At 64.7% G+C, this 55,946-nt stretch carries 56 protein-coding genes and 1 pseudogene (1 of these 57 running past the window's edge); 30 read left to right on the forward strand and 27 right to left on the reverse strand.

Annotated features, from left to right (window positions below; genetic code table 11):
• The first annotated feature begins 43 nt into the window (after positions 1–43).
• A complete protein-coding gene (locus AKN83_RS04520) occupies positions 44–970 on the forward strand; it encodes an alpha/beta hydrolase family protein (protein WP_050404696.1) in 927 nt (308 codons plus the stop codon).
• Between the two features lie 965 nt (positions 971–1,935).
• Complete coding sequence (locus tag AKN83_RS04525) at positions 1,936–2,190, forward strand: DUF3592 domain-containing protein (protein WP_050404697.1); 255 nt, start codon at positions 1,936–1,938, stop codon at positions 2,188–2,190.
• Positions 2,191–2,256: 66 nt separating this feature from the next.
• On the opposite strand, the gene AKN83_RS04530 is transcribed toward AKN83_RS04525, so the two are convergent.
• From AKN83_RS04530 to AKN83_RS04555, 6 genes are all read right to left on the reverse strand, one after another.
• Positions 2,257–2,610, reverse strand: coding sequence for a cupin domain-containing protein (locus AKN83_RS04530; RefSeq protein WP_050404698.1), 354 nt, complete (start codon positions 2,608–2,610; stop codon positions 2,257–2,259).
• Between the two features lie 57 nt (positions 2,611–2,667).
• The gene (locus AKN83_RS04535) at positions 2,668–2,877 is read right to left on the reverse strand and encodes a DUF2934 domain-containing protein (protein ID WP_050404699.1); all 210 of its coding nucleotides are present in this window, start codon (positions 2,875–2,877) and stop codon (positions 2,668–2,670) included.
• A 511-nt stretch (positions 2,878–3,388) separates the two neighbouring features.
• Positions 3,389–4,774 (reverse strand): glutathione-disulfide reductase, encoded by a 1,386-nt coding sequence (gene gor / locus AKN83_RS04540; RefSeq protein ID WP_050404700.1) that lies wholly within the window; start codon positions 4,772–4,774, stop codon positions 3,389–3,391.
• A 67-nt stretch (positions 4,775–4,841) separates the two neighbouring features.
• The gene (locus AKN83_RS04545; RefSeq protein WP_063695183.1) at positions 4,842–5,375 is read right to left on the reverse strand and encodes a DUF2059 domain-containing protein; all 534 of its coding nucleotides are present in this window, start codon (positions 5,373–5,375) and stop codon (positions 4,842–4,844) included.
• Between the two features lie 23 nt (positions 5,376–5,398).
• The gene (gene rpiA, locus AKN83_RS04550; protein WP_157113203.1) at positions 5,399–6,097 is read right to left on the reverse strand and encodes a ribose-5-phosphate isomerase RpiA; all 699 of its coding nucleotides are present in this window, start codon (positions 6,095–6,097) and stop codon (positions 5,399–5,401) included.
• Between the two features lie 73 nt (positions 6,098–6,170).
• Positions 6,171–7,037 (reverse strand): SDR family NAD(P)-dependent oxidoreductase, encoded by an 867-nt coding sequence (locus AKN83_RS04555; protein WP_244521879.1) that lies wholly within the window; start codon positions 7,035–7,037, stop codon positions 6,171–6,173.
• A 74-nt stretch (positions 7,038–7,111) separates the two neighbouring features.
• Between AKN83_RS04555 and AKN83_RS04560 the strand changes: the two genes are divergently transcribed.
• From AKN83_RS04560 to AKN83_RS04585, 6 genes are all read left to right on the forward strand, one after another.
• The gene (locus AKN83_RS04560; RefSeq protein WP_050400283.1) at positions 7,112–7,792 is read left to right on the forward strand and encodes an HAD hydrolase-like protein; all 681 of its coding nucleotides are present in this window, start codon (positions 7,112–7,114) and stop codon (positions 7,790–7,792) included.
• 160 nt (positions 7,793–7,952) lie between these two features.
• On the forward strand, positions 7,953–8,420 hold the full coding sequence (locus AKN83_RS04565) for a hypothetical protein (protein ID WP_050400282.1): 468 nt from the start codon (positions 7,953–7,955) through the stop codon (positions 8,418–8,420).
• 279 nt (positions 8,421–8,699) lie between these two features.
• Positions 8,700–9,734 (forward strand): GTP 3',8-cyclase MoaA, encoded by a 1,035-nt coding sequence (gene moaA / locus AKN83_RS04570; RefSeq protein WP_050400281.1) that lies wholly within the window; start codon positions 8,700–8,702, stop codon positions 9,732–9,734.
• A gap of 347 nt (positions 9,735–10,081) precedes the next feature.
• Positions 10,082–10,621 carry a TRAP transporter small permease subunit gene (locus AKN83_RS04575; RefSeq protein WP_050400305.1) on the forward strand — a complete coding sequence of 180 codons (540 nt, stop codon included), beginning with the start codon at positions 10,082–10,084 and terminating at the stop codon, positions 10,619–10,621.
• A complete protein-coding gene (locus tag AKN83_RS04580) occupies positions 10,618–12,222 on the forward strand; it encodes a TRAP transporter large permease (RefSeq protein ID WP_050400280.1) in 1,605 nt (534 codons plus the stop codon). Before AKN83_RS04575 ends, AKN83_RS04580 begins: the two co-directional genes overlap by 4 nt.
• 116 nt (positions 12,223–12,338) lie before the next feature.
• A complete protein-coding gene (locus tag AKN83_RS04585; protein WP_050400279.1) occupies positions 12,339–13,628 on the forward strand; it encodes a M20/M25/M40 family metallo-hydrolase in 1,290 nt (429 codons plus the stop codon).
• A gap of 36 nt (positions 13,629–13,664) precedes the next feature.
• Here AKN83_RS04585 and AKN83_RS04590 read toward each other — a convergent pair whose 3' ends face one another.
• Together AKN83_RS04590 and AKN83_RS04595 are read right to left on the reverse strand one after the other, a co-directional pair.
• Positions 13,665–14,999, reverse strand: a complete 1,335-nt coding sequence (locus tag AKN83_RS04590; protein ID WP_050400278.1) for a sensor histidine kinase — start codon at positions 14,997–14,999, stop codon at positions 13,665–13,667.
• A 2-nt stretch (positions 15,000–15,001) separates the two neighbouring features.
• Positions 15,002–15,676, reverse strand: coding sequence for a response regulator transcription factor (locus AKN83_RS04595; RefSeq protein ID WP_050400277.1), 675 nt, complete (start codon positions 15,674–15,676; stop codon positions 15,002–15,004).
• A gap of 390 nt (positions 15,677–16,066) precedes the next feature.
• Between AKN83_RS04595 and AKN83_RS04600 the strand changes: the two genes are divergently transcribed.
• The 5 genes from AKN83_RS04600 to AKN83_RS39450 all read left to right on the forward strand — a co-directional run bounded on the left by AKN83_RS04600 (position 16,067) and on the right by AKN83_RS39450 (position 22,799).
• On the forward strand, positions 16,067–17,266 hold the full coding sequence (locus AKN83_RS04600; RefSeq protein ID WP_244521880.1) for an efflux RND transporter periplasmic adaptor subunit: 1,200 nt from the start codon (positions 16,067–16,069) through the stop codon (positions 17,264–17,266).
• Positions 17,267–17,311: 45 nt separating this feature from the next.
• Positions 17,312–20,569: an efflux RND transporter permease subunit gene (locus tag AKN83_RS04605; RefSeq protein ID WP_050400276.1), complete on the forward strand. Its 3,258-nt coding sequence runs from the start codon at positions 17,312–17,314 to the stop codon at positions 20,567–20,569.
• Complete coding sequence (locus AKN83_RS04610) at positions 20,569–22,164, forward strand: efflux transporter outer membrane subunit (protein ID WP_050400275.1); 1,596 nt, start codon at positions 20,569–20,571, stop codon at positions 22,162–22,164. The genes AKN83_RS04605 and AKN83_RS04610 overlap by 1 nt, the downstream gene beginning before the upstream one ends.
• A gap of 39 nt (positions 22,165–22,203) precedes the next feature.
• Positions 22,204–22,404: a hypothetical protein gene (locus tag AKN83_RS04615; protein ID WP_050400274.1), complete on the forward strand. Its 201-nt coding sequence runs from the start codon at positions 22,204–22,206 to the stop codon at positions 22,402–22,404.
• Positions 22,405–22,466: 62 nt separating this feature from the next.
• Positions 22,467–22,799 carry a hypothetical protein gene (locus tag AKN83_RS39450; RefSeq protein ID WP_157113204.1) on the forward strand — a complete coding sequence of 111 codons (333 nt, stop codon included), beginning with the start codon at positions 22,467–22,469 and terminating at the stop codon, positions 22,797–22,799.
• A gap of 51 nt (positions 22,800–22,850) precedes the next feature.
• Here AKN83_RS39450 and AKN83_RS04620 read toward each other — a convergent pair whose 3' ends face one another.
• The 6 genes from AKN83_RS04620 to AKN83_RS04645 form a co-directional block, all read right to left on the reverse strand.
• A complete protein-coding gene (locus tag AKN83_RS04620) occupies positions 22,851–23,123 on the reverse strand; it encodes a hypothetical protein (RefSeq protein ID WP_050400273.1) in 273 nt (90 codons plus the stop codon).
• Positions 23,124–23,266: 143 nt separating this feature from the next.
• Entirely contained in the window at positions 23,267–24,355 is a 1,089-nt protein-coding gene (locus tag AKN83_RS04625) for a TRAP transporter substrate-binding protein (RefSeq protein WP_050400272.1), read from the reverse strand.
• Positions 24,356–24,604: 249 nt separating this feature from the next.
• Positions 24,605–25,693 carry a TRAP transporter substrate-binding protein gene (locus tag AKN83_RS04630; RefSeq protein ID WP_050400271.1) on the reverse strand — a complete coding sequence of 363 codons (1,089 nt, stop codon included), beginning with the start codon at positions 25,691–25,693 and terminating at the stop codon, positions 24,605–24,607.
• A gap of 315 nt (positions 25,694–26,008) precedes the next feature.
• Positions 26,009–26,242 carry a hypothetical protein gene (locus AKN83_RS04635; RefSeq protein ID WP_050400270.1) on the reverse strand — a complete coding sequence of 78 codons (234 nt, stop codon included), beginning with the start codon at positions 26,240–26,242 and terminating at the stop codon, positions 26,009–26,011.
• Between the two features lie 205 nt (positions 26,243–26,447).
• Positions 26,448–27,578 carry an Mrp/NBP35 family ATP-binding protein gene (locus AKN83_RS04640; protein ID WP_050400269.1) on the reverse strand — a complete coding sequence of 377 codons (1,131 nt, stop codon included), beginning with the start codon at positions 27,576–27,578 and terminating at the stop codon, positions 26,448–26,450.
• A 103-nt stretch (positions 27,579–27,681) separates the two neighbouring features.
• The gene (locus tag AKN83_RS04645) at positions 27,682–28,119 is read right to left on the reverse strand and encodes a VOC family protein (RefSeq protein WP_050400268.1); all 438 of its coding nucleotides are present in this window, start codon (positions 28,117–28,119) and stop codon (positions 27,682–27,684) included.
• Positions 28,120–28,323: 204 nt separating this feature from the next.
• Here AKN83_RS04645 and AKN83_RS04650 point away from each other — a divergent pair, with 204 nt between their 5' ends.
• The 4 genes from AKN83_RS04650 to AKN83_RS04670 all read left to right on the forward strand — a co-directional run bounded on the left by AKN83_RS04650 (position 28,324) and on the right by AKN83_RS04670 (position 32,458).
• Entirely contained in the window at positions 28,324–29,196 is an 873-nt protein-coding gene (locus AKN83_RS04650; protein ID WP_050400267.1) for an NAD(P)-dependent oxidoreductase, read from the forward strand.
• Between the two features lie 689 nt (positions 29,197–29,885).
• Positions 29,886–31,490: a sensor histidine kinase gene (locus AKN83_RS04660; RefSeq protein ID WP_050400265.1), complete on the forward strand. Its 1,605-nt coding sequence runs from the start codon at positions 29,886–29,888 to the stop codon at positions 31,488–31,490.
• A gap of 154 nt (positions 31,491–31,644) precedes the next feature.
• Positions 31,645–31,848, forward strand: a complete 204-nt coding sequence (locus AKN83_RS04665; protein ID WP_050400264.1) for a DUF1289 domain-containing protein — start codon at positions 31,645–31,647, stop codon at positions 31,846–31,848.
• 25 nt (positions 31,849–31,873) lie between these two features.
• Complete coding sequence (locus tag AKN83_RS04670; protein ID WP_050400263.1) at positions 31,874–32,458, forward strand: TIGR02281 family clan AA aspartic protease; 585 nt, start codon at positions 31,874–31,876, stop codon at positions 32,456–32,458.
• Here the strand turns inward: AKN83_RS04670 and catC are convergent.
• Together catC and AKN83_RS04680 are read right to left on the reverse strand one after the other, a co-directional pair.
• Positions 32,455–32,745 carry a muconolactone Delta-isomerase gene (catC, locus tag AKN83_RS04675; RefSeq protein WP_050400303.1) on the reverse strand — a complete coding sequence of 97 codons (291 nt, stop codon included), beginning with the start codon at positions 32,743–32,745 and terminating at the stop codon, positions 32,455–32,457. The two genes, AKN83_RS04670 and catC, sit on opposite strands and share 4 nt — an antisense overlap.
• A gap of 111 nt (positions 32,746–32,856) precedes the next feature.
• Positions 32,857–34,434, reverse strand: a complete 1,578-nt coding sequence (locus AKN83_RS04680) for a 4-hydroxyphenylacetate 3-hydroxylase N-terminal domain-containing protein (RefSeq protein ID WP_050400262.1) — start codon at positions 34,432–34,434, stop codon at positions 32,857–32,859.
• 263 nt (positions 34,435–34,697) lie between these two features.
• Between AKN83_RS04680 and AKN83_RS04685 the strand changes: the two genes are divergently transcribed.
• From AKN83_RS04685 to AKN83_RS04705, 5 genes are all read left to right on the forward strand, one after another.
• Entirely contained in the window at positions 34,698–35,327 is a 630-nt protein-coding gene (locus AKN83_RS04685; protein ID WP_244521881.1) for an FAD synthetase, read from the forward strand.
• Positions 35,324–35,848 (forward strand): flavin reductase family protein, encoded by a 525-nt coding sequence (locus AKN83_RS04690; RefSeq protein WP_050400261.1) that lies wholly within the window; start codon positions 35,324–35,326, stop codon positions 35,846–35,848. The genes AKN83_RS04685 and AKN83_RS04690 overlap by 4 nt, the downstream gene beginning before the upstream one ends.
• Positions 35,849–35,920: 72 nt before the next feature.
• Positions 35,921–36,790, forward strand: a complete 870-nt coding sequence (locus AKN83_RS04695) for an intradiol ring-cleavage dioxygenase (RefSeq protein WP_050400260.1) — start codon at positions 35,921–35,923, stop codon at positions 36,788–36,790.
• Between the two features lie 122 nt (positions 36,791–36,912).
• Positions 36,913–38,037, forward strand: a complete 1,125-nt coding sequence (locus AKN83_RS04700) for a muconate/chloromuconate family cycloisomerase (protein WP_244521882.1) — start codon at positions 36,913–36,915, stop codon at positions 38,035–38,037.
• Between the two features lie 165 nt (positions 38,038–38,202).
• Entirely contained in the window at positions 38,203–39,120 is a 918-nt protein-coding gene (locus AKN83_RS04705; RefSeq protein WP_244521883.1) for a LysR family transcriptional regulator, read from the forward strand.
• A 7-nt stretch (positions 39,121–39,127) separates the two neighbouring features.
• Here AKN83_RS04705 and dusA read toward each other — a convergent pair whose 3' ends face one another.
• A complete protein-coding gene (dusA, locus tag AKN83_RS04710) occupies positions 39,128–40,123 on the reverse strand; it encodes a tRNA dihydrouridine(20/20a) synthase DusA (RefSeq protein WP_157113205.1) in 996 nt (331 codons plus the stop codon).
• 664 nt (positions 40,124–40,787) lie between these two features.
• On the opposite strand from dusA, the gene AKN83_RS04715 reads away from it, so the two are divergent.
• On the forward strand, positions 40,788–41,294 hold the full coding sequence (locus AKN83_RS04715) for a MarR family winged helix-turn-helix transcriptional regulator (RefSeq protein ID WP_050400255.1): 507 nt from the start codon (positions 40,788–40,790) through the stop codon (positions 41,292–41,294).
• Between the two features lie 85 nt (positions 41,295–41,379).
• Here the strand turns inward: AKN83_RS04715 and AKN83_RS04720 are convergent, their stop codons facing one another.
• The 6 genes from AKN83_RS04720 to AKN83_RS39455 form a co-directional block, all read right to left on the reverse strand.
• On the reverse strand, positions 41,380–42,537 hold the full coding sequence (locus AKN83_RS04720; RefSeq protein WP_050400253.1) for an ABC transporter substrate-binding protein: 1,158 nt from the start codon (positions 42,535–42,537) through the stop codon (positions 41,380–41,382).
• A 56-nt stretch (positions 42,538–42,593) separates the two neighbouring features.
• On the reverse strand, positions 42,594–43,376 hold the full coding sequence (locus AKN83_RS04725) for a cyclase family protein (RefSeq protein WP_050400300.1): 783 nt from the start codon (positions 43,374–43,376) through the stop codon (positions 42,594–42,596).
• Between the two features lie 34 nt (positions 43,377–43,410).
• Entirely contained in the window at positions 43,411–44,652 is a 1,242-nt protein-coding gene (locus AKN83_RS04730) for an SDR family NAD(P)-dependent oxidoreductase (protein ID WP_083991921.1), read from the reverse strand.
• Positions 44,649–45,827 carry a thiolase family protein gene (locus AKN83_RS04735; RefSeq protein ID WP_083991922.1) on the reverse strand — a complete coding sequence of 393 codons (1,179 nt, stop codon included), beginning with the start codon at positions 45,825–45,827 and terminating at the stop codon, positions 44,649–44,651. Before AKN83_RS04735 ends, AKN83_RS04730 begins: the two co-directional genes overlap by 4 nt.
• Positions 45,828–45,963: 136 nt before the next feature.
• On the reverse strand, positions 45,964–46,746 hold the full coding sequence (locus AKN83_RS04740) for an aspartate/glutamate racemase family protein (protein ID WP_050400252.1): 783 nt from the start codon (positions 46,744–46,746) through the stop codon (positions 45,964–45,966).
• An 82-nt stretch (positions 46,747–46,828) separates the two neighbouring features.
• Positions 46,829–47,149 carry a hypothetical protein gene (locus AKN83_RS39455; protein ID WP_157113209.1) on the reverse strand — a complete coding sequence of 107 codons (321 nt, stop codon included), beginning with the start codon at positions 47,147–47,149 and terminating at the stop codon, positions 46,829–46,831.
• Between the two features lie 224 nt (positions 47,150–47,373).
• Between AKN83_RS39455 and AKN83_RS04745 the strand changes: the two genes are divergently transcribed.
• Genes AKN83_RS04745 through AKN83_RS04760 form a run of 4 tightly spaced genes read left to right on the forward strand, consistent with a single transcriptional unit; the run spans position 47,374 to position 52,087 of the window.
• The gene (locus tag AKN83_RS04745) at positions 47,374–48,525 is read left to right on the forward strand and encodes an ABC transporter substrate-binding protein (RefSeq protein ID WP_050400251.1); all 1,152 of its coding nucleotides are present in this window, start codon (positions 47,374–47,376) and stop codon (positions 48,523–48,525) included.
• 42 nt (positions 48,526–48,567) lie between these two features.
• On the forward strand, positions 48,568–49,611 hold the full coding sequence (locus tag AKN83_RS04750; RefSeq protein WP_050400249.1) for a branched-chain amino acid ABC transporter permease: 1,044 nt from the start codon (positions 48,568–48,570) through the stop codon (positions 49,609–49,611).
• On the forward strand, positions 49,608–51,377 hold the full coding sequence (locus tag AKN83_RS04755; RefSeq protein ID WP_050400248.1) for a branched-chain amino acid ABC transporter ATP-binding protein/permease: 1,770 nt from the start codon (positions 49,608–49,610) through the stop codon (positions 51,375–51,377). The genes AKN83_RS04750 and AKN83_RS04755 overlap by 4 nt, the downstream gene beginning before the upstream one ends.
• Complete coding sequence (locus tag AKN83_RS04760) at positions 51,374–52,087, forward strand: ABC transporter ATP-binding protein (protein WP_050400247.1); 714 nt, start codon at positions 51,374–51,376, stop codon at positions 52,085–52,087. Before AKN83_RS04755 ends, AKN83_RS04760 begins: the two co-directional genes overlap by 4 nt.
• 132 nt (positions 52,088–52,219) lie before the next feature.
• Here the strand turns inward: AKN83_RS04760 and AKN83_RS04765 are convergent, their stop codons facing one another.
• Positions 52,220–52,834: a LysR family transcriptional regulator gene (locus AKN83_RS04765; protein ID WP_050400297.1), complete on the reverse strand. Its 615-nt coding sequence runs from the start codon at positions 52,832–52,834 to the stop codon at positions 52,220–52,222.
• Positions 52,835–52,962: 128 nt separating this feature from the next.
• On the opposite strand from AKN83_RS04765, the gene AKN83_RS04770 reads away from it, so the two are divergent.
• From AKN83_RS04770 to AKN83_RS04780, 3 genes and pseudogenes are all read left to right on the forward strand, one after another.
• Complete coding sequence (locus AKN83_RS04770; RefSeq protein WP_050400246.1) at positions 52,963–53,355, forward strand: RidA family protein; 393 nt, start codon at positions 52,963–52,965, stop codon at positions 53,353–53,355.
• Between the two features lie 47 nt (positions 53,356–53,402).
• A pseudogene (locus AKN83_RS04775) lies at positions 53,403–54,103 on the forward strand (L-2-amino-thiazoline-4-carboxylic acid hydrolase).
• A 194-nt stretch (positions 54,104–54,297) separates the two neighbouring features.
• Positions 54,298–54,603 carry a hypothetical protein gene (locus tag AKN83_RS04780; RefSeq protein ID WP_050400245.1) on the forward strand — a complete coding sequence of 102 codons (306 nt, stop codon included), beginning with the start codon at positions 54,298–54,300 and terminating at the stop codon, positions 54,601–54,603.
• A gap of 196 nt (positions 54,604–54,799) precedes the next feature.
• Here AKN83_RS04780 and AKN83_RS04785 read toward each other — a convergent pair whose 3' ends face one another.
• The 3 genes in view from AKN83_RS04785 to AKN83_RS04795 are tightly spaced (each overlapping or abutting the next) and all read right to left on the reverse strand, a layout consistent with a single transcriptional unit that may run on beyond the window.
• Positions 54,800–55,507 (reverse strand): hypothetical protein, encoded by a 708-nt coding sequence (locus AKN83_RS04785; protein ID WP_050400244.1) that lies wholly within the window; start codon positions 55,505–55,507, stop codon positions 54,800–54,802.
• Positions 55,504–55,935 carry an acyl-CoA thioesterase gene (locus AKN83_RS04790; RefSeq protein ID WP_050400243.1) on the reverse strand — a complete coding sequence of 144 codons (432 nt, stop codon included), beginning with the start codon at positions 55,933–55,935 and terminating at the stop codon, positions 55,504–55,506. Before AKN83_RS04790 ends, AKN83_RS04785 begins: the two co-directional genes overlap by 4 nt.
• Positions 55,935–55,946 carry the end of a fumarylacetoacetate hydrolase family protein gene (locus AKN83_RS04795; RefSeq protein WP_050400242.1) on the reverse strand. 897 nt of this gene lie beyond the right edge of the window, so 12 of the gene's 909 nt are visible here — the last part of the coding sequence; its start codon lies off the right edge, out of view; the stop codon is at positions 55,935–55,937. The genes AKN83_RS04790 and AKN83_RS04795 overlap by 1 nt, the downstream gene beginning before the upstream one ends.

The raw sequence follows: 55,946 nt of genomic DNA on the forward strand, positions 1-55,946 counted from the left end.
ACTCTTGCAGGAAAATGCGAATTCGCATTTGTTGGACCATACCATGAATGCCAGCCAATTTGCCGTGGCCCAGGCCACGCTGGACGACGTTTTTAGCGACGACATCGTCGTGCCCGCCGCGGACGGCTATCCGCTCGCCGCGACGCTGTTCCTGCCGCGCGGCAGGAAGCGTCACGCTGTCCTGATCAACTCGGCGACCGCCGTGCCGCGAAAGGTCTATCGCGGCTTTGCCGGCTACCTCGCCCGCCGCGGCGCGGCGGTGCTGACCTACGACTACCGCGGCACCGGCGATAGCCGGCCGATGGCGACGAGCGGCCTCAACAAGCCGAAGTCGCTGGCCGGCTTCAAGGCAACGATGGCGGACTGGGCCGCGCTCGACACCACCGCGGCGGTGAGCTGGATGCGCTATCGCTATGGCGAGCTGCCCTTCGCCTATGTCGGCCACTCCTTCGGCGGCCAGGCGCTTGGGCTGCTTGCCAACAACACTGAAATTCCGCGCGCGCTGCTGGTCGCCTCGCAGGCCGCCACCTGGAAGCTGATGGCCTCGCCCGAGCGCTACCGCGTCGTCGCCTTCATGAACGGCATCGGCCTGCCGCTGGCACGCACGCTCGGCTATGTGCCCGGCTGGGCCGGCCTCGGCATGGACCTGCCGCGGGGCGTGTTCGAGCAATGGCGCGGCTGGGTGATGCGCGAGCGCTATCTGCTCGACGATGCGACGCTTGCGGCGCGCGAGAATTTTCCGAAGTTCAAGGGCAAGCTCCGCGCGCTCACGATGACCGACGACAGCTGGGCGACGCGGCCGGCGGTCGAGCTGCTGTGCTCGGCCTTCACGTCGATCGCACCGGAGATCATCGCGATCAGTCCGGCCGATGCCGGCGCGAAGGCGATCGGCCATTTCGGCTTCTTCCGCAGCGAACACCGCGACGCCCTGTGGCGCGGCGCCGCGGAATGGCTCGAAGCGGAGGGCTAGGCAAGAACTCTCGCCGCCGTCATCCCGGCGAAAGCCAGGACGACGATGCATGCGTGGCGCAGGTTTGAGGCACACTGCGAGCCTCAATTTCAGTCGTCGTCCCGGCGCAGGCCGGGACCCATACGCCGCAGCGGATGTTGTTTATGAAACTCGTCGTTCCAGCGGTGCATGACAATTGGCAATTGTGGTTATGGATCCCGGCCTGCGCCGGGACGACACCGAATATGTGGCACGGCCGGTCAGACATACATCCGCATTCTCGCGACATAACCTGCCCGAGCTCTGCTCTTCGTTTCGCGCTCTCATCAGACAGAGGGCGCAGGGAAAGCCGGGTGCCGATCGCACCCGTGGGTCCGGTGCAAATAAAAAGCACCGGAGGTCGGACCACAGGTGTAACCGGGAACATCCCGGCTTTCCCTGCGCGATGGGTTACGGCTTATACGTGCTCTCCCCGGTGAGACTGGGCTTGCTTGTCACCGCCCGTGCATGACGCAATACGTTCTGCACGAAGACACCTGCCGTGAGGGCGTCAGGACCACACGATTTCGCCGTCCGCCTCGCATGCATGTCGTCTCTCGCATGCCCGGCGTCCACCGCATCTCACCGCAACACTCCTGACGATGCGCAGCGCCCCTCGATCGGGTGAGACGGGCACATTGAACATCTGAGTTGGGTCAAACGCCAAGCGGAATATTTTCCGCACGAGGACTGGACGTGAGTGATCGCGTTGATCCGCCTTGCGAATTTCTCGCTTTGGCGCACGCCTTGTTGTCAACCTAAGTTAGGCTTCGTACGATCCTGGTCGATCCCGTCTATTCGGAATCCCTCATGCTTACGGACATCGTGATCGCGATCATATGCGTGGCCTTGTACTGGCGCTTCGCTGATCCCTTCGGCGAGCAACGACGTACAGTCACGGCTTGGGGGACCGTCATCGATTTGCCCATGAGGGAATAGCGAGGCGCGTGCCGCACCCGCAAATTCGATTTCAGACAGCAGACGGCCAGGAAGTGACTTTTATCTCGCAGGTGGGTTCGAGCGTCGCACTCTGGCCCATTGGTTGTCAGACGCGGATCACATATGACCCGAGCGATCCGCAGAATGCTGACATCAAACCCTCCGCAGGCCTAAAGATGCTTTGGCTCATTGGCGCAATTGTCGCCACGACCGTGGTGCTGCGCGTAGCCCTGGAAGCCATGGGGCTGCAGTTCGCGCACTAGGCGGCCAAATCCAAAGCTTGGTGTTGACGGCCGCGGTTGCAATCCCGTGCAAGCCCGCCGCCCGTCTCACACCACCTTCCGTGGCGCCGCCGTCGCCGCATCGCCCGTGTTCGGCGTTCCCGTCGGCTCGATCAGCAGCAGATGCACCTCTTCCCGCGCGACGGGCCGATGCTCGACGCCCTTCGGCACGATGTACATCTGGCCGGGATGCAGCGTCACGGTGCGGTCGCGCAGCTCGATGTCGAGCACGCCTTTCAGCACGAGGAAGAAGTCGTCCGTGTCGTCGTGCTTGTGCCAGACGAACTCGCCCTGCACCTTCACCACCATGACGTCGCAGGCGTTGAATTGCGCCACCGTGCGCGGCGACCAGTGATCGGTGAATGTCGAGAGTTTCTGCGAAAGATCGATCGCGCCGCTCATGATGCCTCCGGGTCCGGGCCAGTCTGCCGGGCTCGTTAGCTCAGCCGCGCGACGCACTCAATGCACGCCCCTCAGCTTCTCCGGATATGGTGTCGGCCCGTTGTGCCCGTTGATCTCGCAATGCGCTTCACCGTTGGCGGCCTTGCGCTCCAGCAACTCCCGCTCAGCCTTGTACCAGAGTTGATCCATCTGGCCCGGCGGTTCCCCGGCGTCCTTCCACAATTCGTAGGCGCGGGTCCTAATCTCCTGCTCGGTCGGGCCTGTCATGGGCGGCTCCCTCAATTTGAGACATCAAACTGTTTGGAGTGGAACTGCCAGCATAGCGCAAGGTTCCAACGCGCGCGAGATCGCCGCACTGCTATCGCACCGTCTGGGTACAAGCGCCGCTGCGCGGGCCATCTGCCGGAAACTGCATTTGATTTGAGCGCGCGAACAATGGCCCCAGAGGAGAAGGTCCGGTGCATATCCAGGTCAACAAGGGTGCCTTGGTTCCCCGCGCCAAATGCGGTCGCCGACAGGCGCGCCGGTGTTGTGCAGGCAACCTACCCCTTCCGAGGTATGAAACCTTTGCGCGCTTCTGCAGACTTAAGAATATCAGGATTTTGCCGTGACCTTCCTGGGGCTAGAGACAACGCCGCTCGCATGTATTTTAAGCGGGCGGCGTTGGACTTTCAGGCAGGTCGCGTTCCCCATTACCGACCGCGAGATCCGTTGCTCAGCGCGAGCTTGCGGTGCAGAAATCGAGCGCAAGGCCGATCGTCTCGGCGCGCCGCGCGCCCTACTCCGCCGCCTGGCGGACGTGGCGCGCGGATGGCGTCCGCATCGTCACCAGCTCTTCGGAGGCGGTCGGATGCAGCGCGACGGTGGCGTCGAAGTCCGCCTTGGTCGCCTTCATCTTCACGGCGATCGCAACCGCCTGGGTGATCTCGGCGGCGCAATCGCCGACGATGTGGCAGCCGAGCACGCGGTCGCTTGCCCCGTCGACCACGAGTTTCATCAGCACGCGGGTGTCGCGGCCGGACATCGTCGCCTTGATCGGGCGGAAATCGGTTTTGTAGATGTCGACGTGGCTGTACTGCGCCCGCGCCTCTTCCTCCGTGAGGCCGACGGTGCCGACCTCCGGCTGCGAGAACACCGCGGTCGGGATCGTGGCATGGTCGACCTGCACCGGGCGCTTGCCGAACACGGTGTCGGCGAAGGCATGGCCCTCGCGGATCGCGACCGGCGTGAGATTGGTGCGGTGGGTGACGTCGCCGACCGCGTAGATGTTGTCGACCGAGGTCTTCGACCAGCCGTCGACCTGGATGCCGCCATTGGCGGGATTGATGGCAACGCCGGCGGTCTCAAGCCCGAGATTGGCGACGTTGGGATGCCGGCCGATCGCGAACATCACCTGGTCGGAGGCGATGCTGGAGCCGCTCGACAGATGGGTCGTGTAATCCTTGCCGTGCCTGTCGACCTTCGCCACCGTGCAGCCGGTGATGATGGTGATGCCGCGCTTCTCCATCTCGGCGCGGACATGCTTGCGTACGTCCTCGTCGAAGCCGCGCAGGATGTTGTCGCCGCGGTAGACCACGGTGACGTCGGAGCCGTAGCCGGCGAAGATGCCGGCGAATTCCAGCGCGATGTAGCCGCCGCCCTGGATCACGATCCGCTTCGGCAGCTCATTCAGGTGAAACGCCTCGTTGGACGACATCACGTGCTCGATGCCGGGCACGATCGGCCCGTGGTTGGGCGCGCCGCCGGTCGCGATCAGGATGTACTTTGCTGTGACCTTCTCGCCAGTGGCGAGGCGCAGCGTGTGGGCGTCCTCGAGCACCGCGCGGGTCTTCACGATCTTCGCGCCCGATTTCTCGACATTGGTGGTGTAGGCGGCCTCGAGCCGGGCTATCTCCTTATCCTTGTTGGCGACGAGCGTCGCCCAGTCGAACGAGACCTGGCCGATGCTCCAGCCGAAGCCGGCCGCGTCCTCGATCTCCTGGTGGACATGGCTGCCGATCACGAACAGCTTCTTCGGCACGCAGCCGCGGATCACGCAGGTGCCGCCCATCCGGTACTCTTCGGCGACCATGACCTTGGCGCCATAATTGGCCGCGATGCGGGCGGCACGAACGCCGCCCGAACCACCACCGATGACAAACAGGTCGACGTCAAACTCGGCCATGGCAACCCCTCTCTTCCCCCTCGCCCCGCAAACGGGGCGAGGTCACACGCGGCGCTCCGAAAACGCGTCAGATATCCTTGCCGCGCTTCTTCATCTCGGCCTTGAACTGGCCGTTGACGATCACGCCGAACTGCTGCGCCCACTGCTGCATATATTGCAGCGATCCGTTGATTGCCGTGGGCTCCGCGGTCAAAAGTTTCTGACCGAGCGGTGTCTTGTAGAAGGTCACGAGATCCTTCAGCTCCTGCTCGGTGAACTCGGCGGCGTAGATCTGCGCCATGCCTTCGCCGATCTCCTTCTCGCCGCCCGCGAACTGCTTGGCGACGACCAGCGCCACCTCGTCGAGGTCCTTCTGGTAGTTCAGATACTGCTGCAGCAGGCCGGTCTTGGTCTTCTCGATGATTCCCGGAACGGCGCCGGAATACATCACCGCCACGTTCTTCATGGCCAGGATTTCCTTGGCGTAGCCGATCGCCGCGGGCGTCGACTGCTTGACCTTGGGCATCGGCGGCAGCTGCTGCTGCGCCATCGCCGGTGCGGCCGCGAGCGCGAGGCCAGCCGCCAGGGCCGCTGCCGACAAAAGTCCCGAAAAACGCTTCATTCCAAGTCTCCTTGCTTGCGGCGCTATCGCCGTTCAACAACCCGAATTCCCTGTGCGCCGGCCAGCACGGCGACGCTGCCGAGGCCAATGAACAGACCATGTTCAACCACGCCCGGAATCACGCTGAGCAAACCGGCGAGACGCGGCGGGTCGCCGATCCGGCCGAGATGCGCATCGACGATCCAGTGGCCGCCATCGGTGACAAAAACGTGACCGTCCTTGCCCTTGCGGACGATCATCTGGCCGGACACGCCGGCCTCGGCGAACGCCCGCGCCATGGCGGCCTTCGTCGCGGCGAGCCCGAACGGGATCACCTCGACCGGCAGCGGAAAGCGGCCGAGCACGTCGACCCATTTGCTGTCGTCGGCGATCACGATCATGCGATCACTGGCGGCCGCCACGATCTTCTCGCGCAGCAGCGCGCCGCCGCCGCCCTTGATCAGATTGAGCGCGGGGTCGATCTCGTCGGCGCCGTCGATGGTGAGGTCGAGGTGATCGATCTCGTCCAACGTGGTCAGCGGGACGCCGCAGCGGATCGCGTCCGCGCGGGTGGCCTCCGAGGTCGGCACGCCGATCACCTTCATGCCTGATCGGACCTTCTCGCCGAGCAGTTCGACGAAATGCTTGGCGGTCGACCCGGTGCCGAGCCCGAGCTTCATGCCGTCGCGCACCTCTTCGAGCGCGCGCGCCGCCGCCTGGCGTTTCAGTGCGTCCATGTCCACGGCCGATAGCCCCTCGGTTGTCCGTTACGGGCGCGCCCTCGGGCGGCCCGGCGGGCGCATATCTAACCTCGATTCACGGGCAGGAATAGCGCCATCCGGGCCAGTCTTTAGGCCGAAACGGCGTCCATCGCGGCCAAAATCGCCGCAAAACGGTCCTCGACCTCGGCCCGCATCCCGGGATGGTGAAAACATAGAGCTGGTCGTCGTGAATGGCGCGCATCACGCGGGCCGCAACCGAGGCCGGGTCGAGACCGGCCTCGAGACGCCGCGCGATCTCGGCGACGAGCGCCGCTGCCGGGCTGTCAGGGGCAAGCTGGCGCGCCGGGCCGTACTGGGCCGGGCGATTGCGCCCGCTCTCGCCGATCCGGGTCCGCACATAGCTCGGACAAAGCACGCTGACGCCGATCCCGAGCGGCGCCAGTTGCGCCGAAAGCCCTTCGGACAGGCTGACGACGGCGAATTTGGTCGCCGAATACGGGCTGACGCCGAGCCCGGCATTCATCCCGGCCATCGACGCGGTGTTGACGATATGGCCGCCCTCGCCGTGCGCGCGGATGTGCGGCAGGAAGCTCCTGACGCCGTGCACGACGCCCATCAGGTTGACGTCGATCACCCAGCGCCAGTCGTCGACCGAGATCGGGTCGATGCCGCCACCGGCCGCGACGCCGGCATTGTTGCAGACGACGTGCACGTTGCCGAATGCGCGGAACGATGCCTTTGCCGCGCGGTCGAGGCTTGCGGGATCGGCAACGTCGCAGACGACGCCATGGACATCCGCCCCGCCGGCCCGCAGCGCATCGACGGCCTTGTCGAGCGCGCCGGTTTCGATGTCGGCGAGCATCACCTTCATGCCCTCGCGCGCGAACGCGGTTGCCATGGCGAGGCCAATTCCGCTGGCCGCACCGGTGACAAAAGCGGCTTTTCCGGCAAGTTCCCGCACCCGAGCCTCCCTTTTTTGCGCGACACTAGCATCTTCGCTTGCATCGTGCCGCGCTGCCCGATAGCCAGAAACAGATGTCTGCCTCCTCTCCCCGCATCATCGTGTTCGATCTCGACGGCACGCTGGTCGACACCGCGCCTGACCTGATCAGTGCGCTGAACCATGTGCTCGACCGCGAAGGCCTGCGGCCGGTGCCGTTGTCGGCGGCCCGCAACATGATCGGTGCAGGCGCGCGCAAGCTGCTCGAGCGCGGGCTCGAGGTCGACGGACGCGCGGTCAGCCTCGCCGACCTCGATCGTCTGACCGCGGATTTCATCGACTATTACGCCGAGCACATCGTCGACGGCTCGCGACCTTTCGACGGGTTAGAGGCCGCGCTCGATCGGCTGGAAGCCAAGGGCCATCGCTTCGCGGTCTGCACCAACAAGCTGGAGTGGCTGTCGAAGCTGCTGCTCGACCGGCTCGGCCTGACACCGCGCTTTGCCGCGATCTGCGGCCAGGACACGTTCGGCATCGCCAAGCCCGATCCGGCCTTCCTGCGCGAGACGGTCGCCCGCGCCGGCGGAAAGCTGCCCGGCGCCATCATGGTCGGCGATGCCGGTCCCGACGTCGGGGTCGCCCGGCGCGCCAGCGTCCCGGTGATTGGCGTCGATTTCGGCTATACCGACGTGCCGATGACCGAGCTGAAGCCGGACCGGCTGATCAGCCATATGCGCGACCTGCCGGACGCCGTCGCCAGCCTCGGCGCCGCATAAGATTTTCGCAACGCATTGATATCAAATAGATATATTTTGCCATGCGAATTTTCCATTAACCATCCCTTAACGAACAGACCTACCGCTGTTGCACCTCTGTTCCGACGCTCTTATGGTCGCCCCGGGGATTGTGGCTGATTGCCGCAGTAGAGTGTGGATCATGCGTCGTATCATCGTGTTCGCGGCCGCCGGGCTGAGCTTGGCCGGCTGCTCTTCGTTCTCATTGGATTCGTTCAAGTCGGCACCGCCGCCGATGCAGGTGCAGCTGGATTCGGCGCCGCAAGGCGCCGACGCCGTGACCTCGCTCGGACCGGGCTGCAAGACGCCCTGCACCGTGTCGGTCCCGGCGCCGGAGGCCAACTTTGCCGTCACCTTCAACATGCCGAAGTTCCAGCCGGCGACGGTGCCGGTGACCGTGACCCGGACGCCGGGCGACTTCACCAGCCCGGCCACCACCACGCTCGATCCGAGCCCGGTGTTCGCCGAGTTGCAACCCGCCGGTCCGCCGCCGCGCGGGCACAAGGCGATGCGGCCGAAAAAGAAGAAGCCGAGGCCGGCTGCCGCTGCGGCGCCTGCCGCCGCTCCGGACGCCGCGGCACCGCCGCCGGCCGCCGCGCCCACGCGCTGACGCGCAGCGCTGCGCGCATCTGATCGAGATTGCACTGCACAAGAGCCCGGCCCAAAGCCGGGTTTTTGGTTTTGGTGGAGACACATCGGCGATTGCGATCATGCATCGCGCGATCTGTCTCACCTATCGCTTTGCAATTGGCTTCGCAGGTTGCGGATCATCCATTGGAACGCATTGTGACGGCGTGCCAACATGCATAGATTGCGCGTGCGGGGCCCGTCACGGCCCGGCGCTCCGGGAACGCCTTGATTGAAGGCTTGGCTTGAAGGCTTGGGTTGAATGAACGGATCCACGCAGGCTCATTCCGACACGCTGTTTCGTCCGATGACCGATCCGTTCGGCCGGACGATCCGTTACCTGCGCGTCTCCGTCACCGACCGCTGCGACCTGCGCTGCTTCTATTGCATGTCGGAAGACATGACCTTCCTGCCGAAGGCCGACCTCTTGACGCTGGAAGAGCTCGACCGTCTGTGCTCGGCCTTCGTCGCCAAGGGCGTGCGCAAGATCCGCCTCACCGGCGGCGAGCCGCTGGTCCGCCGCAATGTGATGGGCCTGGTGCGCTCGCTGTCTCGCCACCTTTCGACCGGCGCGCTCGATGAATTGACGCTGACCACCAACGGTTCGCAGCTCGCGCGCTTCGCGCAGGAGCTGGCCGACTGCGGCGTGCGCCGCGTCAACGTCTCGCTCGACACGCTCGATCCCGTAAAATTCCGGGCCATCACCCGCTGGGGCGACATCGACAAGGTGCTGTCGGGCATCGAGGCGGCGCGATCCGCCGGGCTTGCGGTCAAGATCAACGCGGTCGCGCTGAAGAACATGAACGAGGACGAGATCCCTGCGCTGATGGAATGGGCGCACGGCAAGGGCATGGGCCTGACCTTGATCGAGGTGATGCCGATGGGCGACATCGGCGAAGGCCGCATCGATCAGTACGTTCCGCTGTCGCTGCTGCGCGCGAGGCTCGAGAAGCACTACACGCTGACCGATCTTGCCGACGACACCGGCGGCCCTGCCCGCTATGTCCGGGTTGCCGAAACCGGCGGCAAGCTCGGCTTCATCACGCCGATGACCCACAATTTCTGCGAATCCTGCAACCGGGTGCGGATCACCTGCACCGGCACGCTGCACACCTGCCTCGGCCATGAGGACGCCTCCGATCTGCGCCGGCCGCTGCGCGCCTCCGACGACAACGATCTGCTGTCGGCGGCCATCGACCGGGCCATCGGTCTGAAGCCGAAGGGGCACGATTTCATCATCGACCGCCGTCACAACCGCCCGAGCGTCAGCCGCCACATGAGCGTCACCGGCGGCTAGTCCAAAGCCGCTGCCAACGCCGGCGCCGTCCCCCGATTACCAAGGCGGGACAACGATTTGCCGCGGCGTCAATTTGCCCATTTTCCGATTGACGGCGTTCCGCGGCGCTGATTTGGTGCCCCGGCTTTCACGCTCGCCTGGCCGGATAGGCCGCTGCCCCCTGTCGGCACCTGCCGACGATCCGGCAGCCAAGAGCACCAACAACGGCGGAAGCGGATTTTCGGGGGAGGACGATCGCTTGCAACTGCTCCTGAAGGTGAGCCGTGGCTCCGTGCGCGTGCGTGCGGCGGCCAGATGATGCTTGAGAAGATATTCGGCGCGCGAATCGCGCGACCTTGGAGATCGTGATGCGCCCAATGTTGGCACTGAGTCAGGCCATCGACCGACTCAACGAGAAGATCGGCTATGTCTGCAATCTGCTCGTGCTGATCGCCTGCCTGGTCAGCGCCGGCAATGCCATGATCCGCTACGCGTTCAGCTACTCCTCGAACGGCTGGCTCGAGGCGCAGTGGTACATGTTCGCGATCCTCGTGATGTTCGGCGCCTCCTACACCTTCAAGCGCAACGAGCATGTCCGTGTCGAGATCCTCTATCTGATGCTGTCCGAACGCGGCCAGCTCTGGCTCGACCTGATCGGCACGTTGTTCTTCCTGATCCCGTCCTGCCTGCTGCTGGCCTATCTGTCCTGGCCGTTCTTCTACCAGGCCTATGCGGTCGGCGAGATGAGCGGCAATGCCGGCGGCCTCTTACGCTGGCCGATCAAGTTCGTTATCCCGTCCGGCTTCGTGATGCTTGCGTTACAGGGCGTCTCCGAGGTGATCAAGCGGATCGCCGCGCTGCAAGGCTATGTGACGATCGACGCGAAGTACGAGAGGCCGACGCAATGACGATTACGCTGGAGATGATGCCGCCACTGATGTTCGGCGGCCTGATCGTTGCGATGCTGATCGGCTATCCGGTGGCGTTCACGCTCGCCGCGGTCGGCCTGTCGTTCGGGTTCCTCTCGATCTATCTCGGCTTCTTCGACCTCAACTTCCTGCAGGCGATCCCGGGCCGCATCTTCGGCAGCGTGCTCTCCAACGAGCTGCTGCTCGCGATCCCGTTCTTCACCTTCATGGGCGCGATATTGGAGAGATGCGGGCTGGCCGAGGACATGCTGGATTCGATGGGCCAGCTGTTCGGCCCGATCCGCGGCGGTCTCGGCTATTCCGTGATCATCGTCGGCTTCATCCTCGGCGCCATCACCGGCACGGTGGCGGCGCAGGTGATCGCGATGGCGCTGATCTCGATGCCGGTGATGATCCGCTACGGCTACAACATCCGCTACATCACCGGCGTGCTGGCCGCTTCCGGCACCATCACGCAACTCGTCCCTCCCTCCCTCGTCCTGATCGTGCTCGCCGACCAGCTCGGCAAATCGGTCGGCGACATGTATCTCGGCGCCTGGGGCCCGTCGGTGTTCCAGATCCTGCTGTTCGCCGGCTACACCTTCCTGCTCGGCATCTTCAAGCCGAGCCATGTGCCGGCGGTACCGATCGAGGCGCGCACGCTGACCGGCTGGGCGCTGTGGAAGAAGTGCCTGCTCGGCATCATTCCCTCCGCGGTGCTGATCTTCGTCGTGCTCGGCACCATGATGATGGGCCTTGCGACCCCGACGGAAGCCGGCGCCATGGGCGCGGTCGGCGCCATCGTGCTCGCCGCGATCCACCACAAGGATTTCAGCGCGACCGGCCGCAAGGTGCTCATCATCGGCGTGATCGCCGGCGGCATCGGCACCATCATCGCGATGCTCTACAGCGAGAACCTGATCTTCAGGCTGGCGTTTGCGATCACCTATCTCGCGGTGGTCTGGATCTGCCTCGAGGCGGTCAAGATCCCGGACCTGCGCGACCTGATCAAGCAGGGCTACGAGACCACCATGCGCATCACCTGCATGGTCACCTTCATCCTGATCGGCTCGACCTGCTTCTCGGTGGTGTTCCTCGGCGTGTCCGGCGGCACCTGGCTCGAGCACCATCTGACCTCGCTGCCCGGCGGCGTCTGGGGCTTCCTGATCTTCATCAACATCTTCATCTTCTTCCTGGCGTTCTTCCTCGACTTCTTCGAGATCGCCTTCATCATCCTGCCGATGATCGCGCCGATCGCGCAGAAGGTGCTGGCGCCGGTGGTCGGGCCGGACGCCGCGCTGATCTGGTTCGGCGTGATGCTGTGCGTCAACATGCAGACCTCGTTCCTGCATCCGCCGTTCGGCTTCGCGCTGTTCTACCTGCGCGGCGTGGCGCCGAAGGAAGTGAAGAGCTCCGACATCTACTGGGGCGCGATGCCCTGGATCGGGCTGCAGGCGATCATGGTGGCGCTGGTGATCGCGTTCCCGGTCGTGGTCACCGGACTGCTCGACAAGCCGCTCGATGTCGACCTCAACAAGGTCAAGATCGAGGTGCCGCAGATCGAGCTGCCGCCGCTCGATTTCGGGCAACCGAAGCAGTAGCCGGCATCGGCGGCGTGCCCTGCGGAAGCGGGGCGTGCCGGAACCGTTGACGGCGGCCGCGAGTCCTGTGAAGACGCGGGGGCATGCATCGTCCTCCAACTCACAGACCGCCGCCCATGCCCCAACCGCATCCCGCCCGCTCCTTCGTTCGTCCGCTCGTCGCCTCGCTCAGCCTGGCGTTTGCCGTTGCCGTGGCGCATGCGGCGCCGGCGGCCGACATTCGCGCACTGGCGCAACAGGAGCAGCAGCCGCTGCTCGAAACCCTGCGCGACCTCGTGCAGATCGAATCCGGCAGCAAGGACCTCGAGGGCCTCAACCAGATCGCCGCGCGCATCGCCGGCCAGCTCAAGGAGCTCGGCGGCGCGGTGGACATCCTGCAGACCACCGACATCTACCGGCTGGACGACACGCCGGAGAAGATCGGCCCCGCCGTGCAGGCGGTCTTCAAGGGCACCGGCAGCGCGAAGATCATGCTGATCGCGCACATGGACACGGTGTATCTCAAGGGCATGCTGAAGGACCAACCCTTCCGCGTCGATGGCGACAAGGCCTACGGGCTCGGCATCGCCGACGACAAGCAGGGCATCGCCACCATCCTGCACAGCGTGGCGCTGCTGCAGAAGCTGAACTTCAAGGATTACGGCACGCTCACCGTGCTGATCAACGGCGACGAGGAGATCTCCTCGCCCGGCTGGCGCAGCACCATCACCCGCGTCGCCTCAGAGCAGGATGCCGTGTTCTCGTTCGAAGGCAGCGACGCCAGCGGCACGCTCCGCCTCGCCACCAGCGGCATCGGCTCGGCCTATCTCACGGTGCATGGCAAGTCGTCACATGCGGGCGCGAGGCCCGAAGGCGGCGTGAATGCGCTCTATGAGCTGTCACACCAGGTGCTGCAGATGAAGGACCTGTCGAAGCCCGAACAGGGCCTGAAGCTGAACTGGACGGTTTCCAAGTCCGGCACCAACCGCAACGTGATCCCCGCTGAAGCCTCCGCCCAGGCCGATGCACGCGCGCTCAAGGTGTCCGACTTCGACGAGCTCGAGACGGCGCTGCAGGACAAGATCAAGAACCGCCTGCTGCCCGACTCCAAGGTCGAGGTGAAGTTCGAGGTACGTCGCCCGCCGCTCGAAGCCAACGACGCCTCGCGCCGCGTGGCCGGCCACGGCAAGACGATCTATCAGGAACTCGGCATGCCGCTGAACGTCGCCGAGCGGGCCACGGGCGGCGGCACCGACGCTGCGTTTGCCGCGCTGAAGAGCAAGGGAGCCGTGGTCGAAGGCATGGGCCTCTCGGGCTTCGGCGCGCACTCCAATGATGCCGAGTATGTGCAGATCAACAGCATCGTGCCGCGGCTGTACCTGACCACGCGCATCATCATGGATCTGTCCGACGGCAAGGTGAAGTAAGCCGGGCCGGCCCGACGGCTGCCGCGGCCGAGGTCCTCAGGCGGACGCCGGCTCCGTTCTGGCGAGGTGGAAGCTCAGCGTGAACTGGGCGCCACCGGACGGCAGGTTCTCGACCTTGATCGTCGCGTCGTGATCGTCGGCAACCCCGCGGACGATCGAGAGCCCGAGCCCCGCCCCGTCCGTGCGCTGGCGCTGGCGCTCGCCGCGCCAGAAGCGCTGGAACACCAGCCCCTGCTCGGCGGGCGCAATCCCCGGCCCGCAATCGCGCACCTGCACCGAGCCGTCCTCGTGCACCTCGACATCGACCGAGGTCGCATCCGCAGTGTACTTGATGGCGTTCTCGGCCAGATTGAAGATCGCGCGCTGCAGCATCTCGGCATTGCCCTTGACCTGCACCGGGCCGTCGGCGCCGCGCAGCGCGATGTCTTTCCGCTGCGCCAGCGCATAGGGCGCGATCGAGCCGACCACCTCGGCGCACACCGCGCGCAGATCCGCGGTTTCGCCAGGATCCAGCACCAGCGTATCGAGCTCGGCGATCTCGAGCAGCTGGCTGACGATCCGGCTCATACTCTCGATGTCGGCATGCAGCTCCTTGGTCCCCTTGGCCACATCCAGCGTCTCGATGCGGGTCCTCAGGATCGCAAGCGGAGTGCGCAGCTGATGCGCGGCATCGGCGGTGAACTGGCGCTGCACGTGAAACCCGTCCTCCAGACGATCGAAGGCCTGGTTGACGGCGGTCACCAGCGGCAGGATCTCGCTCGGAATCCCCTCCGTCGGCAGACGAATGTCGGTCCTGGCCGGCCCGATGGCCCTGGCCTCCTCGGAAGCCCGCAACAGCGGAATCACGGCGCGGCGGAAGATCAGGATGTCGGTGGCCAGCAGGATCAGCAGGATCGGGATGGTGATCCAGCCGACCCGGCGGAAGAAGTTGGAAACGATGTCATCGATGATGACGTCGCGATGCGAGAGGTCCTCGGCGACCTGGATTCGCAGCGTCTGGCCGCCGACGAGCTGGGTGGCGCTGGCGCCGGAAATCCGGTCGGCCAGGGCCGGCGGTCGCGGCGCTCCGCGATGCGACGAGAACAGCAGATTGTCGTCCGCATCGTAGATGTCGTAGCGGTAGCGGCCATAGGCGTCGGAATAGAGCCCCTTCAGGCTGTCCGGCAGGTTGAGCTGAACCTTGCCGTCGGAATCGACCGAGAGGTTCTGGCCGAGATCGGCGGCCTGATCGCGCATCGCTTCGCTATGCAGATGGTTGATCTCCGAATTCAAGAGCCACAGCAGCAGCAGCGGCAGGAAGATCGCGGCGACCGCGACCGCCACGATGTGCAGGAACACGATCCGCGAGGTCAGCGACGTGAAGCGGAACACCCCTATTTCTCCTCCGCCATCAGATAGCCGACGCCGCGAATGGTATGGATGATGACCTTGGCACGGTGCTCGGTAAGCAGCTTGCGCAGGCGCGACACGTAGACCTCGACGGCATTCGAGGCGACTTCGCCCGACAATCCGAAGATGTGGTCCTCGACGTTCTTTTTCGGCACCACCCGCCCCTGCCGCCGCAGCAGGATCTCCAGCACCGAGGTCTCGCGCGCCGAGAAGACCTGCGGCGTGCCGTCGACGAACACCTGCTTGCTCTCGGTGTCGTAGACGAGATTGGCGAGCTTCAGCGAGGAGCCGAGCAACTGACCGGGCCGGCGCAGGACGGCCTCGAGCCGCGCCACCAGCTCTTCCAGCGCAAACGGCTTCGCGAGATAGTCGTCGGCACCGCTGCGCAGGCCGTTGACCCGATCCTGAAGGCCGTTGCGCGCGGTCAGCACCAGGACCGGCAGCGGGTCGTTCCTGCGGCGAAGCTCCGCCAGCACCGTCAGGCCATCGCCGTCGGGCAGACTGAGATCGAGGATCATGGCAGCATAGCTGACGCTACGCAGCGCATCGCGCGCTTCGGCAACGCTGTTGACGATGTCGGACTCGTATCCCGCCGCCATCAGCCCGCTCGCGAGCAACCGCGAGAGCTCGAGATTGTCCTCGACGATCAGAAGGCGCATTGCAGCAGTCCTGTCTTCATTCAATCGGCGTTCTGTTTACACACCTTGTTGCGATGCGCCAGCCAAGCGACAATTCCGTAACAGATCGCGCGCTGAGCAGTCCCGATGTGCAAACGATACGTATTTAAGCACAACGCTGGATTACCGCTCAGAGCGCTACTTTTTGGCTATGCGCGGCAGCCCCTAGTCCCACGCAAAATAGATAAACCGGCACCCGCCGCAATCAAATTTGCGCGCCGGGCGCACGCTTGAAAAGGACAAATGTAAGGCTGGCGTCAGCTAGCCCTGATATCTGTTCATTTGTTCTCAACGGGAGATCGGACGACGGCCCGCCATGCGGCAAGACCTCGTCTCTCGCGCGAGGCTTTCATGCAGTATTGGCGGCGGGCGATGTCATTTCGAATGAAGTATATGGGCTTTGCGGCGATGCCGGTGCTGGCGGCGCTTCTCGCCGGCGCGTGGCTCACGACGCGCGCCGATGGTGTGGTGAACGCCAAGGCCGCGCAAGAGACCGCGCGGCAGGACGTCAACGTCGAGCAGCAATACGTCACGCTAAGCGACAAGCAGGCAGCCTCCCTGAAGGTCATGGCCGCGGAGCAGCGCTCGTTCCGGACCCTGAAAAACGCAGTCGGCTCGATCGACTTCAACCAGAACATGCTGGTGCAGGCGTTTACCCCAAATCCCGGCAGGATCGTCGACACGCCCCTCAATGTCGGTGACGAAGTTGCAAAGGGCGATACGCTGTTCACGATCGACAGCCCCGATCTGCTGCAGGCCGAGTCGTCGCTGCTCGCCGCGGCCGGCGTGCTCGAACTGCAGACCAGGACGCTGGCGCGGGTCAGGCAGCTCTTGAAGACCGGCGGCGGCGCACAAAAGGACGTCGACCAGGCGACGTCGGATCAACAGACGGCTGAAGGCAACTACAAAGCCGGACGCAACGCGGTGCGCATCTTCGGCAAGACCGACGCCGAGATCGACCGCATCGTCGCTGACCGCAAGGTCGATTCCATCCTGGTGGTGCCGAGCCCGATTTCGGGCCGGATCATCGCGCGCAATGCCGCGCCGGGTCTGTTCGTGCAACCCGGCAATGCGCCCGCGCCCTATTCGCTGGCCGACATCTCGACGATGTGGATGGTCGCCAATGTGATCGAGACCGACGCCCCGTCCTACCGGATCGGCCAACCGGTCGAGGTGCGGGTGCCGGCCTATCCGAACGAGGTGTTTCGCGGCCGCGTGACGACGCTTGGCCTCAATATCGATCCGAACTCGCATCGCCAGCTGGTGCGCTCGGTGATCGACGATCCCCAGCACAAGCTGCGCGCAGGCATGCTGGCGAGCTTCACCATCGAAACCGAGCCGCCAAAGCTGTCGGTCAGCGCTCCGCTGGACGCCATCGTGCGCGAGGGCGACGGAACGATGACGGTGTGGGTCACGACCGACGGCCGCAAGTTCGACCGCCGCACGGTGACGATCGGCATGGAGCAGGATGGCTGGCGGCAGATCCTCAACGGCCTGGCGGCCGGCGAGAAGGTTGCCTCCACGGGCGCGATCTTCCTCAGCAACAAGTTCGCCAACGCGGTCACCGGCTAGCCCGCGCCAACCGCGCCTTCGTCCGCTCGAGAGTAGTACAGCATCTTGATCAAGAGCCTCCTTCAATTCGGTCTGACCCGAAGCGCCGTCATCGTGCTCGGCCTCGCCGTGTTCTGCGCCGCCGGATTTGCAGCGTTCACCAAACTGAACATCGAGGCCTACCCGAACCCGGCTCCCGTCATCCTCGAGATCACGGCCCAGGCCGCCGGCCTCTCCGCCGAGGAGATGGAGAAGTACTATACGATCCCGATGGAGGTCGGGCTGTACTCGACACCGGGCGTCGTCAACATCCGCTCGACCTCGTTCTACGGCCTGTCGTTCGTGCGGGTCACCTTCAAATATGGCGTCGACTATTATTTCGCGCTGACGCAGGCCACCAATAGCCTCACGCAGAACGTCCAGCTCCCCGGCAACCAGATTCCGCAAATCCAGCAGTCGAGCCTCGTCGGCGAGATCTTCCGCTACCAGCTGGTCGGCCCGCCGAATTTCGGCCTGACCAATCTCAGGACTTTGCAGGACTACGTCGTCGCCCGCCGGCTGATGACGATACCTGGCGTCGTGCAGATCAATTCCTGGGGCGGGACCACCAAGCAGTTCAACGTCGACGCCGATCTTGCAAAGCTCGAGGCCTACAACATCACCGTGCCGCAGCTGATCAGCGCGCTCGGAAACTCCAACATCAATGTCGGCGGCCGCGAGATCGCGATCGGCCAGCAATCCGTCAATATCCGCGGCATCGGTCTGATCAATTCCGGCGGCGAATATGACGTCACCAAAGGCTACAGGGTCCAAGACATCGAGAACGTCGTCCTGACCCAGTCGAACGGGCTGCCGATCCAGATCAAGGATGTCGCCAAGGTGTCGATCGGCTATGTGCCGCGGCTCGGCATCGCCGGAAAGGACAAGGACGACGACGTCGCGGCGGCGATCGTCGTGATGGGCCGCACGCAACACACCAACGACATCGTGCCGAAGGTCGAGGAGGAAGTCGCCAAGATCAACAGCGACGGCACCCTGCCGCCCGGCGTCAAGGTGGTCCCCTATTACGACCGCACCTCGCTGGTCAATGTGACGACCCACACCGTGCTGCACAATCTGATGTTCGGCTGCCTGCTGGTGTTCGTGATCCAGTGGGTCTTCCTGGGCGATCTGCGCAGCGCGCTGATCGTCAGCGCCAATATCCCGTTCGCGCTGTTCTTCGCGATCATCATCCTGGTGCTGCAGGGCGAGGACGCCAATCTGCTGTCGCTCGGCGCCGTCGACTTCGGAATCATCGTCGATTCCGCCGTCATCATGATGGAGAACATCTTCCGCAATTTCCAGTCCAGTCCCGAGAACCGGCTGCGGGTGCTGCAACACCTCGCCGAGGGCTACTGGGGAGACGATCCCACGGCGCGAAACGGCCAGCCCGCGCCGGGCTGGACCGAGCGGCTGCGCATGATCTTCGTCAGCGCGTTGCAGGTCGACAAGGCGGTGTTCTTCACCGCGGCCATCACGGTCACCGCGTTCGTGCCGCTGTTCACCATGCAGGGCGTCGAAGGCCAGATCTTCGGCCCGATGGCGCGAACCTACGGCTACGCGCTAGCCGGCGCGCTGCTGGCGACATTCACGGTGACGCCGGTGCTGGCATCGCTGCTGCTGCCGAAGCATATCGAGGAAACCGAAACGATCATCGTGCGCTCGCTGCGCAAGGCCTACACGCCCGTGCTGCGCTGGTCGCTGACGCATCTGAGGGTCGCGGTCGCAACCGGCATCATCTTCCTCGGACTGAGCGGCCTTGCCGCGAGCCGGCTCGGCAGCGAATTCCTGCCCGCGCTGGAGGAAGGCAATTTCTGGATCCGCGCCTCGATGCCGCCGACCATGTCGCTGGACGCCGGCACCCAGCCGACCCGCAAGATGCGCGAGATCCTGTTGCGTCACCCAGAGATCATCACGGTGGTGTCGCAGCATGGCCGCCCCGACAATGGCAGCGACGCCTCGCCATTCGCGAACGTCGAGCTGTTCGCGCCGATCAAGCCGTTCGACCAGTGGCCGCCCGGCCTGACCAAGGAGAAGCTCACCGAGGAATTGCAGAAGGAGTTCGACGAGGAATTGCCCGGCGTCACCTTCAACTTCTCGCAATACATCCAGGACAACGTCGAGGAGGCGCTGTCGGGCGTCAAGGGCGCGAACTCGGTCAAGATTATCGGTCCCAACCTCGCCGTGCTCGAACAGCTCGCGACCAAGGTCGCGCAGGAGATGGCCAAGATCCGCGGCGTTGCCGATCTCGGCATCTTCCATCTGGTCGGGCAGCCCAACCTCAATATCAAGGTCAACCGCGAGAAGACTGCGCGCTACGGTCTCAATACCGGCGACGTGACGACCGTCGTCCAGGCGGCGCTCGGCGGCACCAGCGCGACGACGGTGCTGGAGGGTGACCGGCAGTTCGGCGTCGTGGTGCGGCTCGACCCGAAATTCCGCCAGAGCATCGACGAGGTGCGCGAGATCAAGGTGGCCTACCAGACGCCGTCCGGCACCAACGCCTACATCCCGCTGAGCGAGCTTGCCGACATCTCGCTCGATACCGGCGCATCCTTCATCTATCGCGAGCGCAGCCAGCGCTACATCCCGATCAAGTTCAGCGTGCGCGGCCGCGACCTCGGCAGCACGGTGGCGGAGGCGCAGACGCGCGTCGCCGAGGCGGTGCAGCTTCCGACCGGCTACCGGATGATCTGGTCCGGCGAATTCGACAATCTCGAAGCCGCCAAGGCCCGGCTGATGATCGTCGTGCCGGTGACGCTGCTGCTGATCTTCGTCTTGCTCTACAGCCTGTTCAACTCGCTGCGCGACAGCCTGCTGGCACTGGCCGGCATACCGTTCGCGGTCGGCGGCGGCCTGATCGCGCTGTACCTCGCCGGGCTCGACTTCTCGATCTCGGCCGCGATCGGCTTCATCTCGCTGTTCGGCGTCGCTGTCATGGACGGCATCCTCAACATCACTTATTTCCGCGAATTGCGGGCCTCGGGCATGAGCATCGCGGAGGCGGTGTTCAACGGCGCCGAGCAACGCATGCGGCCGATGCTGATGACCGCGCTGTCCGCCGGTGTCGGACTGTTCCCGGCGGCGCTGTCGCATGGCATCGGCAGCCAGGTGCAGCGGCCGCTCGCGACCGTGGTGGTCGGCGGCATGTTCATCGGCCCGCTGCTGCTGCTGATCGTGGCGCCTGCGCTGCGCAAGATCTTCCTGTCGCGCGAGCCCGTCGCCTCTCCCGATGAGGCGGCTGCCGTGGCGCCGCCCGAAGCGGCGCATGAAGGGGGGGCCTGATGTCCGAGATCGTCGCACGGATTGTTGCCACGCTCGCGCCGGGCGGACGGCGTGCGCTGCGCCCGATGCTTGGCGCTGGCGCCGCCGGGCTGCTGCTGGCGAGTTGCGCCGTCGGGCCGAATTTCGTGCCGCCGCCTGCCCCCGACGTCGATCGCTACACACCCGAGAAGCTAGCTTCCCCCAGCACGAGCCCGGGCGGCCCCAGCGTGCCCAAGCAGCACTTCGTCACCGGAGAGGACGTGTCGCTGCGGTGGTGGACGGCATTCCGCTCGAAGCCGCTCGACGAATTGATCAAGATGTCGGTCGAGCACAACCCGTCCTTGCAGGCGGCAGAGGCATCGATCAGGATCGCGCAGTACAACGCGCTGGCCCAGCGCGGGCTGTTCTTCCCGCAGATCGGCGCAAACTACACGCCGTCCCAGCAGCAAATCTCCGGCGCATCGGGTTCGGGCCCGGGTGGCCAGTCTCCGTCGGTATTCTCGCTCCATACCGCGCAACTGAATGTCAGCTTCGTGCCTGATATCTGGGGCCAGAACATTCGTGCGGTCGAGAGCCTCGATGCGATCTCCGAGCAGCAATTGTTCCAGCTGGAAGCGGCCTATCTCACCCTGACGGCCAACGTCGTCACCGCGGCGATCCAGGAAGCATCGCTGCGCGGCCAGATTGCCGCGATCCAGCGCGTCGTGAAGATCGAACGCGGCATTCTGGAGATCGTGAAGAACCAGTTCAACGCGGGCGGCGCCGCCCAGGTCGACGTGCTGGCGCAGGAGGCCGCGCTGGCCCAGTCCGAGCAACTGCTGCCGCCGCTCGAAAAGCAGCTCGCGGTTCAGCGTGACCTGCTGACGTCGCTGGCCGGGCAATTCTCGGCGGATGAAATCCTGCAGAAGTTCACGCTCGACCGCCTGGCGCTTCCCGCGCACCTGCCGGTGAGCCTGCCGAGCAAGATGATCGCCCAGCGTCCGGACGTCAGGGCCGCGGAGGCGCTGCTGCACTCGGCGAATGCCCAGGTCGGCGTGTCGATCGCGGCACGGCTGCCCAACATCACGATCACCGGCAATGCCGGCGCCGCCGGCTTCAGCCTCGCCGAACTGTTCACGCCGGGAACCAGCTTCTACGTCATCGCCGCGAGCGCGACCCAGCCGCTGTTCGATGGCCTGACGCTCTACCACAAGCAGAAGGCCGCGGAGGCCGCGGTGGACCAGGCGGATGCGCTCTATCGCCAGGCTGTCGTCACGGCGATGCAGAACGTCGCCGACGCCTTGCGCAGCCTGCAGGCCGACGCGCGCGCCTTGCAGGCTGCGGTCAAGGCCGAGCTCGCCGCCAAAGCCAGCCTCGACATCATTCAGAAGCAGCTTGCGCTCGGGCAGGTCAATCAGGTGGTCGTGCTCAATGCCCAGCAGGTCTATCTGACAGCCGCAGTGGTCCGCGTGCAGGCCCAGGCGACGCGCCTCTCGGACAGCGCCGCGCTTTTCATGGCGCTTGGTGGCGGGTGGCCGGCGAACTGCACGTCCGACGACTGGCGCAAATGTGCCCTGGAGGATTTGCCCGTCGCCGCCCCGCAGCAGGTCAGCGAAAACAGGCCTGCGGCCCGCTGACACGCGCCATACGAGGCTTTCGACTGGAGGAACCGACGAATGAAGAACATGCTCACCCTGGCGGCAATTCTGCTTGCACTCTCTGCGGGATCCGCGGCCGCACAAAGCGCGATCGGCGGTCCGAAAAAGTCAGGCAATCTCGGCGGACCCACCGAGCAGAAGAACCCGGTGGTCCGCACGACGCAAGGTGCCGTACCGACGCCTCCGGCCTCGCCGCCCAAGCCATCGCCAAGGAAATAACGGCGGGCTTCGCAATTGAATTGGCTTCCGGGATTCACGCTGATCGGTTCGATGAGACCCATATGAAAAATACAACGCGCCTGCTTCTCATCGCCACAGCCGGTGCCATGATTGCGTCGGTTGCCCGCGCAGCGCCCGTTCAGGTCACGCGGCTGTCGCCACGGGGCCCCGCAAGCATCGTTCAGGTACGGCTCGCGTGTGACCAGAACTGCAATTGCTGGCAGACGCGCTATCAGCAGCGAAGCTATCGCCGGAAGATCGACGATCGGGGGCGACAGGATCCGAATTACTGCCCGAGCGGAGGGCATTATAACGGCCACTACCGGACCGGACCGGCCACCGGGATGGGCTTCGAAAGCCGTGTGCCGGTACGGTCATTGCCGTTTCCGTTTTGATCGACGAAGCTTGCGCGATGATCGCCGAGCCTACGCGATCGGCGAAGGCGCCTACCAGATGACGACCGCGCAGAGCAGCGCCAACGGCACCGCGGCGCCGCCGATAACGACCCACCTGCGCATATCAGCGGGATCTCTGGAATACCTGAAGATCTGGACCGCGACGAAGAGGCAGACCGCGGCGCCGAGGATGATGCGAAACAAATCGGACGGTGTGTCGTAAGCCGACCAAATGGTTTCGTTTTGCGGGCTTGCGACGCGAGCGGTGATGACCACTACGAGGGTCAGAAACAACGTTCGCAGGATAAGACCGAGGAAACGCATTTGGCGCCCTGATTCACGCTCCTGAACAACGTTAGCACGAATCTGGCCAAAAACTACTCATCTGCCCAGGCCCTCGCCAGTTGCGCACGAAAAACCCCAGAGCTTCGCCCCGGGGTTTTTGCTTGCGCTCAAGGTTAGCGGTGTCAGGCCTGAGAGTGGCGTGCCATGAAATTGTCGTAGCCGACTTCGGCGACCTGGAACCACTGATAGCCGTTGTTGGAGAACGACGTCAGCGAGTCATAGACCTTCTTGAAGTTGGCGTTGGTCGCCGCCACCTCGGCGTGCAGCTCCTTGGCCGCCTTGAACGAGGCTTCCATCACGGGGGCCGGGAACGGACGCAGCTTGGTGCCGCTGGCGAGCAGCTTCTTCAACGCAAGCGGATTGGCCTGATCGTAACGCGCCATCATCCAGTTGTTGGCGAGATGGCCGGCCTGTTCGAGCACGTTGCGATAATATTTCGGCAGCGCGTTCCACTTGTCGAGATTGATCATCGCCACCAGCATCGGGCCGCCTTCCCACCAGCCGGGGAAATAGTAGTTCGGCGCGACCTTGTACAAGCCGAGCTTCTCGTCGTCGTAGGGGCCGACCCATTCCGCGGCGTCGATCGTGCCCTTCTCGAGCGCCGGATAGATGTCGCCGCCAGCAAGCTGCTGCGGCACGCAGCCGAGCTTCTGCATCACGCGCCCGGCAAAGCCGCCGATGCGGAATTTCAAGCCGTTGAGATCGTCGACGCTGTTGATCTCCTTGCGGAACCAGCCGCCCATCTGGCAACCGGTGTTGCCGGCCAGCAGCGAGGTAACGTTGTAGCTTTTGTAGAAGTCGTTCAGGAGCTCCTTGCCGCCGCCGAGAATGTACCAGGCCTGGTTCAACCGCATGTTTGGCCCGAACGGCACCGAGGAGCCGAAGGTGAAGGTCGGGTCCTTGCCGAAGTAATAATACGGCGCGGTGTGCCCCATCTCGACCGTGCCATTCTGCACCGCGTCGAGCACCTGGAGGCCGGGCACGATCTCGCCGGCGGCAAAGGTCTGGATCTGGAATTTGTTGTCGGTGGCTTCGCCGACCGCCTTCGCCATCAGCTCGGCGCCGCCGTGCAGCGTGTCGAGCGTTTTCGGCCAGCTCGTGGTCAGACGCCATTTCAGCTCCGGCATCGACTGCGCGATCGCCGGCGCGGCGACGGTCGCGGCACCGGCGACGCCTAGTCCCGTGACCTTGATGAAATCCCTGCGCTTCATTTTTTGAATCCTGCCCTGTGTGATTGTGTTGTCCGAGCGTCGACTGCTTTGCATTGTCGCGCTACGTTTCTTTGCCGCCATGACCGGTGACCGATCACGCGACCGCCTTCGTGCCGAGGCTTCGGACGCGAGCATGGAACATCCCCTCGGCGAATTCCAGACGCAAAAAACCCGGCCTCCTTGCGGGGGCCGGGCTACTTAAGTCGAAGCTTCTGGCGCGTTCTCTGCTCGCGAACGCTCGAAGCGGGATCAGCCGCGGGTACGCGAGCGGATCATGAAGCTGTCGAAGGTGTATTCGGCAACCTGCCACCACAGATATTGGTCGGAACGGTACGCCTGCATGGCGTCGATCGACTTCTTGAAGTCGGCATTCTTGGCCGAGATTTCACCCCACAGCTCGTTGGTCGCCTTGAGGCAGGCCTCGAGCACTTCGTTGGTGAACGGACGCAGCTGCGTGCCGCCGGCAACCAGCCGCTTCAGCGCCGCGGGGTTCTGCATGTCGTAGCGCGCGGCCATCCAGGTGTTGGCGTTGGCGGTCGCGTTGCTCAGGATCGCCTGGTAGTTCTTCGGCAGCGCGTTCCACTTTTCCAGGTTGCAGTAGGCGTGCACGGTCGGGCCGCCTTCCCAGAAGCCCGGGTAGTAATAGTATTTGGCGACCTTCTGGAAGCCGAGCTTCTCGTCGTCATAGGGGCCGACCCACTCGGCGGCGTCGATGGTGCCCTTTTCCAGCGCCGGGTAGATGTCGCCGCCGGCGAGCTGCTGCGGCACCACGCCGACCTTCTGCAGCACCTGGCCGGCGATGCCGCCGATCCGGAATTTGAGGCCGGAGAGATCGGCGACCGTCTTGATCTCCTTGCGGAACCAGCCGCCCATCTGGGTGCCGGTGTTGCCGCAGGGGAAGCCGATCACGCCGAACTTCTTGAAGAACTCGTTGCCCAGCGCCTCGCCGCCGCCCTGATACCACCAGGAGTTCTGCATGCGGGCGTTGAGGCCGAATGGCACCGACGCGTAGATCGCAAAGGTCGGGTCCTTGCCGACATAGTAGTACGAGACGGTGTGGCACATCTCGACCGTGCCGTTGGAGGTCGCGTCCAGCGCCTGCAGTCCGGGGACGATCTCACCCGCCGCGAACACCTGGATCTGGAACTTGTTGTCGGTCATTTCGGCGACATACTTCGCCACCTGGTCGGCACCGCCATAGATGGTGTCCAGCGACTTCGGGAAGCTCGAGGTCAGGCGCCACTTGATTTCAGGCGAGGACTGCGCGATCGCCGGCGCGGCAACCGCCGTCGCGGCAGCACCGGCCGCAGACACTTTCAAAAAATCACGACGCTTCATCGTAAGGCTTCTCCTTGAGGGGCGTTTCCCAGTGACCGTAAGCAGTTCTCCGGCGGGAGGTCTGCAAGCAGAACACTTGCAAAAAGGCCCGCCGAGGCGCTCTCGATCGGCCCTTTAACACGGAAGACGGCTTCACGGAAACGCGACAATGGCATGACCGCACCAATTAAACGAAAGTCTGATGATGCGGGAATAGGCCGGAAAATGCAGGCTCAGGCTGCTGCGACGACGGCTCGCGGGCTTGCCGTCCATCGCGCGGTAAATCGCCGCGTGCAGCCGCCCGGCCGGCGCCCAACCGCCGCGCTGCAGCGGCCATCAGCGCCGCGCCGTCTCCCGCGCCTTCTTGGCCTTGTCAGCCAAATGCCGCCCGCGCCGGATCCAGCTTTGCGCGGTGGTCTTGCTGACGCCGAACGTCTTGGCGATCGCGATGGCGGCCTCGCCGATCGAGTCGGATTTCTTCGCAAGGTTGAACGCCATCCGGGAAGCCTCTTCGCGCTTCTCCCGCGTCAGATGCTTGCGGCGTTCCTTGTTTCCGTCGCGTGCTGCCATGTCGCCGGTCGCCTCACGGCCCCTTCCCGCATTTCGGCTGCCCGTGCCCGCCTTCAATCGACGGAACGGTGGTACGATTCGGCCAGTACTGGACAAACATACAGGGCGGACGCGATTCAGCAATCGCCCAAGGGCATCAGGCCTGTGAAGAAGGCCGCCCGGATCCGGGCCTTTGAGGCCGATCGGCTCACCGGGACAACGGGGCTCAGGCGGCGGCGATGACGCCTTGCAGCTGCTCGCGGACCTTGCTGCCGATCGCGCGGTAGATCGCAGCATGCGGGCCGTCCGGTTCGCTCTCGACCACCGGGTTGCCGGCATCGGAGGCGGTGCGGATCGCGATATGCAGGGGAATCTCGCCGAGGAACGGCACCCCGAGCTTCTCGGCCTCGTGGCGGGCGCCGCCATGGCCGAAGATGTCCGAGCGCGTGCCGCAATGCGGGCACTGGAAATAGCTCATGTTCTCGACAATCCCGAGCACCGGCACATTGACCTTCTTGAACATCGCCAGTCCCCGCCGCGCATCGATCAGCGAGAGGTCCTGCGGCGTCGAGATGATGACGGCGCCCTTGAGCGGGACGTTCTGCGCCAGCGTGAGCTGGGCATCGCCGGTGCCGGGCGGCATGTCGACGACCAGCACGTCGAGCGTGCCCCAAGCGACGTCGCGCAGCATCTGGGTGATTGCCGACATCACCATCGGCCCGCGCCAGATCATCGCGGTGTCCTCCTCGACGAGGAAGCCGATCGACATGATCGACAGGCCGAAGCGCTGCAGCGGGACCATCTTCTTGTCGTCGTTGAGCTGCGGCTTCTCGTGGATGCCGGTCAACCGCGGCACCGACGGGCCGTAGATGTCGGCATCGAGCAGCCCGACGCGCAGGCCGATGTCGCGCAGGCCGAGCGCGAGGTTGAGCGCCGTGGTCGACTTGCCGACCCCGCCCTTGCCGGAGGCAACCGCAATGACGGCGGAGACGCCGGGGATCTCGGCCTGGCGCGCCATCGGCGATTGCGCACCGGGCGGGTGCGGATGACGGTGCGCGGACGCAGGCTGGACGCCGCCGGCCGGTCGCGGCGCCGGCGCCGCGCCGCCCGCCTTGCGTTCCGCGGTCAGCGCGATCATCGCGACGCTGACGCCGGGAATGGCGCGCACGGCGTTCTCGGCCTGCGCGCGCACGCTCTCCCAGGCGCGGGCTTCCGCAGCGTCGACATTGATCGAAAAAAACACCTTGCCGTCGGTGACCGTGATCGCCGACAGCACATTGGCGTTGGTCAGGGCAGTGCCGCGCGGCGACATCACCTTGGCAAGACAATCAAGAACCTGTTGCTGCGTCACGCTCACCGCGCATCTCCTGGCTTTTCAAGCGGGGCGCGTCGGAAAACCCGCTTCACACTTTCCGGATCGCGCCCAGGAGACCTCACATAGAGCGTTGCAGCGCAAAAGGCTACCTCGCTCCGACGTCGTCCCGCCGCTCGGCCGGCGCTGCCGCGCCGCCTTCCTTGGCGGCCTCGTAGTTCAGCTCGATCATGACCCCGTTGGGGTCGTTGACGAAGATCTGCCAGAGATCGCCGCCGGGAACCTGGCGCGAGTCGAATTCCATGCCCTTGGACTGCAGCCGCTGCCGCATCCCGTCAAAGCCCTGGCTGGCAAAGGCGACGTGATGGACGACGCCCGAGTCCGGCTTTTGTGCCTCGTCGGTCGCGGATATATCGACCAGATGCACGACCGCCTTGCCCTCGCTGTACATCCACGCACCGGGGAACGCGAAGTTCGGTCGCGCGCCCTTTTCCAGGCCCAGAATGTCCTCATAGAACCGCACCGTGGCGGCGAGATTGCGGGTCCGGATATTGAAATGATCGAGCACACCGACGCTCATGCCCATGCGAGACACTCCCTTTTTTGTGAAGTTCTTAGGTAGCCCGATCCTAGCACAAAACCGGGGTCTGCCATCCAACGAAGCCGTTGCCCTCCGCTGCGCAGGGGGTATGGTGCGGCTCCCTTCCATGGACGAAAATGCCCTGCCCGCCGCGACGTTTTCCGGCGGTCCCAAGGGGCGATCACCACGGCAAATCACAAGGTAACAGACATGGCTAAAGTCGCTTTCCTCGGTCTCGGCGTAATGGGCTTCCCGATGGCGGGACACCTCGTGAAAAAGGGCGGCCATGAGGTCACCGTTTACAACCGGACCGCGGCGAAGGCGAAGGAATGGGCCGACAAGTTCGGCGGCAAGACGGCGCCAACGCCGAAGGCCGCGGCCGAAGGCCAGGATTTCGTGATGTGCTGCGTCGGCAACGACAACGACCTGCGCGCGGTCACGATCGGTCCCGACGGCGCCTTCGCCGGCATGAAGAAGGGCGCGACCTTCGTCGATCACACCACCGCCTCCGCCGAGGTCGCCCGCGAGCTCGATGCCGCCGCGACCAAGGCCGGCTTCAAGTTCGTCGACGCGCCAGTGTCCGGCGGCCAGGCCGGCGCCGAGAACGGCGTGCTGACGGTGATGTGCGGCGGCAGCGAAGCCGCCTATGCGGGCGCCGAGCCTGTTATCACCAGCGCCTATGCGCGGATGTGCAAATTGCTCGGACCGGCGGGCGCCGGCCAGCTCACCAAGATGGTCAACCAGATCTGCATCGCCGGCCTGGTTCAGGGCCTCTCGGAAGGCATCCACTTCGCCAAGAAGAGCGGCCTCGACGTCACCGCCGTGATCGAGACCATCTCCAAGGGCGCCGCGCAGTCTTGGCAGATGGAGAACCGCTACAAGACCATGAACGAGGGCAAGTACGATTTCGGCTTCGCGGTCGAATGGATGCGCAAGGACCTCTCGATCGCGCTCGCCGAAGCCCGCCGCAACGGCGCCACCCTGCCCGCCACCGCGCTGGTCGACCAGTTCTATGCCGAGGTCGAGAAGATGGGCGGCAAGCGCTGGGATACGTCGAGCCTGCTGGCGCGGCTGCAGCGCTGACGCGCGCCCGAATACGGCGATGGTGACCCGCGCCGGCGGGTCACCATCCATGCAGCGTCCTCACGCGAAGGAGAATTCGCCCTCTGGAGGTGCGCGCTGCCAAAATATCGAAAACAACCCCATGCACAGTAGCCGACCGGCCGCCGGCATTCGATTTGACGACTTGACACGTCGGGCAACTCAGGGGCACACTTCCATTATTCCGAAATGCTGGAGCCTTCCTCGCCTTGCATCTGATGGCTCTTCAGCGGTCATTGCGCCCGAAACTCCTCACCCGCGATTGAAATTGCACCGGCTCGCCGTAGCGAAGGATCGCGCGCGCGTGGCCAAACCGGAATTGCGGTGGCCACCGTCACCGCAATTCCCTAAGGCAATTAGGTTGCCGACGTTACCGCCATCATCTCGCGATCGGCTGCGCGCCGGTCGGAAAGCCCGATCTCGAGCGCACCGTATATCTGCGCGGCATGCCACTCGGTGCGGTTCCGCTCGCGATCCTGGGGCTGCCGCGAGACTGCTTCTGGTGCGATGGTGAGGTCATTTGCGCGACGGCGCAGCCCCCGGGCCAAAAGTTAATTTAACTCCCCGTTTACGCTTTTCCTTAGCTCTTTAAGTCATCGCTTAATGATTTGGCGTCACAGATAGACAATGCAAAAGGCCCGCGCGGTTCGCTGGCAGGATTTGTGTTGTTTATGAGTAATCCCGCAGAAAAGCCTGAAGTTGTAGCGCTTCCGGCAGGACCTCAGGTGGCGGCGCCGGTGAACAGCCGGCGCGTCGCCGCGCAGCGGGTGCGCGAGGCGCGGGATCGGTTAACGTCGACCAGTGGAACCCGCCCGGCGTTCGACGCCGAACTGCTCCGGCAATATGCCCAGACCCGGATCTCGGCATCCTACGTCGTGATGCTGCTCGTGGTGGCAACCGGCGTCCTGTTTGGCCTCTGGATGAAGCCGATCTTGGCCGGCGCCTGGACGGTCGGCATCCTCGTCGTCCATCTCGCCATCATCCGCAGCTGCTCCCGCTTCCTCGCCGAGCCCACCTCGGTCGCGGTGACCCGCAAATGGCGAACCCGCTTCGTGCTGCTCGACCTGCTGTACGGCCTGTGCTGGACCGCGATCCTGATCCACCCCGCCGGTCGCGACCTCTCCTCCAACACGCTGATGATGTTCCTGATGCTGCTGGTGATCGCGGTCTCCAGCATGCTGGCGGCGAGCCTGCCGATCGCAGCCCTCGCGGCGACCGTTCCGGTGACGGTCGGGATCGCGCTCGACCTCGTGCTCAACGGCGCGTTCGACAATTACGTGCTGGCGCTTCTGGCGCTGGCCGCCGAGGGCTATTTCGCGCTGCTGGCGCACCGGCTGCATTCGACCACGCTGGCGACGCTGGAAGCCCGCGCCGAAAAGGACGCGCTGATCGGCGAACTGGAACAGGCCAAGGCGATCTCCGACGAGGCGCGACACCGTGCCGAGTCCGCCAACGTCGCCAAGTCGCGCTTCCTGGCCCAGATGAGCCACGAACTGCGCACGCCGCTCAACGCCATCCTCGGCTTCTCCGAGGTGATGAAGAGCGAGATCTTCGGCGCGCACGCGGTGCCGGTCTACAAGGAATATTCTGCCGACATCCATAATTCCGGCGTGCACCTGCTCAACCTCATCAACGAGATCCTCGATCTGTCGCGCATCGAGGCCGGCCGCTACGAGCTGAACGAAGAGGCCGTGGCGCTGGTGCATGTCGTCGCCGACTGCCACCATCTCCTTAAACTGCGCGCCTCCAGCCGCGGTATCACCATCCACGAGGTGTTCGAGCACGGCATGCCCCGGATCTGGGGCGACGAGCGCGCCATCCGCCAGGTCGTGCTCAACCTGCTCTCCAACTCGATCAAGTTCACCCCGCAGGGCGGCGAGATCTGGCTGAAGGTCGGCTGGACCGCGTCGGGCGGGCAATATCTGAGCGTCAAGGACACCGGAAGCGGCATCGCCGAGGACGAGATCCCGGTCGTGCTGGCCTCGTTCGGCCAGGGCTCCAACTCGATCAAGTCGGCGGAACAGGGTGCGGGCCTTGGACTGCCGATCGCGAAAAGCCTGATCGACATGCATGGCGGCACCTTCACGCTGAAATCGAAGCTGCGCATCGGCACCGAGGTGATCGTGACCTTGCCGCCGGAGCGGGTGATGAGCGCGCTGGCGCCGATGACGGAAGACGCGCCGCCGATGCAGCCGGAGCCCGCCGAGCCCGCGATGGGCGCCGACCGGAAACGGGTGCGCCGCAGGTCGATCATGAGTGCCGGCACCGGATTGTAGAGCATGTCGCGGACAAGCGTGACGCGGTTTTCGTTGCCAATAGACGCCGGGCGTTCGCGCCGGGACCACACTCGCGACAAAAAGCCCGGGCGTGATGGTGCATCCGGATTCGACCGGCTTGCACTGGCGAGTGAAACGGTTCAACAGTCGAAGAATGAGCTCAGAAACGCCGTGTATCGCAGTCTGCATGATCGACCCCAGGACGAAGCTCTGCTTCGGCTGTGGTCGCACGCTCCCGGAGATCGCGCGCTGGCACAAGATGGACCGCGCGGAGCGGCTGTCGGTCATGGCGACGCTGCCGGCGCGGATGAACGAGGCCGGGCTCGAGCGCATGGAGCCGCGTCCGAAGCGCGCGTGAACTCCGCCGCGACCGGAGCCACACCGTGACCCGCATCCTCCTTGTCATCCTGCTCTTGATGGCAACGGCCGGCGCCGTCGTCGCCTATGGCGATCCCGATCAGATCGCGCTCGCCAGGCAGAACCTGACCCAGATATTCGGCCGCAGCATCGCCACACCGGCCGCGGCGCCCGCTCCCGCGGTGCAGATTGTGCGCAGCCAGGGCGGCGAGTTCGCGTTCCGGGCCAAGATCAACGGCGTCAGCGCGCCGATGGTGATCGACACCGGCGCGACCTCGGTGGTGCTGACCTGGGAAACCGCCAAGGCGATCGGGCTGCCGACCGACATGCTCGAATACAATGTCGACCTGGAGACCGCCGGCGGTCACACCAAGGCAGCGCGGCTGACGCTCGATCGCCTCGCGGTCGGCAAGCTCGTAGAGAAATCGGTGCCTGCGCTGGTGGTGCAACGCGGGCAGATGAAGACCAACCTGCTCGGCATGAGCTTCCTCGACCGGCTCGAAAGCTGGGGAGTTCGTTCCGATACGCTGAGCCTGACCGGATATCCCGACGTCACCGGCAGCATCAACACCTCGGCCCGTCACCGTCGCCCGCGCACGGTCGTCGACTAGCGATCGTCGTCGTGGATCGACGACGGGTGTCGGCATAGCGGCGTGACCTTTATCTCCATGAACGGAAACAGCGGCAGGCTCGACAGGATATCGTGCAATTCCTGCGCGCCAGACACGTCGAAGATGCTGATATTGGCGTAGCGTCCGGCCACTCGCCACAGATGGCGCCAGGCCCCCGTGCGCTGCAGCTCCATGGCACGGGCGCGTTCGGCCGCCTTCAGCGCATCGACCTTTTCGGCCGGGAGATCGTGCGGGATCCGCACGTCCATTTCGACGTGAAACAGCATGATGATCAACTCTCTCTGCAAGCGATGAAGCGGTAGCGCGAAAACGGAATGGAGCCGCCGCACGATCGCGGCGGCTCCAATGCTCTGTCTAGCAGATCGCCAGACGTGTGGTCAGCCTTGCACCAGGCCGCGGCTGACCAAGTTGATATCGTCGGGGTTGACGAGGTCCTTCGCCGTCCAACCGGAGACGTCGTAGTCGCTCATGCAGTTGCGCACGAAATCCTGCATGGCGCCGAGGTCGCCGGTCGCGCCCGCGGCCATCAGCGTTTCGACGCGCAGGTTCTCGTAATTGCCCGCGTAGTTGCGCTCGTAGAGTTCGTGCCGGCCGCCGAACTCCGAGCCGACCGCGTCCCAGAGCAGCTTGAGCAGCTTGATCCGGTCGATCGCGGCATAGCCGTTGGAGCCGCGCACGAAGCGGTCGAGATACGGCCGGATCGCCTCGCTCTCGAGGTCGGCCGAGCTCGACGGCAGGTAGATCAGACCGCTCGCGACATGGCGCTCGATCAGTTCCTTGATCCGCGGATAGGCCATCGGGGCGAACACGCGATAGGCCAACCCGTAGTTCAGGTTCGGCAGATTGTAGCCCTCGGTGCCCTGCCAGGGGATCGGCGACTTCACCATCGCATCCGAGATGCCGTGGAACAGATTGCGCCAGGCGATCACCTCGCCCACTGCCGTCTGCACGCCGCGAAAATCCTTCGATCCGGTCGCCTCCACCGCCATCGAGAACAGGCCGGCGATGAAGTCGAGCTTGACGGCGAGCCGCGTCACGCCATGCAGCGTGAAGCGCGGGATGAAGCCCGACGCCGGGAAGAACTGGTTGATCTTGTCGACGTCGCCATAGATGAAGACGTTCTCCCAGGGCACCAGCACCTTGTCGAACACGAGGATGGAATCGTTCTCATCGAAGCGGCTGGACAGCGGATAGTCGAACGGCGAGCCGGTCGCGGCCGCGGTGAATTCATAGGACGAGCGGGCGATCAGCTTGACGCCCTTGGCGTCCATCGGCGCCGTGAAGATCAGCGCGAACGACTTGTCCTTGATCGGGATGCCGTAGTGGGCGATGAAATTGTAGTGCGTCAGCGCCGAGCCGGTCGCAACCACCTTCGCGCCCGAGACGATCAGGCCGGCGTCGGTCTCCTTCTCGACATGCATGAAGACATCGCGCACGTCCTCGATCGCGCGGTCTCGATCGATCGGAGGATTGACGATGGCGTGATTCCAGAAGTCGAGCCGCTCCTGGGTCCGGGCATACCATTTCTTCGCGTTGCCGGCGTATTCGCCATAGAAGCCCGAATTCGCGCCCAAGGTTCCGAGGAACGCCGCCTTGTAGTCCGGCGAGCGGCCCATCCAGCCGTACGCGACCTTCTGCAGTTCGGCGATTGCGTCGCGGCCCTTGATCAGGTCATCGGCCGTGCGCGAGCCCAGGAAAAACGGATGGGTCAGCTGACCCGAGCCGGTGTCGGTCAGGACGCCGATCTGGTCCTTCTTCTCGTGAAAGCGGTCGTACCAGCGCGCCACCATCCGTGCCGAGTTGCGGAAGGCGGGATGCTGGGTGACGTTCTTGACGCGCTCGCCGTAGATGTAGATCTCTCGGCCATCCTGGATGCTGTCCAGGAATTCCGCGCCGGTGTAGACGCTGGTGGTTGATGCTGGCGTGTCGGCCCGCAGGGCAGCTGCTGTAGACATGGGTTTCTCCTCCGCTTGTGTCGTTGGACCGGCGGGCGTTGCCACACCGGCCCGGACCATCCCGTCACGCTCTTGGTCGGCGTGACATCGGAGGAAAAGCTACGCGCTCAGCCTGCGCGGGCGAAAGGTATCACACCATACCGCGCGGACCGCCCCGGCACGGGCTATGACTGAGGCGGCACGGACCGGACGGCAATGATCGTCAGGCCGATGCAACGCCGCAGCCGACGCTGCACGGCAAGGGAGCGAAACCGGAGCGAACCATGGGCAGAGGCCTAGCCAAGGATTTTGACAGCACCACTGTCGCTTTCCATCGCGATGGGGAATTGGCCCTCACGGCCAGCGTCGTGACGATCGGTGCGTTCGACGGCGTCCACCGCGGCCACCAGGAATTGCTGCGGCAGACCATTGCGGCAGCGCGCCGCCGCAGCGTGCCGGCCGTGGTCTACACCTTCGATCCGCCGCCAAAGGTGTATTTCGGAAAGGCCGAGGCGCTAATCTCGCTGCGCGAAAAGCTCGATCGCATGGCAACATTCGCACCGCATCACATCGTGGTCGCCGATTTCAACCAGATCTACGTTCGGCGCAACGCGGCCGAGTTCCTCGCCGAGTTGCGGCGCTTGCGACCGCACGAAGTGATCGTCGGCGAGGATTTCCGCTTCGGGTCCTGCAAGGGCGGCACCGCGCAGTTGCTGCGGCAGCACTTCGACACGCGCATCCTGCCGCCGGTGCGCTGCGGCAATGGAGAGGTTGTCTCCAGCAGCCGGATCCGCTTGCTTCGGCGGTCCGGCCTTAGCGCCGCCGCGGCAGCGCTGGAAGATTGGAGAGATATCGTGGCCGCATCGCCTGCCGATAGATCCGGCCTGCCCCAACTCGAGGTGATCGGCCCATGACCACGATCGATCCGCGCGAGCTGCGCAATGCCTGCGGCCAATTCGGCACCGGCGTCACCATCATCACCACGCATTGCGAGGGGCGCGACCACGGCATGACGGCCAATGCCTTCATGTCGGTCTCGCTCGATCCGCCGCTGGTCGCGATCTCGATCGCGAAAAGCGCGAAGATGCTCTGCAACATCCAGAACACCGGCAGGTTTGCGGTCAGCGTGCTCGCCGAGGGCATGGAGGATCTGGCCTGGCATTTTGCGGGCAAGCCGAAGCTCGATCTCTGCGACGTCTTCGAGCGCCGCAACGAGCTGCCCGTCATCGCCAACGCTGCGGCTTACTTCGTGACCGATCTTGCAGACGAAATCGTCGCCGGCGACCACACCATCTTCCTCGGCCGTGTCCGCGAGACGGCGCTGCAGCCCGGCAAGAAGCCGCTGCTGTTCTGCCGCGGCCGTTTCGGCGGCCTTGCCGATCCGCACCCGGCGCCCGCGATGCTGGAGAATGCCGCTTACGAATTTGTCTGGTGAAACCACCAGCCGATATTCCCGAAAACGGGGATGCAAGTTTGATCCAAACTGCAAGAAAAGGAGGAAACGACCATGCTGAACGTCAACAAGGACACCATCACCGACCACGTGATCGCCGCGCTCGCGAACGACATTCCGGATCGCAACCGCCAGATCATGACGAGCCTGATCCGCCACATGCACGCATTCTGCAAGGAGGTCGACCTGACCTTCGCCGAGTGGTTCGCCGCGTGCGAATTCCTGCGCCGCGCCGGCGACATCTCGGACGAGAAGCGCAACGAGTTCATCCTGATCGCCGACATCCTCGGCGTCGAGGTGCTGGTCGACATGCTGGACCACAAGGTTACCGACGGTGAAAGCGAGTCCACCGTGCTCGGACCATTCTACCGGGAGAACCCGCCGGCGCTCCCAAAGGGCGCCTCCATCATCAAGAAGACGTTCGACAACGCGCAGACCGTCAAGGTCTCAGGGCGCATCAGCGACACCGCGGGCCGGCCGATCGAAGGCGTCACCATCGACGTCTGGGAAGACGCGCCGAACGGGCTCTACGACCTGCAAGACCCGGAGCAGCCGGCCTATAATCTGCGCGGACGGTTCACCACCGATGCCAACGGCGAATACGCCTTCGTGGCGCTGCGTCCCGAGCCCTACCCGATCCCCTATGACGGCGCCGGTGGCGAGCTCCTGAAGTACATGGGGCACCATCCCTGGCGTCCCGGCCACATCCACTTCATGCTCTCGAAGGACGGCTATCAGTCGCTGATCTCGCAGATCTACGATTCCGAGACCAAGTATCTCGACAACGACTCGGTGTTCGCCGTGAAGCAGAGCCTGATCGGAAAGTTCGCCAAGGCCCCCGCCGGCGCCGACACCGATCTCGTTCTCGATTTCGACTTCAAGCTCAAGAAGGCAGCGGTCGAGCGCCTCGTCGCGGCCGAGTGATACGCACAACGCCCTGCCGGGCCCGGAAAGCCTGGCAGGGTTCATTCTCAACTGACCTGCGAGGACCTATGAGTCGTGCCGTGATCGAAATCGCCAAGCCCGTGGGGCAAGTGCGGAGTGTCGTGCAAGACACTGCGATCCGCAGTATCCGCGCCACCATCGTGGAAGCGCCGACCCGCCGGCGGCACAAGCTCTCGAACACGGAAGTCACGCATCAGGGCTACGTGCTGGTGCGTGTGCTGCTCGACAACGGCGTGACGGGTATCGGCGAAGCCTCGACGCTCGGCGGGCCGCGCTGGGCCGAGGAGAGCGTGGAATCGATCAAGGCTGCGGTCACGAACTATCTGGCGCCGGCGCTGCTCGGGCAACCTGCCCTCGCTTTCGAGACCAATGGCTTGCGCATGAGCAAGGCCGCCACCCGCAATTTCGCGGCCAAGGGCGCGATCGAATCCGCCCTGCTCGACGCCGCCGGCAAGACGCTCGGCCTACCCGCCAGCGCCCTGCTCGGCGGCGCGGTTCGCCAGCGCATGGAGGTGATCTGGGCGCTGGCCTCGGGCGACAGCGGCCAGGAGCTGGAGGAAGCGAAAGAGAAACTGCTGCGCCGCGAACATCGCCAGTTCAAGATCAAGTTCGGCTTCAATCGCCCGCAGGCCGATCTGAAGCGGTTGCAGACGCTGCGCGCCGGCCTCGGCGACGAGGTGCGCCTGATCGTCGATGTCAACCAGGGTTGGACCGAAGCCGAATGCATCCGCTTCCTGCCCGCGCTGGAGGAGCTGGAAGTCGCGCTGGTCGAGCAGCCGGTGTCGGCGCTGCAGCTGGAAGCCATGGCGCGTGTCGCGGCGCGCACCTCCATCCCGTTGCTTGTCGACGAAGCGGCCTTCACCAAGGAGGAAATCGCCCGCGTCGCCACGATGGGTTGCGGCAGCGTCTATTCGCTGAAGCTCGTGAAGAGCGGCGGCCTGTTCGAGATGAAGCGCGCCGCCGCGGTGGCCAGCGCGCACGGCCTCGAGCTCTACGGCGGCTGCCTGCTGGAGAGTAGCATCGGCGCCGCCGCGCATCTCGCCGCATTCGCTACCCTGCCCAAACTCGAATGGGGCAGCGAGCATTTCGGCCCGCGGATCCTGGTGGAGGATCTCGTCGTCAACCCGATCAGGTTCGACGCGTTCGAGATCTGCGTGCCTGATGGCCCCGGCCTCGGCATCGAGGTCGACGAGGACAAGATCCGCGCCTTCGCCCGCAAGGATTAGCGAGATGGCGTCGGCCAGGCGGAGAATTGACAATCAAGGGATGCCCGCCCAGTCTTCGCGTCGGAACCACCGTCTCGATCGTGCGCCGATGACCACGCGATATCAAACCCGGCAGGCCTTTCCCGCAGCTTCCGCGGAAGCGCGCGGACAAATGTCCGGCTGACCGTGACCGATCGCGACGACGTGATGGATCTGAGGCGGCTGGTCTACTTCGTCGCCGTCGCCGAGGAATTGCATTTCGGCCGTGCCGCGTCGCGGCTTGCGATCGCCCAGCCGCCGCTCAGTCGGCAGATTGCGCAGCTGGAGAGCGATCTCGGCGTCGTGCTCATCGACCGCAGCCGGAGCCAGATCCGGCTGACCCAGGCCGGCAGCGTCCTGCTGGAGCGAGCGCGCGACGTGCTGGAGCGGCTTGACCGCACGCACCGCGAGATCAAGCGGATCGGGGAAGGCTTTTCGGGGCACCTGCGCGTCGCCTTCGTCGGATCGGCGACCTATGGCGTGCTGCCCAACGTGATCAAGGCGTTTCGCTCGGCCTATCCGGATGTGGAGCTGGCGCTGTCGGCGATGAATAACGCCGAGCAGAAGCGCGCGGTGATCCAGCGCGAGATCGATATCGCGGTCGCCCGCCCTTCGCTCGACGACGAGGAGTTGAAGTCGGAGCCGCTGCTGCAGGAGCCGTTGATCCTCGCGCTATCAGACACCTCGCCGCTGCTCGAACAGCAGGTCACGCGGCTGGCGGCGCTCAAGGCCGAGACGTTCGTTCTCTATCCGCGCAAGCCGCGTCCGAGCTTCGCCGACCACATCCTCAATATCTGCCTTGAAGAGGGCTTCATTCCGAAATCGCAGGTGCTGGCGCAGGACTACCAGACCGCGATCAGCCTGGTGTCGGTGGGCGTCGGCATCGCGCTGGTGCCGCAATCCGTCTCGCAGGCGGAACGTCCCGGCGTCGCCTACCGCGCCTATGAGGGGCACAATCCCGGCACCGCGCTGTCGCTGAACTACCGGCGCGACAACCGGATGCCACACCTCTTCAACTTCCTGAAGATCGCACACGACGTCACGCGGCGGCAGCGCAAGCAGTAACCTGCCGTCAGGCCGCGACCGCCGCAGGCGGGCGATCGTCAACGCGTGCGATCGCATCGCGCAGCACGTCGATCCCGGCGCCCGGCCGTACGCCGTTCTCCGCGAGGTGCCTGCGGAAGGCACGCGCGCCGGGGACGCCGTGGAAGGCGCCGACGAAATGGCGCGTGATCGAATGCAGCCGCGTGCCCTCGGCCAGTTGCCGCTCGATATAGGGCAGCATCGCCGCGAACACGTCCTTGATGGTGGCGTGCGGCGGCGTTTCACCGAACAGTTCGGAATCGACCGACAGCAGCCGCCACGGCTCCTGATAGGCCGCCCGCCCCAGCATCACGCCATCGACATGCGCCAGATGCTGCTTCGCTTCGGCGATACTCGTGATGCCGCCGTTGATGATGATGGGCACATCCGGCAGCGCCGCCTTGAGGCGATAGACGCGATCGTAGTCGAGCGGCGGGATGTCGCGGTTCTCCTTCGGCGACAATCCGTTGAGCCAGGCCTTGCGCGCATGCACGACGAGCGCATCCGCGCCGGCGGCGATCACGCCGCGCGCCAGGGTATCGAGCGCTGTTTCCGGATCCTGGTCGTCGATGCCGATCCGGCACTTTACCGTCACGGGAATCGTCACCGCGCGCTTCATCGCCGCAACGCCCTCGGCGACCAGCGCGGGCTCCGCCATCAGGCAGGCGCCGAACCGGCCGTCCTTCACCCGATCGGACGGACAGCCGACATTGAGATTGATCTCGTCATAGCCGAAATCCTCGCCGATCCGCGCGGCGGTCGCGAGATCGTGCGGATCGGAACCGCCGAGCTGCAGCGCCACCGGATGCTCGCTGGTATCGAAGCCGAGCAGCCGCGCCCGGTCGCCGTGGATCACCGCGCCCGTGGTCAGCATCTCCGTATAAAGCCGCGCCCGCTGCGACATCAGGCGATGGAAGACCCGGCACTGCCGATCAGTCCAATCCATCATCGGCGCTACGGAAAATTTCCATTTATTATCAGTCACTTAGATCTCGTCTTGATCGAGCAGATGATAGGCGACACCGACCCTGGGATCTTGATCCTTGACCTTCGTCAGCCCGTTCTTGGCTGGTCTGATTTTCATACAGACGTTGCTACGAATTTGCTACGAGTCAGCCCCCGCGAAAGTCCAGACCACCGTGCAGCAAATTCGCGCAGCTCGGTCCTAGTCAGCGAGCCCAGCGGCTGAGCACGGCATAAGAGGTCTCAAACCCCCAGCCACTCCAAACCACGGGGGAGCTGTCCGACAGAAAAGTCCACTTGCAGCGCGCGACGATGCGCGGGTGCAGAGCGGCTTCCGAAGCATGTAGGATGGGCGTAGCATAAAGCCAGCTCTTGGCCCACCGGACCAAGCCCCTCTTGGACTCAAGCGCAGCCGACGCGAGCGTACGCTGGTCCCCTTGCAAGTCCGCACCGTCGCATTTATTTTAAGTATAAAGTATTGCTATCGGTTGAGGGATCGCCGAGGCGCCCGTTGGAAAGCCGCGGAGAGCGCTTTTCCGCGCGCTGCGTTCGAAAAATTCCGTACATCGGCGAGCGAGTTCGATCTGCCTTGAACGAGCCTTGTATTTACTTTTGGCACGAACTATCTTGATGGCAACATCGAAGTCGCCGCCTTCAGCGAGGCCAGATGCCGCAGGAGATCTGATTTGGCAGTCGCGAAGGAGTCCCCGCCTGTTTCGCCCAAGAACGGGGTCGATCAGGAGGCCGAGTACCGGGCTCAGACACGGCTTTGGCTTCGGCTGCTTGCCTGCACGACCCTGATCGAGGGCGAGCTGCGGCGCCGGTTCCGCGAGGAATTCGATTTCACGATGCCGCGCTTCGATGTTTTGGCCCAGCTTGACCGCGAGCCGAGCGGATTGGTGCTCGGAGAACTGCCGAAGCGCCTGATGGTCTCTGCCGGAAATCTCACACCCATCGTCGATCGCCTGGTCGAGGACGGCTACATCACCCGCACGCCCTCCACATTGGATCGGCGCGTGCAGATCGTTTGCATGACCGTGGAGGGCCGCAAAACCTTCAGGCGCATGGCCAAGAGCCACGGCTCATGGCTGGTCGAGCTGCTGGCGGGATTCCCGGCCGACCGGCTCGATGGATTGACCGGCGAGCTCGACGAGCTCAAGGGCGCCGTCAGGGACGCGATGCAGAAGCCGTGAGCTGACGGCAACATCGCACACCCTGCTCCGTCGTCTTGCCGCTGTCTGCGCGCACGTCGCACTCCAGCGCCATTTCGCCGCTCAATTAGGGCAGCAGCTTGTACTTCCCGTCCTCGATCTGAACCAGGATCCGCGCGCGCGCATCGACGCCGTGCCGGTCCGCCGGCGTGTAGGTATAGACGCCCTGCGTGCCGGCCAACTCCTTGGTCGTGAACAGCGCCTCACGCAACGCGGTGCGGAATTCCGGCGTGCCCGGCTTCGCGCCGGTCGCCATCGCGCGCTTGGCCGCATCGGCGAGCACCAGCCAACCATCGAAGGAATAGGATGAAAACGAGTCGGTCGGCGCCTCGCCATTGGCCCTCTCGAAGGCGGCGCGGAAATCCAACGCAACCTTCTGGATCGGGTTGCTGGCCGGAAGCTGCTCGGCCGCGGTCACCGGCCCGGTCGGGCAGATGATTCCGTTGGCGGCCTTGCCGGCGAGCCGCAGGAAATCGGCGCTGATCAGCCCGTGGTTGCCGTAGAGCGGCCCCTTGTAGCCACGCTCGGACAGGGCGATCACCGGCAATGCGCCCGGCGTTCCCGTGCCGCCGAGCATGATGGCATCGGGGCGCGCCGCCAATGCGCGCAGCACCTGGGCGGTCACCGATGAATCCGACCTCGCATATCGCTCGTTGGCGATCACCTTGATGTCGGCCGCCTTGGCGCTTTGCGACAGCGAGTCGTACATGAGATCACCGAACGCGTCCGAGAAGCCGATGAACGCCACGGTCTTCAACCCTCGCGCCTTCATGTGATCGACGATGCCCTGAACGAGCAGTGGCGTCGGTTGCGGCGTCTGCACGACCCAGGGCCCGCCATCGCCGGGCGGCACCGCCGCGATCGGCGACACCGCGATCATCGGAGTCTTCATTTCGATCGCGGCCGTCGCCATCGCCAATGTCTGCGGCGCGCCGGACGTGCCGATCAGAATGTCCACCTTCTCCTGCTCGACGAGCTTGCGCGCATTGCGCGCCGATGCCGTCGGATCGGAAGCGTCGTCGAGTTGGATGACGCGCAGCTTCTCACCGCCGACTTCACCGACATAGGCCTCGCCCGCCGCCAGTCCCTTTGCGTTCGGAAGCCCGATCGACGACACCGCCCCGCTGAGGCCGGTGACAAACCCGACGAGGATGTCCGCCCGCCCGACCTGCGGTGCGGCGACGAGCAGCGCGGCGGAAGCCAGCAGGGTCTTCAGCGAGATCATGGCACCTGTCCTTCTTGATTTGCGTTTCTTCTGTCGGGCAAGCGCCATGGCTCGCTTCAGTTCGCCGAAACCAGCGCGATCACGCGCAGCGGGCTGCCGGAACCGTTCTGGATCTTCAAGGGCGAAGCCACGATGACCGCACCGGTAGCGGGAAGCTGATCGAGATTGCAGAGACATTGCAGGCCATAGCGGCCGGCACCATGCAGGAAGTGATGCGCCGGATAAGGCGGCTCGAAATGACCGGCTTGCCCCGCGTCGGTGCCGATCGTCTCGGTGCCGAAGCCGATGATGCCGCGTTCCTCCACCAGCCATTTCATGACGGCCGCGTTCGGGCCAGGCGTGTGCGCGCCGTCATCCCTGAGGTTGGCGTAGTCGCGCCAGCCCTTCTTCGACCAGTCCGTGCGCAGCAGAACCCAGTTCCGCTCCGGAATCCGTCCGTTCTTCGCCTCCCAGGCTTCGACGAGCGGAACGGTCAGCAGGAAATCCGGGTCCTGCGCTGCGCCGGCCGAGCAGTCGATCACGCACGCCGGCGCGATCATGTCCTTGGCAGGCATCGTGTCGACGGAATTGTTCGGCAGGTCCTTGCCGGTGAACCAGTGAATGGGCGCGTCGAAATGCGTGCCGGTGTGCTCGCCGAAGGACACGTTATTCCAGTACCAGGCTGGACCCCGACCGTCGTAGCGCGAAATCTCCTGAATCCGCACGGGAGCAGCCTGGCCGAACTCCGGCGGCAGCACGATGACCGGAAAATCCGGGCTGAGCGTGAAGGTCAGATCGACGACGCGCACCGCGCCCGACGAGACCGCACTTGCGAGCTCCAGGAGATTGTTGCTTGGCATCGTCACGTCCTCCCGCTTGGTTGAAATCCTGATCCTATTTGTCGAGCTCGCGCTCGAGCGCTTTCGGATTGGCGGCAAGACGCTGCCTGATTTCTTCGGCGACGTCTCCGACATACATCTCCTCAAGACCGCCGCGGAGCCCGGAGACGACCGCCTGCGCAACGGCGCGCGGCGCGACCTTGGGCGGCGGCACGGTCTGGAACCACTCGTTGTCGACCGGCCCCGTGAACAGGTTCAGCACCTTGACGCCACCGGGCCGCAGTTCCGCGCGCAAACAATGCGACAGCGACAGGCAGGCGGCCTGCGATGCCGAATAGGCGCCGAATGCGGGCCAGTTCGCCAGCGCATGAACCGACAGGATATTGACCCAGGCGGCGCTGCTGTTGACGCCATCCGCACCCCGCATCCGCATCGCGGGACCGAAGGCCTGCGCGAGGTTGATGAAGCCGAGGTAGGCCTGGTCGATCTCATCCCGCGCGACACTCGTGCCCCTACGGTCGAGCACGCCGCCGGCCCGCACATATTCCGTCGTGTTGACGAGGATATCGACCTTGCCGCCGATGTCGGCCGCAAGATCGGTCACCGACTTTTCGTCGGACGCATCGAGCGTCACGACCTCGACCCCTTGCTGTCCGCGCAGCCACTGCTCGCCGGCAAATGGCCGCCACGGTTCAGCGACGCCGACGAACACCGTCTTCGCGCCGGCGGCCTTCAGCGCCGCCACGGCCTCCTGGCCGATCAGACTGCGGCCGTTGGTCACGAGCACCCGCCGGAATTTCGGATCGGCCGTCATTTCCCGCCACTGCCTGTCGTCTGCCATGTTGGGAGTCTCCCCCTCGGGGCGGGCAAAGGCCACCGCCTGACCGCTCTTGTCGAGCTGAAACGACATGACGACCGGCGCGCCCTCGACGCAGTCGGCATGCAGGTGCGCCACCATCGTCGGGCCGCAGTCCAACTTGACGAGGCCGATGCGCCAGGGCGCCCGCTCGCGGAAATAGACGTCGCTCGGCACGCGCGCCGTGGTTTCGGCCAATAGCGCGCCGCGGCGCGGTGCATCGACGAAGGCGAGACTGCCTGAGAGACAGGCCGGGCACGCCTCGCGCGCCGGATAGGCGAAGGCGCCGCACGCCTCGCAGCGCTGCAGCATGAAGCGACCTTCGGCGGCAGCGCGCGTGAATCCGTGCGATGTCCTGCTGCGCGCGCGCGGCGGTGACGCCGGAAGACGCGTCCGCAGCAGCGGGTTCTTGCGCCGGGGCGGTTCAATCGGATCGATCATCGCGCGGGCCCCGCAAAGATCACGGCGCCCGAGGCGAGGCCGCGGTCGTAGTTGATCATGCCGAAGCCCGAAGCCAGACCGAGCTTTGCATCCTTCACCTGGGTGGGACCGGCTTCTCCGAGAACTTGCCTCAATCCTTCGACCAGCCCGAGATAGGCGCCGGCGGCGCCGGCCTGCCCGGCCGAGAGCTGGCCGCCCGAAGTGTTGTGCGGGAAGTCGCCGTCAACCGTCAGATCGTGCTGACGCACGAAGGCCGCGCCCTCGCCCTTGTTGCAGAAGCCGAGATCCTCGAACTGCATCATCGTGATGACGGGATAGTCATCATAGGTCTGGACGATATCGAGATCATCGGGCGTCACGCCGGCCATCGCATAGAGTTCGTCGACATCCATCGCCCAGCCGCCACGCACCTGCATTGGATCATCGGCGAAGGCGTTGTGCCGCTCGATCGTCGACAGCAATCGCGCCGCCGGCAAGCCAAGCGATGCCGCGGTCTCGTCCCGCATCACAAGGAAAGCCTCGGCACCGGCGCATGGCATGACGCAATCGAACAGATGGATGGGGTCGGAAATGGGACGAGCCGCCAGATATTGCTCGAGCGTCAGCGGCGTCTTCATCAGCGCATGCGGGTTGCGCAGCGCGTTGGCACGCTGGGCGACCGCGATCCTGCCGACGTCCTCGCGCGTGACGCCATAAGTCCGCATATAGTTGCGCGCGATCAGCGCGAAGCTCGCATTGGCGCCACCCGCTCCGTAAGGGTAGACCGCGTCCTGATTGAAGCGCGAGAAGTTCTCGAGCGTCAGGCGGAAGGAATCGACGTGGTTGGTATCGCCGGCAACGCATGCCACGATGTCGGCATCGTGTGCCTGCACGGCGCGCGCCGCCTTCCGCAATGCCGCGATGGCGCTGGCGCCGCCGAGCGGGACGGTATCCAGCCATCTGACGCACAGCCCGAAATGCTGCGTCAGGCCGATCCCGCTGTCGGTCCCCATGGTGAAGCTCGAGACGCACAGGCCGTCGATGTCGGAGGCCTTGATGCCGGCCCGCGCGACCAGCGCGCTCAGCGCGCGGCCGATCCACCATTGCGCGCTCTCGATGGAATAGCGCGCATAGGGGATCGTGACGGGAGCCGCCATCACGATGCCGTCATACGGTGTACGCAGCGAATTCTTCACCAGCCGCCTGCCTTGCCTGCTCGCCCCAGATCACCGTCAGCTTCATATCGATACTGCCACGAGTCGTATTCAAACAGGGTCACGTTCTCGGGTCTCGTCACGTCTGGCTCTCCAGAGCTGGTCGGCTGTTCGGGCGCTAACGTTTGTTGCGCGCGAGCATCGCCCGGAAATCGTCGCGCGCCATGCCGCTGGCACGCTTGAAGCTCGGTCCGCGGCTTGGCTCGGTGCCGTTGAGCCGCCGGAGTTGCACCCACATCTCGGCGCTCTTCAACGCCACTGCAGCGCAGTTCACGACGGGCGCGTGTCCAACCTTCAGGCCGTGCTCGCGCCCGATCAAAAGGCCCGGCAGCACACCGGCGGGGATCACCACGTCGGCGCCGCGCTCGACCAGCGGCAGGGCGCAGGCCAGGAAATCCTCGATCATCCGCGCGTGCGCCGCCTGATCACCGGCGAATGCGCTTGCGAAATCCTCCGGCTTGCAGCCGAGGCCGGTCACGTGGACGATGCGATCACGGAGGCCGTAACGTTCAGCCTGCTCGTAGTGCCAGACCTCGAACGCCGGATCGAGCGTCACGAGGCCGAGGCGCCGGCCGAGTTGCGAGGCCGCGAGCAGCGTCGCCTCGCCGGTCCCGATCACGGGAATGTCGAGCGTCGCGCGGAGTTCATAAAGACTGGGATCCTGGAAATGGCCCATCACGAAGGCGTCGAACCCGTTTTCTTCGGCAGCGATGCCGTTGTCGATCGCCTGAACCGCGCAGCGCAATTCGGCGAGCCGGCCGAACTCCCGATCCGGCGGCGAAATGCCCTCGACCTGAACCGTCGTGCCGGGCGCGGCGATCGTGTTGAGGTACTCCGACAGCCGCGCCATGTAGGGCGCGTTCACGCTCGCATCGACGAAACTCTGCCAGTAGATGCGCATCGCCCTTCTCCTCAAACGGTGATGGGAGCATCGGCCGTCGGCCCGCCGACGGAGATATTTCAATCATAAACTAATTAACCCGTCAAATGCGCACGACAAGGCCCGCCAAGAGCACCTCTCCATCGCGACGAGAAGGCCGATTTTCCGAGAGGAAGAAGTGAAGGAAATGGCGCGCGCTGACAAAATTGTATGCAGCAACATTTTTTTCTGACAGTCCCGCGACACGTGTTGACGACGCTACCGAGGATACTTTAGGCTTTAAATAATCAACCATCGGCCACCGCCGGTGGCCAAAACGATGATGTTGCAGGGCACCGATTTTGAGAAACTCAATCGCGTGGACAACCGTCGGGCCGCAATGGCCGGCAGCAGCATCGCCGGTCGCGCGTCGCGGCTCCGGCATTCGCCTCCTTTCGTTTCGACAGATGCACGCCGGTTGCGACCGCCCCTCCCGCTGTTCGAGCGGCACGCCTCGCCATGGCCGGTGACGCCCCGGCCAAGCGAACTTCCCCTCGCCGCGCCCGGCGTCTGGCGCTGCAGCAATACCTTCAGTCGGTTCGTTCGCAGCCCGGGCTCCCTGCCGGGCTTCCGGACATTCGTATCCAGCATCATTGGAGGACAACGCAAATGCGGCAGAAGACCCTGGGCCTACTCGCACTTGTCGCCGGCGTCTTCGCAGCATCGGCTGCGCAGGCCGACATCACGATCGGCTTTGTCACCTCGCTGAGCGGCAACGGCGCATCGATCGGCATCCCCTACGGGCGCGGCGTCAATGCTGCCTACGAATACAAGAAGACCATCAACGGCGAGACCATACGCCTGATCCAGCTCGACGACGGCTCCGATCCGTCGGCCGCAACGCGCAACGCCCGCAAGCTCGTGGAAGAAGAGAAGGTCGATTTGCTGATCGGCACCGCGACGACCCCCTCGACCATCGCCATGGCCGCCGTCGCCAGCGAATTGAAGGTGCCGATGATCTCGATCTCGCCGGTCGGCAAGCTACCGGACTCGCCGGAGCAATGGATCGTCGCCGTGCCGCAGCCGGCGTCGCTGCTGGTCAAGATCGTCGCCGACCGGATGAAGCGCGACGGCATGAAGAACATCGGCTATATCGGCTTCTCCGATGCGTGGGGCGACCTCGTCTACAACGGAGCCAAGGCCGCCGAGCCCGCCGACGACATCAAGATCCAGACCAACGAACGCTATGCCCGCACCGACACCTCGGTGACCGCGCAGATCCTCAAGGTCATGGCCGCACGTCCCGACGCAGTGCTGATCGGCGGCTCCGGCACGCAAGGCGCGCTGCCGCTCATCACGCTCTCCGAGCGCGGCTTCAAGGGCAATACCTACGGCACCGTGGCGCTGGTCAATCCGGACTTCGTCACTGTCGGTGGCAAGGCCGCCGAGGGCATCCAGGTCTCCGCCGGCCCGGTGATCGTGGCCGAGCAGCTTCCGGACGAGCACTTCGCCAAGAAAATCGCGCTCGACTTCCGCGCGGTCTACCAGAAGACCCATAACATTCCGACCACCGACGGGTTCTCCGCCTACTCCTTCGATGCCTGGCTGATCTTTGCCAACGCCGCCGAGCGCGCGCTGAAGACCGCCAAGCCCGGCACGCCCGAATTCCGCACCGCGCTGCGCGACGCCATCCTCAGCACCAAGGAACTGCCCGGCGTGCACGCCGTCTACAACTTCAGGCCCGGTGCGGTCACCGGCGTCGACGAGCGCTCGCTGGTGGTGGTCCGCCTGACCGGCGGCGCCTGGAAGTACGCGCCATAAGCGGAAGATGGCCGGCGGTCGGAACGGGGGAACGGCGCCTCAATGACGAGCGACATCGCGGCCATCCTTGCGATCGACGGGATAGCCACCGGCGCGGTCTACGCGCTGGTGGCGATCGGAACCGTGCTCATCTTCACGGTGACGCGGGTGATCTTCATCCCGTTCGGCGACATCGCTGCGTTCACCGCGCTGACGCTTGCAGCGCTCGATGCCAAGCGCTTTCCGGGCACCGGCGCGCTGGTCGTGGCGTTGGCGTGCCTTGCGACCCTGATCGAGATCATCTCGCTCGTTCGGAGCGGCGAGCTTCGCCTGTTGCCGCGCGCGCTGCTGTTCTATCTCGTGCTTCCATTGGCGGTCGTCGGCATCGCCTGGCTCACGATGCGCATCGACCCGCCGCTCGCCGTGCGGCTCGTGCTCGCGTTGATGCTGATCACGCCGATCGCCCCTCTGCTCGACCGGATCGTCTTCCGCCCGATCGCCGACGGCACGGTGCTGCTGCTGCTGACGGTCTCCGTGGCGCTGCATTTCGCGCTGGTCGGCCTTGGCCTCTTGTTCTTCGGCCCCGAAGGGGTCCGGACCGAGCCGCTGACATCGTTCTCGACGGAGTTCGCCGGCGTGCTGATCTCGGGGCAGACCATGCTGATCGTGCTCGCAGCGCTCGTCTTCAGCGGCCTGCTCTATCTGTTCTTCGACTTCACGCTGGTCGGCAAATCGCTCCGCGCCACCGCGGTGAACCGGACCGGCTCGCGATTGATGGGGATCCGGCCGGCGCGCGCCGGCACCATCGCCTATCTGCTGGGCTCGCTGATGGCCGGCGTCTCCGGAATCCTGATCGCGCCTGTCAATACCGTGTTCTACGATTCCGGATTCTTGATCGGCCTCAAGGCGTTTGTCGGCGCCATCGTCGGCGGCATGACCAGCTATCCCGGCGCCGCGATCGGCGCGGTCGGGGTCGGCATCCTCGAGAGCTTCGCCTCGTTCCAGAGCAGTGCCCTGAAGGACGTCATCGTGTTCTCGCTGCTGATCCCTATCCTGATCTGGCGATCCCTCGCCTCGCTGCATTCCGAGGAGGAGATCGAGGAATGACGCGCCTTCATGTGCAGCTCGCAGCAGCAGCAGCACTGGCGTGCCTCGCGCTCGCGCCATTCGTGCTGAGCCCGTTCAGCGTCACGCTGATGAACTACATCGGGATCTATTCGCTGGTCGCCATCGGCCTTGCGCTCCTCACCGGCGTCGGCGGCATCGTGTCGTTCGGGCAGGCCGCGTTCGTCGGCATCGCAGCCTATGCGACCGCGTGGGTCTCTGCCCTCAACGGGCAATCGCCCTGGCTCGGCCTGCTGTTCGGGGTGGCGCTGACCTGCGGCGTCGCGGCGATCCTCGGCGTCGTCACCCTGCGCCTGCAGGGCCATTTTCTCTCGCTCTCGACCGTTGCATGGGGCCTTGCGATCGGCTTCCTGTTCGGCAATGTGGAGGGACTCGGCCGCTTCAACGGCATCTCGTCGATCCCGCCGATCAGCGTTGGTTCATTGGCGCTCGTCTCCAGCGCGCAAATCTACTACCTGATCTGGGGCATCGTCGCCCTCGCGCTCCTGCTCGGCTACAATCTGCTGGACTCGCGGCTCGGCCGCGCCATGCGGGCGCTGCGCGGCGGCAATACGCTGGTCGAGAGCCTCGGCATCAACGCCTTCCGCATCAAGCTCGTGACCTTCGTGATCGCCGCGTTCCTGGCCGCGCTCTCCGGATGGCTCTACGCGCATATGAGCCGCTTCATCAGCCCGGGCCCGTTCGATGCCAGCATGGGCATCGAATATCTGATGATGACGATGGTCGGCGGCGCCGGCAGCCTGCTCGGCGGGGTCGTCGGCGCCGCTATCGTCACCCTGCTCAAGAACAGCGTGCAGGATTATCTGCCGCTGATCGCCAAGGGTGCCTCCGGCCAGCTCGAGATCGTCGCCTTCTCCGCGCTGTTCATCCTGTTCCTGCAATGGGCGCGGCAGGGCATCGTGCCCTCGATTGCGCGCTATCTGCCGAAGATCAGGCGCGAGCGGCCAGAGCCGGCGCCGCCGCTGCCACGCCGTCCGCAGCCCGCACCGGGCGAGCTGCTGCTGAAGGTCGACGGCGCCGAGCGAAGGTTCGGCGGTCTCATCGCGGTCAACAATGTCAGCTTCGAGGTGAGATCAGGTGAAATCCTGGCCGTGATCGGCCCGAACGGCGCCGGCAAGAGCACGATGTTCAACTGCCTGACCGGCGCACTGCGGGTCAGCAAGGGTGAGATCGTCTTCGCCGGACGCTCGATCGTGCGCGATCCGCAATCCCGCATCGCCAAGGCGGGCGTCGCCCGGACCTTCCAGCATGTCAAGCTGCGGCCGCGCATGAGCCTGCTGGAGAACGTCACGCTCGGCACCTACGGTCGCACCAGCAGCGGCCTGTTCGCCGGCGCGTTTCGCCTCAATCGGCGAGAGGAAGCCAGCGCCCGCCACGAGGCGCTGCTGCAGCTCGAGCGCGTCGGGCTCGGCGACAAGCCATTCGAGCTCGCGGGCAATCTTCCGCTCGGCAACCAGCGCATCCTGGAGATCGCGCGCGCGCTCGCCGCCGATCCCGCGCTGCTGGTGCTGGACGAGCCGGCGGCCGGCCTGCGCCGCCAGGAAAAGTTGCGACTGGCGGAGTTGCTCCGCTCGCTGCGGGCGGATCACCTGACCATCCTGATCGTCGAGCACGACATGGAGTTCGTGATGTCGCTGGTCGACCGCATCGTGGTGCTCGATTTCGGCTCCAAGCTCTGCGAGGGCGTCCCGAGCGCGATCCGCAGCGACGAGCGGGTACAAGAGGCCTATCTCGGAGGCGTCGCGTGAGCCAGATGTTGTCCATGACCGACGTCACCGTCTGCTACGACAACGTCGAAGCCGTTCGCAACGTCTCGCTGTCGGTCGACGAGGGACAAATCGTTACCGTGATCGGCCCGAACGGCGCCGGCAAGACCACGCTGCTGATGGCCGCGATCGGCCTGCTCGCATCGCGCGGCAGCATGGTGTTCCGCGGCAGCGACATCCGGAAGATGTCGGTCGAGGATCGCGTCGAGCGCAGGCTCTGCCTGGTTCCGGAGAAGCGCGAGCTGTTCTCCGACATGTCGGTTGCCGACAACCTCCTGCTCGGCTCCTACAGCCTGCGCGACCGCTCCGGCGTGCAGAAGACGCTCGACGAGGTCTATGATCGCTTTCCCCGCCTGAAGGAGCGGCAACGCCAGGCCGCCGGCACGCTGTCCGGCGGCGAGCGCCAGATGCTGGCGCTGGGGCGCGCGCTGATGGCAAAGCCCGCGCTGCTGATGCTCGATGAGCCCAGTCTCGGCCTCGCGCCGCTGATCGTGCGCGAAATCTTCCGCACCATCGCCTCGCTCCGCGACCTCGGCGTGTCGATCCTGCTGGTCGAGCAGAACGCCCGTGCCGCGCTCGAGACCGCCGACTATGGCTACGTGCTGGAGACCGGCGAGATCGTGCAGTCCGGCCCCGCCAAGGACCTGATCCACGATCCCCGGCTGATCACCGCCTATCTCGGCGGGCACTGACACCAAAATATCGAAAACAACCCCATGCACAGTCGCCGGCGGGTGCCGAGGGCGCGATTTCGCTTTTTACGAAATCGCCTTGACACGTCGGGCAAATCAGGGGTGTAATGCCATCATCGCAGCGCAGGTCCGCTATCCGACCAGACGAGGGCGGCGGTTCGCGAGCGGGTTCTCGACCAGCACGGCGCGCAGCCATTCGCGGAAGCTGACGATCTCGGGACAATCTGCGGTGCCTTCAGGCGCAATCAGCCAATCACCCAAACCGGATCCCTCGTTGAGCCGGTCGCAGCGATGGCCCGGATGGTGGCCAAGGCCGCGGGCGATCAGCAGGTCGACCTTGCCCTCGGCCAACTCGTGCAAGCCGGCGGGCTGCAGCACCTGCAAACCGATGTCCAGATGCGCGCCGCGAAACTCCGCCAATTTGAGGCGGCGCAGGTCGAAGCTGCCATGGACCCCCAATTGCAGCGGCACCGCACCTGCCGGTTTCAATTGCGAGGTCGCGTCTGCGATATGGCGAAAGCCTTCGGAGACCCCGGGCAAATAGGCCTGCCCGGCCGCGGTCAGGATCAGCTGCTTGTGCAACCGCTCGAACAACTGCACGCCGAGGCGCGCCTCCAGCGCTTTCACCTGCTGCCCCACGGCGGCAGGCGTCACGTGCAGCTCGTGCGCGGCCAGTTTGAAGCTGAGGTGCCGCGCGGCGGCCTCGAAGGCGCGGAGCGCGTTGAGGGGTGGAAGGGCGTAGGTCATCGCGCGGCAGTTTGACACCGACAGGCGGTGGCCTTGCAATAGATTTTCTTGCGCTGAACCGCAGCAAACATGCTTTGCCCCGCGGCGACACCGCCGGATACGGTCACGCCGCAAACCGGAGACGCGCTATGCCCTCAGCTCACATCGTCAGCCACAATCCCGCAACGGTCCACCCTCCCGCCGGCGGGTACTGCATGGGACTTGAACTGACCCAACACCGCCGCCTGCTCTTCATCAGCGGCCAGGTGCCCGAGAGATCAGACGGCACCGTGCCCGAGGGCTTTGAGGCCCAATGCGAGCAGGCCTGGCGCAACGTCATGGAGGTGCTCGCCGCCGCAGGCCTTCGCGTCGAGCATCTGGTCAAGGTCACCACGTTCCTGACCGGCCGGGATCAGCTCGTGCCCAACCGCACCATTCGTCGCAAGATGCTCGGCGAGCATCAGCCCGCGATGACGGTCGTGATCGCCGAGACCGTGGACAGCAAATGGTTGCTGGAGATCGAGGCGATCGCCGCCGAATAAAACCAGCTTCCTCGACGTCACAACGATCCAACCGTGTCAGGTGTCCAATGATTGAGACGATCCATCCGTTTTACGAGTCGCATCGCGGCGCAATGGAGGCCGCCATGCGCCACCGCCTCGAGCTTGCCGAAGCGATGTTGCGCGAGCGCGCGCATCTCACCGAGATCGATCGAATTCGACAGGAGGTGATGAACGAATTCCAGATCGTGCTCGCCCAAATGCCCTATGTCGGAGGCGCGGCAAGTCGTATGACCGATTTTTTCATGCGTCTCACGGGCTTCATGGCCATCAGCCGGTGCTGCGGCGGCACGGCGTGCCGCTTTCCGTGATCGGCGAAATCGAACGGGAAACCTACAAGGCGCAATTGCTCGGGGAGCCCGAGGCGGAGCGCCTTGCCTCAGGGCGTCAATTCATGTCGCCCGAGAATCAGGCCTTGCTGCGCGAACAGGCGATAGAAAGCGCGGCGGAAAGCCACCAGAAGGAGTTTCCGGAAGATTTCGTCTACGATTTCGTCGAACCGGGCCCGGGCGACGAGTTTGAATTCGGCATCAATTACAGGGCTTGCGGCTTTTGCAAATTCGCGGCTCGCCATGGAGACAAGGAAATCCTGCCGAACATTTGCGGGCTTGACTTCGACGCCTATGCGACGCGCGGCATCCGCCTGGAAAGAACGCAGACATTGGCCGGCGGCGCGAGCTACTGCAATTTCCGATTCTCGCCACTTTCGCCCCCGTCACCATGTCGCTAATGCTCTGAATTGACTTCCGCTTTCGGCGGCGCAGCGGACGTGACCGGACCCGCCGCCGGCTCGCCCCAGTCGCGAATGACCCAATGCGGAAGTCGCCTCGCTTCATCTAAAATTTAGCATTCGGCAAGTCAGAGGTTGCCGAAAGTGTTCGCTACAACTTAATGAGGGCTGGCTGACCTGCCGCGAGTTAATTCATGAAGCGCTACAGAAGGCAATTAAAGCTAGGGCTTCGCACTAAAGCAGATAACGATGCTTGGAAGGATGGCCTTGAGGGCGACATCGCGTTCCTCAAGGAGCATGATCCGAAGGCGTTGAACATTGCGCTCAATCACATGCCTCCGGGGGAGGCTCGCCGAAAATGGATTATGTTCAATGCTCAGCTCGGGCGCTTGCGGCAACGCGCCGAGAGCGACGAAGATGCAAAAAAGGAGCTTGCCAGCATGATTGCAGCGTTCCTCGATTCACTCGCGACTCGCAAGAGGCCTTCCGCTGGAAATTAACGAATGCACCAATGCTATAGGCAGGCGTAGGTGTATGGTCTGCTTGTGGCCCTTCGCGTCATTTAGCTGCGCTGCAGAATTTGGTCGCTATCGAGGCATAGCGGACTTTGGCAAGCCGTGCGTTGGCAGATTTATGGTTCACGGCCTAAGTCAAAGAGCGCATCTCCAGCGCGGCTCGCAACCAGCCTTGATGCCATCATGCTATGGGCCGTACCACCCTTGTCAGCATCGGGAAATGCTTGTTGCCGCCGGCGAACGGCGGAAACTGGACGAAGTCGGCGCGCATGCGCTTGATCACGTCGGAGCCCAGTGCGCGCGCAAGGGCCTGCGGGCTGTCGAACATCAGCCTGTTGCGCTGCATGTACTCGACCCGCTGCGACGGCAGCCGGTCGACCCAATCGATGCGCGTGTAGATCTCGATCTGGCGCACGTCCGGGAAGCTCCGCATGATCGTCGGATGATGCTCTAGGTAGTGCAAGTTCCAGGCATTCATGTCGTCGGCCGGCCCGGGATAGTGCACGAGGTAGCTGCACGGCGTGACCGTGCCGCTCGCATGCGTGGCGTCGTCGACCGGAAAAGCGCGCGTCACCATCGCCTGATGCGTCACGTCCAATCCGGCAAGGCTCGGCAACCCGCGACCTGCCGCAAGAGTAGCGAGCACACCGCCGCGATCGATCGCGGCCTCGCACGCAAACAGGTTCGGAAAGCGCAGCAGGAGCGCAAAAACCGGCCCGGCCCCGTCGGCCTTGTAGGGATGATCGACCGATTGCTCCAGAGGCGTAAACAGCAGGCCCTCGGCCATCTCCGGAATCGACCCGACCATGGCAGCCGCAGCCGTAACATCATCCGGTTCAATTCGCCGTACGCCCGTCGGATCGGAGAACGTCAGGAACAGCGAGATCATGATGCCGTCGCCTCCTCGCCGGCTTGCAGATGCGACATGAGCGCCGCGCGGACGTCGTCGGGCCACGGAATCGCATGATGATCGACCAGCGACGTCGCCGCGAGTATCTGGCGGGCGCGCCAGCGCAGGCCATCTGCGCCCTCGATCACGTGTGACAAATGCAGCGACGCACGGCCGATCTTGACGATGCGCAGGCCGAATGTCAGGCGGTCGCCGAACTTCGACGGCCGCGAGAAGTCGCAGGTCAGATGCACCGTCGGGGTGCCGATCTTGCGGATCGTGATCAGCTCCGGCCAGCAGAACCCGATGGTCGACCAGAACTCCTCGACCACGCCGTTGAGGATGTTGAGGTAGGACGGGAAATAGGCGATCCCCGACGGATCGCAGTCGCCGAACCTCAGCTCGCGATCGAACGAGAACGACGTCATCAGATCGCGAC

It is taken from the genome of Bradyrhizobium embrapense (assembly GCF_001189235.2).
Taxonomy (GTDB): domain Bacteria; phylum Pseudomonadota; class Alphaproteobacteria; order Rhizobiales; family Xanthobacteraceae; genus Bradyrhizobium; species Bradyrhizobium embrapense.

What these genes read in the sequence shown, in the direction of transcription:
- AKN83_RS04690 (WP_050400261.1), top strand. Translation starts at nt 35,324, where the DNA reads ATGACCACGATCGATCCGCGCGAGCTGCGCAATGCCTGCGGCCAATTC.
- AKN83_RS04695 (WP_050400260.1), top strand. Translation starts at nt 35,921, where the DNA reads ATGCTGAACGTCAACAAGGACACCATCACCGACCACGTGATCGCCGCG.
- AKN83_RS04790 (WP_050400243.1), bottom strand. Translation starts at nt 55,935, where the DNA reads ATGACGTCGTTCTCGTTCGATCGCGAGCTGAGGTTCGGCGACTGCGAT.
- AKN83_RS04730 (WP_083991921.1), bottom strand. Translation starts at nt 44,652, where the DNA reads ATGATCGATCCGATTGAACCGCCCCGGCGCAAGAACCCGCTGCTGCGG.
- AKN83_RS04610 (WP_050400275.1), top strand. Translation starts at nt 20,569, where the DNA reads ATGTCCGAGATCGTCGCACGGATTGTTGCCACGCTCGCGCCGGGCGGA.
- AKN83_RS04785 (WP_050400244.1), bottom strand. Translation starts at nt 55,507, where the DNA reads ATGATCTCGCTGTTCCTGACGTTCTCCGATCCGACGGGCGTACGGCGA.
- AKN83_RS39450 (WP_157113204.1), top strand. Translation starts at nt 22,467, where the DNA reads ATGAAAAATACAACGCGCCTGCTTCTCATCGCCACAGCCGGTGCCATG.
- AKN83_RS04665 (WP_050400264.1), top strand. Translation starts at nt 31,645, where the DNA reads ATGAGCTCAGAAACGCCGTGTATCGCAGTCTGCATGATCGACCCCAGG.
- AKN83_RS04685 (WP_244521881.1), top strand. Translation starts at nt 34,698, where the DNA reads ATGGGCAGAGGCCTAGCCAAGGATTTTGACAGCACCACTGTCGCTTTC.
- AKN83_RS04755 (WP_050400248.1), top strand. Translation starts at nt 49,608, where the DNA reads ATGACGCGCCTTCATGTGCAGCTCGCAGCAGCAGCAGCACTGGCGTGC.
- AKN83_RS04770 (WP_050400246.1), top strand. Translation starts at nt 52,963, where the DNA reads ATGCCCTCAGCTCACATCGTCAGCCACAATCCCGCAACGGTCCACCCT.
- AKN83_RS39455 (WP_157113209.1), bottom strand. Translation starts at nt 47,149, where the DNA reads ATGCCGGAGCCGCGACGCGCGACCGGCGATGCTGCTGCCGGCCATTGC.
- AKN83_RS04615 (WP_050400274.1), top strand. Translation starts at nt 22,204, where the DNA reads ATGAAGAACATGCTCACCCTGGCGGCAATTCTGCTTGCACTCTCTGCG.
- AKN83_RS04560 (WP_050400283.1), top strand. Translation starts at nt 7,112, where the DNA reads ATGTCTGCCTCCTCTCCCCGCATCATCGTGTTCGATCTCGACGGCACG.
- AKN83_RS04645 (WP_050400268.1), bottom strand. Translation starts at nt 28,119, where the DNA reads ATGGGCATGAGCGTCGGTGTGCTCGATCATTTCAATATCCGGACCCGC.
- AKN83_RS04620 (WP_050400273.1), bottom strand. Translation starts at nt 23,123, where the DNA reads ATGCGTTTCCTCGGTCTTATCCTGCGAACGTTGTTTCTGACCCTCGTA.
- AKN83_RS04600 (WP_244521880.1), top strand. Translation starts at nt 16,067, where the DNA reads ATGTCATTTCGAATGAAGTATATGGGCTTTGCGGCGATGCCGGTGCTG.
- AKN83_RS04575 (WP_050400305.1), top strand. Translation starts at nt 10,082, where the DNA reads ATGCGCCCAATGTTGGCACTGAGTCAGGCCATCGACCGACTCAACGAG.
- AKN83_RS04535 (WP_050404699.1), bottom strand. Translation starts at nt 2,877, where the DNA reads ATGACAGGCCCGACCGAGCAGGAGATTAGGACCCGCGCCTACGAATTG.
- AKN83_RS04545 (WP_063695183.1), bottom strand. Translation starts at nt 5,375, where the DNA reads ATGAAGCGTTTTTCGGGACTTTTGTCGGCAGCGGCCCTGGCGGCTGGC.
- AKN83_RS04720 (WP_050400253.1), bottom strand. Translation starts at nt 42,537, where the DNA reads ATGATCTCGCTGAAGACCCTGCTGGCTTCCGCCGCGCTGCTCGTCGCC.
- AKN83_RS04635 (WP_050400270.1), bottom strand. Translation starts at nt 26,242, where the DNA reads ATGGCAGCACGCGACGGAAACAAGGAACGCCGCAAGCATCTGACGCGG.
- AKN83_RS04595 (WP_050400277.1), bottom strand. Translation starts at nt 15,676, where the DNA reads ATGCGCCTTCTGATCGTCGAGGACAATCTCGAGCTCTCGCGGTTGCTC.
- AKN83_RS04565 (WP_050400282.1), top strand. Translation starts at nt 7,953, where the DNA reads ATGCGTCGTATCATCGTGTTCGCGGCCGCCGGGCTGAGCTTGGCCGGC.
- moaA (WP_050400281.1), top strand. Translation starts at nt 8,700, where the DNA reads ATGAACGGATCCACGCAGGCTCATTCCGACACGCTGTTTCGTCCGATG.
- AKN83_RS04745 (WP_050400251.1), top strand. Translation starts at nt 47,374, where the DNA reads ATGCGGCAGAAGACCCTGGGCCTACTCGCACTTGTCGCCGGCGTCTTC.
- AKN83_RS04680 (WP_050400262.1), bottom strand. Translation starts at nt 34,434, where the DNA reads ATGTCTACAGCAGCTGCCCTGCGGGCCGACACGCCAGCATCAACCACC.
- AKN83_RS04580 (WP_050400280.1), top strand. Translation starts at nt 10,618, where the DNA reads ATGACGATTACGCTGGAGATGATGCCGCCACTGATGTTCGGCGGCCTG.
- AKN83_RS04520 (WP_050404696.1), top strand. Translation starts at nt 44, where the DNA reads ATGAATGCCAGCCAATTTGCCGTGGCCCAGGCCACGCTGGACGACGTT.
- AKN83_RS04650 (WP_050400267.1), top strand. Translation starts at nt 28,324, where the DNA reads ATGGCTAAAGTCGCTTTCCTCGGTCTCGGCGTAATGGGCTTCCCGATG.
- AKN83_RS04725 (WP_050400300.1), bottom strand. Translation starts at nt 43,376, where the DNA reads ATGCCAAGCAACAATCTCCTGGAGCTCGCAAGTGCGGTCTCGTCGGGC.
- AKN83_RS04765 (WP_050400297.1), bottom strand. Translation starts at nt 52,834, where the DNA reads ATGACCTACGCCCTTCCACCCCTCAACGCGCTCCGCGCCTTCGAGGCC.
- AKN83_RS04740 (WP_050400252.1), bottom strand. Translation starts at nt 46,746, where the DNA reads ATGCGCATCTACTGGCAGAGTTTCGTCGATGCGAGCGTGAACGCGCCC.
- gor (WP_050404700.1), bottom strand. Translation starts at nt 4,774, where the DNA reads ATGGCCGAGTTTGACGTCGACCTGTTTGTCATCGGTGGTGGTTCGGGC.
- catC (WP_050400303.1), bottom strand. Translation starts at nt 32,745, where the DNA reads ATGCTGTTTCACGTCGAAATGGACGTGCGGATCCCGCACGATCTCCCG.
- AKN83_RS04630 (WP_050400271.1), bottom strand. Translation starts at nt 25,693, where the DNA reads ATGAAGCGTCGTGATTTTTTGAAAGTGTCTGCGGCCGGTGCTGCCGCG.
- AKN83_RS04660 (WP_050400265.1), top strand. Translation starts at nt 29,886, where the DNA reads ATGAGTAATCCCGCAGAAAAGCCTGAAGTTGTAGCGCTTCCGGCAGGA.
- AKN83_RS04750 (WP_050400249.1), top strand. Translation starts at nt 48,568, where the DNA reads ATGACGAGCGACATCGCGGCCATCCTTGCGATCGACGGGATAGCCACC.
- AKN83_RS04780 (WP_050400245.1), top strand. Translation starts at nt 54,298, where the DNA reads ATGAAGCGCTACAGAAGGCAATTAAAGCTAGGGCTTCGCACTAAAGCA.
- AKN83_RS04625 (WP_050400272.1), bottom strand. Translation starts at nt 24,355, where the DNA reads ATGAAGCGCAGGGATTTCATCAAGGTCACGGGACTAGGCGTCGCCGGT.
- AKN83_RS04585 (WP_050400279.1), top strand. Translation starts at nt 12,339, where the DNA reads ATGCCCCAACCGCATCCCGCCCGCTCCTTCGTTCGTCCGCTCGTCGCC.
- AKN83_RS04530 (WP_050404698.1), bottom strand. Translation starts at nt 2,610, where the DNA reads ATGAGCGGCGCGATCGATCTTTCGCAGAAACTCTCGACATTCACCGAT.